The organism is Arsenicicoccus sp. UBA2120 (genome assembly GCF_002330965.1).
GTDB lineage: Bacteria > Actinomycetota > Actinomycetes > Actinomycetales > Dermatophilaceae > Arsenicicoccus > Arsenicicoccus bolidensis.
Map to the genome: position 1 here is coordinate 1 of NZ_DCYC01000041.1, position 57329 is coordinate 57329.

The following is a 57329-nucleotide window of genomic DNA, read 5'->3' on the forward strand; positions in this document are numbered from 1 at the left end:
CACTCCACGGGACTCTTACCCTCGGTTCAGCGCAGGGCGCTCTGCTGCTGCCACTGCGGCCAGGAGTACTGCCAGACCCCGATGCCCTCGGTGGGCTTGAACGGGCGGTCCGAGCCGGTGAACTGCACGACGTCGCCCACCATGGAGCTCTCGAACATCCAGCGCGCGTCGTCCAGACCCATGTTGGTGCAGCCGTGCGAGACGTTGCGCCTGCCCTGGGCCCACTGCGACCAGGGGGCCGCGTGGAGGAACTCCCCCGTCCACGTGATCCGCATGTTCCACTTCGTGTCGAGCTTGTAGTACTCCGGGTTGCCCTTGGGGATGCCGACGGTGGCGGAGTCCATCGTCATCGCGCCGACCTTCTCCATGATGACCTTGGTCCCCGACCGGGTGATGAAGCCGGGCTTGCCGGTGGTGACGGGGATGTTCTTGACCTGCTGCCCGTCCCGCACGACCGTCATATGATGCGTCTTCATGTCGACCGTGCTCACCTGCGAGCGGCCGATCGTGAAGGTCTTGGTGTCGTTCCTCCCGACATACTTGCCCTCACCCGTCTGCAGCCCGGCGAGCCGAGCGTCCATGGTGACCTTGGTCCCCGGCTTCCAGTAGTCCTTGGGCCGCCACATCAGCTGCCGGTCGTCGAGCCATCCCCAGGATCCCTCGACGGCCGGCTCGGTGGTGACCTTCATGCTGCGCTCCACCTCGGCCCGTTGCTGGGGCGTCTTGACCGACGAGGCGAACTGCACAATGGCCGGCATGCCGACGCCGACCGTGTCGTCGGAGGGCAGCAGCGTGTACTTCGCGGTCGTCTCGGGCTTGAGCGTCCGGAAGGACGAGGTCGCGGTCTGCGACCGCCCGTCGGCGAGGGTGACGACCGAGCGTACGGAATAGGCCGAGTCCAGGCCGAGACGGCTGGCAGGCGTCCACACCCCGTCCTTGACCGTCCCGGGAACCTTGGCTCCCTTGTCGTCGGTCACGACGACGTCGGTGACGGTGCCACCCGAGGCGGCGACCTTGACGGGCGCCCCAGGCTCGATGCCGCGCGCCCGGTCGGCCGGCGTCACCGTCACCGTGGCAGGAGCAGAGCGGGGCCGCGCGGTCGTGGAGGACGCCGCAGGGGTCTGTGAGGCGCTCGGGGTCGCAGACCGTGCCGCTGGACCCCCCGATGCGGTCTGGCCCCCGGAGCAGCCCGCCAGGGCCGTCAGTGCCGTCATAGCCGTGGTGACCGCGAGAGCTGTCGTCGCGTCGGCGCGCGTCGTCCGGAACATGCGTGGATCTCCCCCTGAGTGAACGTCCTGGATCCCCGCCCAGGCTAGTCGAACAAATGTGACCGAGAGTGACCGACGGTCACACGGTGGCCAGATCGTGACCGGGAGACCGCTGCTGCGCGACGGCTCGACCAAACGCATCGAGCGCGCGCACAGGCCCCGAGGACATGACGTCCCCGGGGCCCGGCAGGTTGCACGTGGTCAGACCGCGTGCTCCCCGTGGAAGAACTCGAACACCCAGCCGATGAGGCCGATGATCCCGAGGCCCGCGGCCAGCAGGAAGAACCACCAACCGACGGCGATGCCCATGAACATGAGGGCAGCCGCGCCGGCCAGCATGATCGGCCACCAGGACTTGGGGGCGAAGAAGCCGTAGTCACCCTCGGCGTCGGCGATCTCCCCACGCGGGTTGTCCTCGGGACCGACCGCAGGCAGGCGCTTGGCCGTGGCGTGGATGTAGAAGGCCGACATCCACATCTCGGGCACGAGCAGCAGCAGCGCCACGACACCCACCGGCTCCGACCAGCTGGTCACGAAGCCGTAGATGATGCCCACCGGCAGGAAGAAGAAGCCCAGGATGGTGAAGAGCTTGACGGCGGTGCGCATCAGTGGCGGTCCTCTCGGTGCGCGGCGGTGGAGGTCGCACCGTCACGCCGGCCGGAGTCCGTGCCGAGACGCTGCATGGTGGCCGGGTCGGCCTGCGGGTGGGCACCCTCGGAGTCCGGGTGGTGCAGGTCCCACGCGGGACGCTCGGAGCGGATCCGCGGGATGCTGTCGAAGTTGTGCCGCGGCGGCGGGCAGGACGTGGCCCACTCCAGCGAGGCGCCGTAGCCCCACGGGTCGTCGACCAGGACCTTGGGCGCGTGGCGCGCGGTGTGCCAGACGTTGTAGAGGAAGGGCAGCATCGACAGGCTCAGGATCACGGCGAAGACCGTCGAGATCTGGTTGAAGAAGGTGAAGCCGTCCTCGGGCAGGTAGTCCGCGTAGCGGCGCGGCATGCCCTCGACACCCAGCCAGTGCTGGATGAGGAAGGTGCCGTGGAAGCCGATGAAGAGCATCCAGAAGTGAACCTTGCCGAGCGTCTCGTCGAGCATCTTGCCGGTGAACTTGGGCCACCAGAAGTAGAAGCCGGCGAACATCGCGAAGACGACCGTGCCGAACACCGTGTAGTGGAAGTGCGCGACCACGAAGTACGAGTCGGACAGGTGGAAGTCCATGGCCGGGCTCGCGAGGATGACGCCGGTCAGGCCGCCGAAGCAGAAGGTGACGATGAAGCCGATCGCCCAGATCATCGGGGTCTCGAAGGTGAGCGAGCCACCCCACATCGTGCCGATCCAGTTGAAGAACTTCACGCCGGTCGGGACGGCGATGAGCATCGTCATGACCGAGAAGAAGGGCAGCAGGACCTGGCCGGTGACGTACATGTGGTGGGCCCACACCGACATCGACAGGGCGGCGATGGCCACGGTCGCGAAGATCAGGGTCTTGTAGCCGAAGATCGGCTTGCGGGAGAAGACCGGGATGACCTCGCTGATGATGCCGAAGAACGGCAGGGCGATGATGTAGACCTCGGGGTGGCCGAAGAACCAGAAGAGGTGCTGCCACAGCACGGGGCCGCCGTTGTCCGGCGAGAAGATGAACGAGCCGAACTTGCGGTCCGCGCCGAGCGCGAAGAGAGCCGCGGCCAGGACCGGGAAGACCATGATGACGAGCAGCGACGTCACCAGGACGGTCCAGGTGAACACCGACATGCGGAACATCGTCATGCCCGGCGCACGCATGCACAGGATCGTCGTGATGAAGTTGACGGCACCCAGGATCGTGCCGAAGCCACCGAGGGCGAGGCCGAAGACCCAGAGGTCACCGCCCAGGCCGGGGCTGTAACTCGCGTCCGACAGCGGAGCGTAGGCGAACCAGCCGAAGGACGCCGCGCCGTTGGGGGTGAGGAAGCCGAACGCCGCGACGAGGCCACCGAAGAGGTACATCCAGTAGGCCAGCGCGTTGAGCCGCGGGAAGGCGACGTCCGGTGCGCCGATCTGCAGCGGGACCAGCGCGTTCGCGAAACCGGCGAACAGGGGCGTCGCGAACAGCAGCAGCATGATCGTGCCGTGCATGGTGAAGAGCTGGTTGAACTGCTCGGGGTTGTCCACGATCTGCAGCCCGGGGCCGAACAGCTCGAGGCGGATCAGCAGGGCGAGCAGCCCGCCGATCATGAAGAACGCGACGGAGGTCACGAAGTACATGTTGCCGATCACCTTGTGATCGGTCGTCGTCAGCACGTTGGCGATCTGCGTGCCGATCGACTTCTTGCGTCGCTCGTCCCGGATCTGTCGGGGCGTCTGCGGCTCACGGGTCGTGGTTGCGGTGGCCATCAGTTGCTGCTCCCCTGCGTCGTCGGGATCTTGGCCTGCTCGGCCGGCTCGAGCTTCTCGCGGTTGAGACCGTTGGGCAGCTGACCGGTGCGCCCCGAAGCCTTGAGGTCGGCGATGTGCTTGTCGTAGTCCGCCTGGGAGACGACCTTGACGTTGAACAGCATCTCCGAGTGGTAGGCGCCGCAGAGCTCGGCGCACTTGCCCTTGTAGTCACCGATCCGGTCGGGGACGACCTGGAACTTGTTGACCCGTCCGGGGATCATGTCGAGCTTCTGCTGGAAGGCCGGGACCCAGAACGAGTGGATGACGTCGCGGCTGGTCAGGACGAACTCCACTCGCTTGTCGACGGGCAGGACCAGGGTCGGGAGCGCCGCCTCGGCGCCGGGCTTGCCGTCGAGCTTGGCCTGCTTGCCGGCCACGTAGGTGTTGGCCTCGACGTAGTTGAAGTCCCAGCTCCACTGCTTGCCCACGACATTGACGGTCACGTCGGGCTTCTTGGTCGTGTCCAGCAGCGCAGCCTCGTCGCGCGCGGTGTAGAAGAACAGCACGCCCACCATCAGGATCGGCACGACGGTGTAGAAGATCTCCACGGGGACGTTGTAGCGCAGCTGCGCCGGGTAGCCCGTGTCGGTCTTCTTGCGCTTGAACGCGACCATGCAGTAGATGGTCAGGCCCCAGACGATGCAGCCCACGACCAGCGCGGCGATCCACGACCAGACCCAGAGGCTCTCGATGCGCTGCGTGGAGGTCGTCGCTCCGCGGGGGAGGAAACCGCGCTGCGCGGCCTCGCTGCACCCGCTCAACAGCGTGGTCAGTACCACGAGACCCAGGCCGCCCGTCAGGAGACGGGAGCGCTTGGTTGCTCGCGATGAGTCATTGTGCCTGCGCAACAGACGCACCTTCCGACATGGTGAAGCACTCATACAGGGAACAGACAACTCGAACCCTACCCTGTGAATGGCCCAGATCGCCTCCCCGCACACGCCGCGTGGACCCGTTGCTCGGCAACTCGTGATGTGAGTCGCGCCGCACTGCTCCGACCCCGGATCTCGGGGCGGCTCAGCGCCATACGGCCGGCAGCGGGCTCCGCAGGAGCCGGGGCAGGCGAGCCAGGTAGGCCGCCCGCGGGACCTCCGTGATCCCCAGCCCGGCGAGGTGGGGGGTGCTCCACTGAACGTCGACCAGGCGGTCACCGCCGGACGCGCGGACGTCCTCCAGGTCAGCCGTGAGCAGGTCGACCAGCCCGACGAGCGCGACCTTGGAGGCATCGGTCGTCCGGTGGAACATCGACTCCCCCGCGAACAGACCCCCGACCGCGATGCCGTACAACCCGCCGACGAGCTCGCCCCCGTCCCATGCCTCGACGCTGTGCGCCCAGCCGAGCCCGTGCAGCTCGGAGTAGGCGCGGGCCACGGCCGGCGTGATCCACCTCCCCGAGCGGGAGGGATCGGCGCAGCCGGCCACGACCTCGTCGAACGCGGTGTCGACGCGCACCTCGAGGCGCCGGCACGAACGGCGCAGGGAGCGGCTGACCCGCAGGTCACCCAGCTCGAGGACGCCGCGCGGGTCCGGGGACCACCAGCCGAGCGGCCCTCGCCCGCCCTCCCCCAGACCCATGGGAAAGATGCCGGTGCGGTAGGCCGCCAGGAGCGTCCCGGGGCTCAGGTCGGCGCCGACGCCCACGACGTCCTCCCCCGGCTCGGCGCCGTCCAGCGTGAGGTGCCAGGGGCTCGGCGGCGGCTCGACCGGCGGGGTCACCTCAGCGTGACCGCAGCGGCCAGCTCGTCCGCGGCATCCTGGCCGTAGACGTCCGCCAGCCGGGCGTAGAAGCCCTCGTGGTCGAGGTGGTACTCCTGGGTGCCGGTGGTCTCGAGGACGTGCGTGGCGAGCATGGAGCCCAGCTGGGCCGACCGCTCGTGCCCCAGGCCGGCCGCGACGCCGGCCAGGAACCCCGCCCGGAAGGCGTCACCGACGCCCGTGGGGTCGACGACCGTCTCGGTCAGCGCCGCCGCCACCCGCACGGGCTCCTGGCCACGGGCAATGATCTCGGCGCCGTCCTTGCCGCGCGTCGTCACGCGGACCCGTACCCGGTCGGTGATCTCGTCGACGGTCCACCCGGTCTTCTGCGCGGCGAGGTGCAGCTCGTACTCGTTGGTGAACAGGTAGTCGGCACCGTCGATCAGCCCGCGGATGGCCGGGCCGTCCATGAACGCCAGCTGCTGGGACGGGTCCGCGGCGAAGGGGACGCCGAGCTCGCGGCACTGCTGCGTGTGCCGGGTCATGCGCGCGGGGTCGCTGGGGGCGATGACCACCAGGTCGACCTGACCCAGCTCGCGGACGACCTGGGCCAGGTCGATGCGGTTGCCCTCGTTCATCGCGCCGGCGTAGAACGTCGCCATCTGGGCCAAATCGCGGTCGGTCGTGCACACGAAGCGCGCCGTGTGCTGGTCCTGCGAGCGGTGGACGTGGTCGCAGTCGACCCCGTGGTCCACCAGCCAGGTCTGGTAGTCGGCGAAGTCCTTGCCCACCGCGTCGACGAGGACCGGGCGCTGCCCCAGGGCGGCGAGTCCGAACGAGATGTTGGCACCCACGCCCCCGCGCCGGATGTCGAGGCGGTCGGCCAGGAAGGAGACCGAGATCTTGTCCAGCTGCTCCACGAGCAGGGAGTCGGCGAAGCGGCCTTCGAAGGTCATGAGGTGGTCGGTCGCGATGGACCCGGTGACGAGGATCTGCACGCGCCGACCCTACCGGAGCGACGCGAGAGGGGCGGCCCCGCGAGATCGCGGTGCCGCCCCTCGGGCGCTCGACGTGCTTGGTGGTGCTGTGCCGCTCGTGGTGCTGCGGGTGCGGCTCAGCTGAAGGAGTCGCCGCAGGCGCAGCTGCTGCCCGCGTTGGGGTTGTCGATGGTGAACCCCTGCTTCTCGATCGTGTCGGCGAAGTCGATCGACGCGCCGTCCAGGTAGGGGGCGCTCATCCGGTCCACCACGACTCCGACACCGTCGAAGTCACGGACGAGGTCACCGTCGAGGGTGCGCTCGTCGAAGTAGAGCTGGTAGATGAGACCGGAGCAGCCGCCGGGCTGCACGCCCACGCGCAGCCGGAGGTCGTCGCGGCCCTCCTGCTCGAGCAGGCTCTTGACCTTGACGGCGGCGACGTCGGTCAGCTGCACCCCGTGCGTGGCAGCGTCGACCGAGTCAGCGCGCGTCTGGGTGTCGTCCTGAAGACTCATGAGCAGTCTCCTCCATGGTTCGGGATCCCCCGCACAGGTCGGCGGGATACGAACAACAACCTTCGCACACGGCTCCGTGTTCCCGGAAATGGCGCGCGGACGAGATGTGGGGGCGCGACGGCAGAGGACTGCCGGGTGTCAGCCGGGCGTCAGCCGGGCGGCGTGGTGCCGGACGCCGATGTACTCGGCGGCGCGGGCGACCAGGTGCGGGCCACCCGCTCGGCGCGTGCGGTGAGGCTGCCCGCGGGATCCGCCATCGCCCGGGGGACGGCCGTGATCGAGTCGGCGACGGGATAGATGCCCGTCACGCCGATCGCCGCGCACTCCCGGCGCCCGACCAGGCTCTGACCGGGTATGACGACCACCGGCCGCGCGTGGCGCAGCGCCGTCTCGCCCAGCACGGCGGGCACCCGGCCGCGCAGGCTCGCCCAGTCCAGCCGGCCCTCCCCCGTCACCACCAGGTCGCAGGCGGCCACGGCATCGTCGAGGTCGAGCGCGGCGGCGAGGACCTCGCCCACCGGCTGCACCGTCCCGCCGAGGACGAGCACGGCATAGCCGATCCCCCCGCCCGCACCTGCACCCGCCAGCTTGTCCACACGATGGCGTCTGCCGGTGAGCAGGTCGGTCGGGCCGGGGACGACACGTCCGACGGCGTCGACGAGAGCTCCGAGCCTCCGCTCGAGGGCCTGGGCCTGCTCAGGGGTCGCCCCTCGAGACGGTCCCTGCTGGGCCGAGGTGCCCTGGAGCCCGAGCAGGGGCAGCTCGTCCGGCGTGGCCACGACGAGCTCGACCTTGGCCTCGATCAGAGATCCACGGAGGTCGCCGAGCCAGTCCAAACCCTCGACCTCGTGCTGAGGTCCAGCTGGCAGCCCATCGTCGGGGGACGGTCGACGGGCGAGGGCACACCACAGGCCATAGCCACCGTCGTTGCACAGCAGGTCCCGGACACCGATCACCACCGAGGACGCGCCGGCCGCGATGGCTTCGCGCACGAGCTGCCCCACACCGTGGGACGAGGTGCGCCAGGGGTCGCGGCTGTCGGCCGGCAGGAGGGCGGGGCCGCAGGCCTGGGCGGCCTCGACATACGCGACCGTCCCTCTCGGGCCGTCGAGCAGCAGCACGACGCCCGGCACCTCCCCACCCAGCGGGCCCCGCACGGTGGTGGCCAAGGTCCTGGCCCCGGGCAGGCTGCTGAGCACGTCGACGAAGCCCTCGCCGCCGTCCGACAGCGGCAGGGTCTGGACCTGGTCGTGCGGCGCGGCACGACGCCAGCCCTGCGCGATCGCGTCCGCGGCCAGGGCGGCCGTCAGGGTGCCGCGGTAGGCGGTCGGGGCGACGAGGATCCTCACCGGCGCTCGGTCTCCCCGCCCTCCGGGACCGTGACCTGGTCCGACCCCCGGGCCCCCTCCACGATCTCGACGTCGCCGTCGGCGTCCACGTCGTCATGACCGAAGGGATCCGCGTCGACGCCCGGCATCCAGGTCAGCCCGGGGACGTTCCAGCCGTTCGCCTTGAGCATCCGCTTGCCCTTGCGGGCCCAGCGCCCCTCGAGCCGGTCGACGTACAACGTGCCGTTGAGGTGGTCGTACTCGTGCTGCATGCATCGAGCGAACCAGCCGGTCGCGTCCCACTCCAGCCGGTTGCCCTCGACGTCCTGCCCGATGACGTGCGCGCGCAGCGGGCGGACGAGGGGGAAGGACTCGCCGGGGACCGAGAGGCAGCCCTCGGCGTCGTCGTGCGGGTCCGGGTCCTCGGACGGCTTGCCGGAGGTCGTGACCACGGGGTTGATCACCACCCCGCGGTGCGGCACGCCGTCGTCGTTGGCCATCTCGTAGGTGAAGATCCGCAGCCCCACACCGATCTGGGGGGCCGCGAGGCCCACGCCGTTGGCGGCGTCCATCGTGGCGTACATGTCCTCGACGAGCTCCCGGAGGGCGTCGTCGAACTCGGTCACCGCCTCCGCGCGACGGTGCAGCACGGGCTCGCCGTAGATCACGACGGGACGGACGGACATGCGAGGACTCCTTCGGCAGGGCGATCGGCGAGGTCGAGCCTACCGTCGGGCGAGCGGGCGTCCGTGAGCCGTGCGGCCGGCGACCTCGTGGGCCGATAGGCTGACCCTCGTGCTAGGACGCAAGAAGACCGAGGCCGCGACCCTCGAGCAGCTCGAGGAGCAGGCCCACACGGACCGCCCCGGGGCCAAGAACCGCCCCACGCCCAAGCGGCGCGAGGCCGAGGCCGCCCGGCGGCGACCGCTCATCGAGACGGACCGCAAGGCCGCCGCGCAGCGCGACCGCGCCGTGTCCCGCGAGGAGCGCGCCAAGCAGCAGCAGGCCATGATGCGCGGCGAGGAGTGGGCCCTGCTCCCCCGCGACCGGGGCGTGGCGCGCCGCTACATGCGCGACTACATCGATGCGCGGTGGAACATCGCGGAGTTCACGATGCCCGCGCTGATCGTGGCGATGATCCTGTCGCTGCTGGTGGGGCAGCTCAAGAACCCCGGCCTGATCACGGCGGTCATGGTCCTGACCTACGGCGTCATCCTGCTGGGCGTCGTCGAGCAGACCCTCGTGCACTACGCGATGAAGCGGAAGTTCGCGGCCACCCACCCGGGCGAGATCTGGCCCCCGCGCGCCGGTTTCTACTCCGGGATGCGCGCCTTCCAGCTGCGCCCGACGCGCGTGCCTCGTGCGCAGGTCAAGCGGGGCGAGAAGCCCCGGTGACCGAGGCGGGCTTCGACGCCGGTCGCGACCGCTGGCTCGACCGCCAGGGGCTGCTGCGCAACGTCGTGCGCCAGGAGCTCGTCCGCCGCCAGCTCGAGGTGCACCTCGCCCTACCCCCGGCGAGCGTCCTCGACGTGGGCGCCGGCCAGGGGACGCAGGCGATCCACCTCGCCCGCCAGGGCTACGAGGTCGTCGCCGTGGAGCCCGACCCCCAGATGCGCGCCGCCTGCGAGGCTGCCCTCGCCGCCGAGCCGGCGGCCGTCCGCGGCCGGATCTCGGTCCTGGACGGCTCGCTCGAGGCCCTGGACACCATGGCGGCCCTCGAGGGCCGCACCTTCGACGCCGTGCTCTGCCACGGCGTCCTCATGTATGTCGACGACCCCAACCCCGCCCTCCGTGCACTGGGACGCCGGGTCCACGTGGACGGCATCGTCTCCGTGGTGGCGCGCAACGCCGGAGCCATGGCCTGGCGACATGTGCTGCGCGGCGACTTCGCCCAGGCGCGCACGGTGCTGGACGAGGTCGACCGGTCAGGGTGGGACCGGCGCGACCCGCGCTACACCAACGAGCTCGGTGTCGACTGCCGCGCCGACTCGCTGGAGCGGCTCGGCGCGTTCTTCGGCGGGATCCGGTGCTCCTTGGAGTACTGGTACGGCATCCGGACGTTCACCGACGGCGTGGCCGTCGACACCCCGGTCCCCGAGGACCCGGCCGAGCTCGCCGAGATCCTGGCGGTGGAGGAGCGCCTCGGCCGCACCGAGCCGTATCGCCGGATGGGCACGCTGATGCACCTCGTGGGGCGTCGCGGCGAGGGCCGCGGGCCGGTGCTCTAGACCTGTCCTTGACCTGGTCAGGACCTGCTCAGGCCCTCCTGAGGACCGGCGCCGGACCACAGCGAGCATCGCTCGTCGCTACCGCTACCTGCTCTGGAGCTCGGCGAAGGCCAGCGGTTCGCGCGTGACGGCGTAGGTCGCGAAGTAGAGCTTGGTGATCCGTCCGTCGGCGTCGCGGACGAGCTCCAGGCGCTCACCGCGCTCGCGTCCCTCGACCGCTCGGTAGAGATCGCGGTCCACCTGCTCGTAGCGCGTGTCGTCGAGGGCGCCGCGAGACCCCGGCATCGTGGACCACAGGGCGTCCCCCCGGATCTCGAAGTCCAGGGGCGAGCCCTCGCTCCACCACCGCCCCAGCAGCTCGCCACGCTCGTCGTCCCGCCGCGACGGCGTCCACACGCAGGGCGTGGTGGGCTCGTGGTCCAGCAGGGCGCACAGCAGGTCGGTCGCGAGGCCGAGGGGAGCCGGGCCGGACGTCGCGTTGGCGAAGACCACGGCCCCGACCCGGTCGCGGGGCCGGAAGCGCAGGCCGGTCAGGAAGCCGGGCATGGCGCCACCGTGACCTGCGAAGACGCGCTCGCCCCGGCGGAAGAGTCCGAAGCCCAGCCCCTGGCCCGTGGTCCAGTCGTCGGGGTCCGCCATGATCACCGGGCTGCACATCTCGGTGACCGTCTCCGGCGCCAGGACGTCGAAGCGTCCCGGGTCGGAGCAGAACGCGGCGTAACGACCCAGGTCGGCGACGGTGGACCACAGGCCGCCGAGCGGGGCGGTCGAGCGCAGGTCGATCACCGGCTCGAGGGTCGCCGTGCGCGCGTGCGGGTGGATCTGGTAGCCGTGCGCCCGGTCCTGCTCGTCCGGCACGAGACCGGTGCGCGTCATACCGAGCGGGTCGAGCACGACCTCGCGCACGACGTCCTGCCAGGGTCGCTCCTCGACCCGGGCGATCACCTGCCCGAGCAGCGCGTAGGCGAGGTTGGAGTAGTGGAAGGCCCGCTGCGGGGGCAGGACGCGCTCGGCGCGGACCAGGTCACGCAGGAGCCCGTCCTCGTCGGGGGCCTCGAAGGACTCCCACAGGTGGCCGGCGGGCTCGCGCTGCAGGCCGGAGGCGTGGGCAAGCAGCGACCGCAGCGTCAGGTCGCCGAACGGCGTGCCGGGCAGCAGGTCGTCGAGCGTGTCCTCGACCGACAGCCGGCCCCGGTCGCGCAGCGCCATGATGGTGACGGCGCTGAAGGTCTTGGTGACCGACCCGATGAGGTACTGGGTGTCGTCGACGGCGTTGCGCGCGGGGGCGCCCCGATCACCGTCCTCGGCGCCGCGGACGAGCTCCCCGTCCAGCCGGGCCGAGCCCACGTGCGTCGACCACACCAGGCGCCCGTCCCGCACCACCCCGGCGCTCACGCCGGGGCTGCGCCACTCGTACTGCGCCGTGCCGACCAGGTGCTGCAGGGAGCGGGCCAGGTCGGCGGGCAGCGGGTCGGCCACCGTCACTCCCCCATCGCCTGCAGCGACATGGGTCCGTAGACGACGTCCTCGCCGCGCAGCAGCGTCACCGCGTCGACGCCCGCGGCCTTGACGTCCTCCCACTCCTGGGCGAACCACGCCTCGGCCTCGCCCTGGCTGGGAAAGGTCAGCGCCGGCAGCGCCTCGGAGGTCGTCGGGCGGCCCTCGGCGTCGAGGTAGGACCAGGTGTAGGCGTCGTTGCTCATGGCGCCAACCCTAGTCCGGGCGGTGGCACGGTGGGCGCTCAGGACAGTGCGGCGACGTCTCCGACGACGGTGACCGCCGGGGGCACCAGACCCTCCGGCACACCGTCGGCGGCGAGGGCTGCCAGGGTGGTGCGAACGGTGCGCATCGAGGGCAGCCCGCCGTCCATGACGCAGGCGACGGGCGTCCGGTCGTCACGGCCGGCGGCCAGGAGCGCCACGGCGATCCGCGGCAGCGTCTCCACGCCCATGAGGACGACGATCGTCGTGCCGGCGCGCGCGAGGGCGTCCCAGTCGACGGTGCTGCGCGGGTCGTCGGGGGCCGCGTGCCCGCTGACGACGGTGAAGCCCTGCACCGTCCCGCGGTTGGTGACCGGGATGCCGGCGAGCTCGGGGACGGACACGGCCGACGTGACGCCGGGGACCACCTCGACCGGCACGCCGGCCTCGCGGCAGGCCAGGACCTCCTCGTAGCCGCGCCCGAACACGAACGAGTCCCCACCCTTGAACCGCACCACGCGTCGTCCGCGCAGGGCGTGCTCCACCAGGACGCGGTTGATCTCCTCCTGCGGCGTGAAGCGGCCGCGGGGGATCTTTGACACGTCCACGACCTCGACGTGCGCGGGGAGGTCGGCGAGCAGGCTCACCGGCGCGAGGCGGTCCGTGACGACGACGTCGGCTGCCCAGAGGGCGTCATACCCGCGTCTGGTGAGCAGTCCGGGGTCGCCGGGGCCGCCGCCCACGAGGACCACCGAGCCGGCGCGCTCCCCGGCCTCCTGCCCGGTCGCCTGCCCGTCCGTCTCCAGGCCGTATGCCGGGATGCCCGCCACGGCGGCGAGCTGCAGCACGTCCGGCCCCTCGGACCGCTCCGCGGGGGTGCGGGCGTCGACGACCAGGCGCGAGGCGGCCACGACCTCGGCCTCGGTCACGTCCGCACCGCGCGCGACGAGGCCGCGGTCGACCAGGTCCTCGAGCGCAGGGACGAGCTCGTGCGCGACGACCGTGACGTCGGCGCCCCGCTCGCGCAGCTGGACGACCTCGGCCAAGGCCCCGGCCCCCCCACCGGCCACGAGGACCGGGACGCCGGCGAGCCGCCAGCCCGGTGCGGTCATGCGTGGGCCTCGACGTCCGCCACGTCCCGTCCGGCCTCGGCGTCCTTGCCGCTCACCCCGGCGGACTCGAAGGTCGCGACCTCGGTGAGCATGCGGACGGCGAGCTGGACGTGCGGGACCGCGAGGGCGGCGCCGGTGCCCTCCCCGAGCCGCAGGTCGAGGTCGACGAGGGCCTCGAGCCCGAGGGTCGACAGCGCGGCCAGGATGCCGGGCTCGACGCCGGCGTGCCCCGCGACGAGGTAGTCGACGCAGTCGGGAGCGAGGGCCTGGGCCACCAGCGCGGCGGAGCAGACGATGACGCCGTCGAGGATCACGGGGGTGCGCTGCGCCGCGGCGGCGAGCAGGAAGCCGACGATCGCGGCGTGCTCCAGGCCTCCCACGGCCGCGAGGGCCGCGACGGGGTCCTCGCTGGTCGCGCCGTTGGTGCGGATGGCGCGCTCGACGACGGCGACCTTGGCGGCGCGGCCGGCCTCGTCCAGCCCGGCGCCACGACCGGTGACCTCCTCGGGCGCGCGCCCGGTGAAGACCGAGATCAGCGCGGCGGCCGGGGTCGTGTTGCCGATGCCGACCTCGCCCGCCAGGAGCAGGCGGTTGCCCTGGGCGACCAGGTCGCGGGCGACGTCGATGCCGACCTCGATGGCCTCGTGGACCTGCTCCAGGGTCATGGCCGGGCCCTGCGTCATGTCGGCGGTGCCGCGGGCGACCTTGCGCACGAGCAGGCCGGGCATGGCGGGCAGGTCAGTGGCCAGGCCCACGTCGATCACGTCGACCTCGGCACCGACCTGGCGGGCGGCCGCGTTGCACACCGCCCCGCCGGTCGCGATGTTGGCCGCCATCTGCACGGAGACCTCCTGCGGCCAGGGCGAGACGCTGTGGGCCTGCACCCCGTGGTCGCCGGCGAAGACCGCCAGGGCCACGGGGGACGGCGGTGCCGGAGGCCAGGTGCCGCACGCCGCCGCGACGCGTTCGCCGGTGGACTCCAGCAGCCCCATCGCCCCGGGGGGCTTGGTCAGCTGCGCCTGGCGCTCCTGCGCCCTCGCGAGGACCGCGGCGTCGGCAGGCGTGATGGCGGCGATCGTCTCGTCGAGCAGGGACACGGGAGCTCCTCCGGGAAGGGTGCGGGTGGACCAGTTCTCATCATGCACGGCCCACGCGAGCGGCCGGCGGCGGGCCCAGCCCGTCGTCTGAAGCTCGGGGGCGGGCGGGAACGCGCTGACGTGGCCGACGCACAGGTAGGCCACGACCTCCAGGTGCTCGGGCAGGCCCAGCTCGCGGGCCAGCTCGTGCGGGTCGAAGAAGCTCACCCAGCCCACGCCGAGACCCTCGGCGCGGGCGGCGAGCCAGAAGTTCTGGGCCGCGGTGGCCGTGGAGAAGCTCGTCATCCGGGGGTCGGCGTGGCGTCCGATGGTGTGCGGGCCGCCGCGCGTGGGGTCGCAGGTGATGACGACGTTGAGCGGGGTCTGGCAGATGGCCTCGATCTTGAGCCCGTCGAACATCCGTTGCCGCTCGCTCGGCAGGCTCGCGGCGAACCGGTCGCGCTGCCGCTGGGCGAGGCGCTGGATGCGCCGTCGTCGCTCCTCGTCGCGAACCAGCACGAAGTCCCACGGCTGGCTGAACCCGACGCTCGGCGCCATGTGCGCGGCGGCGAGCACCCGCGTCAGGGCTGCGTCGTCGATCGGGTCCATGGTGAACGTCGAGCGGATGTCCCGTCGCTCGCGGATGACGTCGTAGACGGCGCTGCGTCGCGCGTCGTCGAAGGCGTTGGTGCTCATGGGATCTCCTCCAGGACGGCCCGTATGCCGCCCGCCAGCTCGGACACGGGGCCGGCGTCTCGCGCGGCGAACCGCAGCCAGGTGTCGTCGAGCCCCCGGAAGGTGTCGCCTCGTCGCACGGCGATCCCCTTGGCCCGCAGTCCTTCTCGCAGGGCGGCGGCGCGGGGGTGCTGGGCGAGGACGAACGGTCCGTCAGGATCGACGGGCACGTGCAGACCTCGCGCGCGCAGCGTGTCGGCGAGGTGGGCGGCGTTGCGGCGCAGGCGCTCTCGCTGCGCGTCGCGGAAGTCGCGGCCCTGCGGGGTGCAGACGGCGAGCACGGCGGCGAGGGCGAGCGAGCTCACCGACCAGTGCGGCTGGTGGTCGCGCAGCCGACGGACGACGTCCGGCGAGCTCACGACGTAGCCCGCCCTCAGGCCGGCCAGCCCGTAGGTCTTGGTGAGGCTGCCGGTCACGATGATCGGCCTGGTCCGGTCGCCGCTGGTATGGCCGGAGCTGGTCAGGCCGGCGTTGGTCAGGTCGGCGTTGGAATGGCCGGCGCTGGTCAGGGGGGCGTTGGTCCTGTGGGTGCCGGACGCCGCGTCCCGCACCAGCGTCTGCGTCGGGTCCGTGGCGACGTCGAGGAAGGCCTCGTCCACGAGCAGGACGCGATCGGGCGGGGTGGTGGCGGGATCCACCAGGCGGAGCAGCTCGGCGCGTGGGTGCAGCCGTGAGGTGGGGTTGGTCGGGTTGCCGACGACGACGAGGTCGGGCGCCACCGGGCTCGCTGCGGAGCCGCATCCCGCCTCGATCGCGGCCGGGTCGAGCGCCCAGCGGTCGGCCCGGTCGAGCAGGTGGGCGGTGAACGCCGACCCGGCGTGCAGCAGCGCCTGCCCGGGCTCGGTGAACTGCGGCTCGACGACGAGTGGTGCGCGCCATCGCGTGAGGTGGGCGACGAGGGTGAAGGCCTCGGCGGACCCGTTGGTCAGGAGCACGCACTCGGTGGGCACCCCGAGCTCGGCCGCCAGGGCCGCGGTCGCCGGCGCGGCGTCGGGATAGGCGGCCAGGCGCGGGATCTCGCGGGCGATCGCCTCGGCGAGGAACGCCGGCGGCTGGTCCACGGCCACGTTGACGGCCAGGTCCAGGCGGGCGCCGCGCGCGTCGACGTCGCCGTGATGGCCAGCTGCGGGGTGCGGGGGCTGGTCGGGGGTCGTCATGGTGCGTCCACCAGCGCACCGGTGAGCCGGCCCACGAAGGAGCGGGCCAGGTGCGGCTGCCCGGCCCAGTGGACGTGCAGGTAGGACGCGTGCACGCTCCCCTGCACGACCCCCTCGGCCCGGTGGCCGCCGTCGCGGTCGGCCCACGCCCACGCCGGCGCGTGGTCGGTGTCGCCGGACACGACCTGCGTGCGGTGGAACTCGTGGCCCGTGACCCGGGCGCCGGCCGGTCCGAGGACCGAGTCGGTCAGCGCCACCGCCGACAGGTAGCCGAGCGTGAGACGGTGGCCGAACTCCGCGTGCGTCGGCAGGACGCCGGCCATCCGGTGCCCGTCGAGGGTCTGCCCGAGATAGAGCAGTCCGGCGCACTCGGCGCTCACCGGCGCTCCTGCCTCGGCCAGCTCCCGGATGGACCGCAGCAGAGGCACGTTGGCGGCGAGCTCGAGCGCGTGGACCTCGGGGAAGCCGCCCCCGATGACCAGTCCCGACACGCCAGAGGGCAGCTCGGCGTCCACGAGCGGGTCGAAGACCTCCACCGCCAGCCCGGCGGCGGCGAGGAGCTCGGTGGTCTCGGCATACCCGAAGGTGAAGGCCCGTCCACCGGCGACCGCGACGCGTCCTCGCGACCCGGCCGGCGCGGCCAGGGGGCCGAGCGCGTCGGACGGCGACCAGGGCTCCCCCTCGAGATCCGGTGCGGCACCAGCGATCTCGAGGAAGGCGTCGAGGTCCACGTGCGCGCTCACCATGTCGGCGAGGGCGTCGACGGCGGCCGCGGCCTCCGGCGAACGTTCGGCGGCGGGGACCAGTCCGAGGTGCCGCGACGGGACCACGACCTCGGGGACGCGGGGCACGCAGCCGATGACCGGGATCCCCGTCTCCTCGATGCCGTCCCGCGCCTCGGCCTCGTGACGCGGCGAGGCGATGTTGTTGAGGATGACGCCGGCGATGCGCACCGCGGGGTCGAACCGTGAGTAGCCCAGGACCGTCGCGCCCACCGAGCGCGACGTGTGCGCGCCGTCCACGACGAGGACGACGGGCGAGGCGGTGAGCGTCGCGATGTGGGCCGTCGACGCGAATCCCCGTGCGCCCAGCTGGCCGTCGAAGAGCCCCATGACGCCCTCGACCACCGCCACGTCCGCCAGGGTCGGGACCGTCGCGCCGTGCAGCAGCAGCGGCACCACGCGGTCGACGCCCTGCAGGTGCGGGTCGAGGTTGCGCCCGACCCGACCGCACGCGGCCGCGTGATAGCCCGGGTCGATGTAGTCGGGACCCACCTTGTGCGGCGACACCTGGATCCCCTTGCGGGACAGGGCAGCCAGCATGCCCGTGGTGATCATCGTCTTGCCGCTGCCCGACCCGGGGGCGGCGATCACCACGCGGGGCAGCCGCGTCGACGGGGCTACCACTCGATGCCTCGCTGGCCCTTCTGCCCGGCGTCCATGGGGTGCTTGACCTTGGTCATCTCGGTGACCAGGTCGGCGGCCTCGACGAGCCGGGGGTCGGCGTCGCGACCCGTGATGATGACGTGCTGGTGGCCGGGTCGGTCCCGCAGCGTGGCGACGACCTCGTCGACGTCGACCCAGCCCCACTTCATGGGATAGGTGAACTCGTCGAGGACGTAGACGTCGTGCGCCTCGGCGGCGATGCGACGCTGGATCTCGCGCCAGCCCTCGAGCGCGGCCTGGGCGTGGTCCTCGTCGGAGCCCGCCTTGCGGGTCCAGCTCCAGCCCTCGCCCATCTTGTGCCACTCGACCGGGCCGCCCTCGCCGGTCTGCTCGTGGAGGCGGCCGAGGGCCTTGAGGGCGTTCTCCTCACCGACCTTCCACTTGGCGCTCTTGACGAACTGGAAGACCCCGACCCGCCAGCCCTGGTTCCAGCCGCGCAGTGCGAGCCCGAAGGCCGCGGTGGACTTGCCCTTCATCTCGCCGGTGTGCACGACCACGAGCGGTCGGTTGCGGCGCTGTCTCGTGGTGAGGCCGTCCTGCGGGACGGTGGTGGGGACTCCCTGGGGCATCAGGCCACGCTCCTCGGGGCTCGGGTCACGCTGGTGGAGAGGCGGTCTCGGTGTCGGACGGCGCCGGCCAGCTCCTCGGCCGCCACGCCCTGCAGGTCGATCAGCTCGGCGCGCAGGTGCCCGGCGAGCTCGCGAGCCAGCCCCAGGCGGAAGCCCGCCCGCGTCTGCTCGCAGTCCACGACCACGCTGGCGATCCCCGCGTGGGCGATGCCGTCGGCCACCCGGTGGGCTCGTGGGATCGCCTGGCGCCCACCGGAGCTCGCGCGTCCGTCGGTGAGCACGACCAGCAGCGCACGACGGTGGGGGTCCTTGGCGTGCTCGCGGCGCACCACCTCGTAGGCGCTCTGAAGCCCCTCGGCCAGCGGGGTCCGCCCCCCGGTCGGCACCCGTGCGAGCAGTCGCTCGGCCAGCTCGACGCTCGTGGTCGGGGGCAGCACGAGGTCGGCCCGCGCTCCGGCGAAGGTCACGACCGCCACCTTGTCGCGTCGTTGGTAGGCATCGAGCAGCAGCGACACGCACGCCGTCTTGACCTCGCGGATGCGCTGGGCCGCGCCCATCGAGCCGGACGTGTCGACGACGAAGACGACGAGGTTGCCCTCCTTGCCCCGGCGCACGCTGCGGCGCAGGTCGCTCGGGCGCACCCCCAGCGGGTCGCCCACGGCCCGTGCCGTCGTCGCGCGGGACGCGGCCCTGAGCACCGTCGCGGTCAGCGAGATCCCTTGTCCCCGTGGGTCGTCGGGCGCCACGGCGCGCACGTGGCGCCCGGTCGTCGTGTCGGCCGTCGAGCGTCGGCCTGCCACACCGGTGCCCGCGGTGGGCAGGGTGAGCAGCCTTGCGCGGTATGCCGATCCGGCCCGCTCCCCCGTCGTGCCGCGGCCACGCGCCGGGCCGCCGGACGCGCCGTCGTCGTCTGCCTGCTGGTCCGCTCCCGTGGCGTCGCCGCTCGGATCCTGGCGGTTGGGCGGGATGGGGGCGTCGTCGCCGGGCCCGTCATCCGTCGGGACCTGACCGGTCGGCGGAGGGGTCTCGGCGCCGGATCCCCCGTCGAGGTCGCCGTCCCGGGAGCCGTCTCCGTCGGCAGCATCGACCTCGGCACCATCGTCGTCGGCACCATCGTCGTCGGCTCCACCGCCGTCTCCACCGCCGTCCCCACCACCGTCGCCGCCGCCGTCAGGCCCGTCGTCGTCACCGTCCGGCTCGGGGAGGTTGTCGTCGAGGATGTCCTCGAGGTCGTGGTCCCCGCCGTCGTCGAAGGGGTTGCGCCGCTTGCGGTGCGGCAGCGCGAGGCGGGCGGCCACGCGGATGTCCTCCGCGCCGACCTCGTCGTGCCCGCACCAGGCCGCGTGGGCGACCGCCGTGCGCGCCGTGACCAGGTCGCCGCGCATGCCGTCGACGTCGAAGGCCGCGCAGATGGCGGCGATCCGCTCGATGGCCTGGTCCCCGAGACGGACGTGGGGCAGGCGGTCCTGCGCCGCCGCGATCCGGTCGGCGAGGGCGGCCTCGCGGTCGGCATACGTGCCGATGAAGCTCACGGGAGAGTCCTCGTAGGCCATGCGGCGCCGCACGACCTCGACGCGGACGCGGGGGTCGCGCGAGGCGGTGACGTCGACGGCCAGCCCGAAGCGGTCGAGCAGCTGGGGACGCAGCTCGCCCTCCTCGGGGTTCATGGTGCCGACGAGGACGAATCGCGCTGCGTGCGAGACGGACACGCCCTCGCGCTCGATGCGGGCGCGCCCCATCGCGGCCGAGTCCAGGAGGGTGTCGACGAGGTGGTCCGGCAGGAGGTTGACCTCGTCGACGTAGAGCACGCCGCGGTGCGCCTGCGCCAGCAGACCGGGGTCGAAGGCGACCTGGCCGCTCGCGAGGAGGCGGTCGAGGTGCAGCGACCCGACCACCCGGTCCTCGGACGCGCCGACGGGCAGCTCGACCAGGCGGACGGGCCGCGTGATCGCGCCGTCGCCGTGCAGCGCGACGTCCGGGCACCCGGCGTCGGGAGCGGTGGGGTCGCACGAGAACCGGTCGCCCGCAACGACCTTCACGGGGGGCAGCACCGAGGCGAGGGCGCGCACCATGGTGGACTTGGCGGTGCCCTTCTCGCCGCGGACGAGGACGCCGCCGATGGACGGCGAGACGGCGGACAGGCAGAGGGCCAGGCCCATGTCGTCCATCCCGACGACGGCGCTGAACGGGAAGGCCTGGGTGTCGACGGCCGTCATCGCGCGGCCCCGGCCGCGTCCTCGAGGTCACCCTCGGCGTCGAGGTAGGCCGCGCGCAGCTCGGCCAGCACCTGCGGGTCGGGCGACTCCCACAGCCCGCGCTCGACCGCCTCCAGCAGCCGCTCGGTCATGCCGTGCAGCGCCCACGGGTTGGCCTCCGCGAGGAACGCGCGGTTGGTCTCGTCGAGGACGTACTCCTTGGTGAGGCGGTCGTACATCCAGTCGGCAACCACACCGGTCGTGGCGTCGTAGCCGAACAGGTAGTCGACGGTCGCCGCCATCTCGAAGGCGCCCTTGTAGCCGTGCTGCCGCATCGCGGACATCCACTTGGGGTTGACCACGCGGGCGCGGAACACGCGTGAGGTCTCCTCGACCAGGGTGCGCGTCGCGACGTGCTCGGGGCGGGTCGAGTCGCCGATGTAGGCCTCGGGGCTGTCCCCGGTGATGGAACGGACGTGCGCGACCATCCCGCCGTGGAACTGGAAGTAGTCGTCGCTGTCGGCGATGTCGTGCTCGCGGGTGTCGACGTTCTTGGCGGCTACGCGGATCCGGCGATACGCCGAGCGCATCTCGTCGCGCGCCGGGACGCCCTCGAGCTCGCGGCCGTAGGCGTAGCCGCCCCACACCTCGTAGACCTCGGCGAGGTCCGCGTCGGTGCGCCAGTCGCGCGAGTCGATCAGCTGCAGCAGACCGGCGCCGTAGGTCCCCGGGCGCGACCCGAAGATGCGCGTCGTCGCCTTGCGGTGCTCGGTGCCGCTCGCGAGGTCGGCCTGGACGTGCGCGCGCACGTAGTTGTCGCTCTCACCCTCCTCCAGGGACGCGGCCAGCTGCACCGCGTCGTCGAGCAGCCCCACGGCATGCGGGAAGGCGTCGCGGAAGAACCCGGAGATGCGCAGCGTGACGTCGACGCGGGGGCGTCCGAGCTCCTCGAGCGGGACGGCCTCGAGACCCGTGATGCGGCGCGAGGCGTCGTCCCACACGGGGCGGATCCCCATGAGCGCCATGGCTTCTCCGATGTCGTCGCCGGCGGTGCGCATGGCGGACGTCCCCCACAGGGACAGTCCGACGGAGGCGGGGAACTCGCCCTTGTCCTGCTCGTAGCGCCGCACCAGCGAGTCGGCGAGGGACACCCCGGTCTCGTAGGCGAGACGGCTCGGGATGGCCCGCGGGTCGACGGAGTAGAAGTTGCGGCCGGTCGGCAGCACGTTGACCAGGCCGCGCAGCGGGGACCCTGACGGGCCGCTCGGGATGAACCCGCCGTCCAGGGCGTGCAGGACGGCGTCGAGCTCGCCGGCGGTGCCCGCGACCCGCGGCACGACCTCCTCGACGGCAAAGGTCAGGACGGCTCGTATGGCGTCGCGATCGGCCCCCGGGCGCTCCGGCATCTCGGCGAGCACGGCGTCGACGGCGTCCGCGGTCCAGCCGCGAGCCTCCATGCCCTCCACCAGGGCTCGCGCGGCGGCCTCGACGTCGTCGGTCTCGCCGCGCTTCTTGGCGGACTCGTCCAGGCCGAGGGCGGTGCGCAGCCCGGGCAGGTGCTGGTTGCCGCCCCAGATCTGGGTGGCCTGGAGCATGGCGAGGACGAGCGAGACGCGGGCCTCGCCGACGGGCTCCTGCCCGAGCACGTGCAGGCCGCCGCGGATCTGGACGTCCTTGATCTCGCAGAGCCAGCCGTCGACGTGCAGCACGAACTCGTCGAAGGCGTCGGTGTCGTCGAGCTCCGGCCGGCCCGTCAGGCCGAGGTCGTGGTCCAGGCGGGCGGCCTGGATGAGGGTCCAGATCTGCTGGCGCACGGCCGGCGCCTTGGCCGGGTCCATGGCCGAGACCGTGGCGTACTCGTCGAGGAGCTGCTCGAGGCGGGCGATGTCGCCATACGAGTCGGCTCTGGTCATGGGCGGGACCAGGTGGTCGACGAGCGTGGCGTGCCCGCGGCGCTTGGCCTGGGTGCCCTCGCCGGGGTCGTTGACGAGGAAGGGGTAGACGAACGGGAGGTCGCCCAGCACTGCGTCGGGCGCGCAGTCGGCCGACAGGGCAGCGCCCTTGCCGGGCAGCCACTCGAGGTTGCCGTGCTTGCCGACGTGGACGATGGCGTGCGCGCCGAATCCGCCGTCGCTCTGGTCGGCCTCGAGCCAGCGGTAGGCCGCGACGTAGTGGTGGGACGGCGCGAGGTCGGGGTCGTGGTAGATCGCGATCGGGTTCTCCCCGAAGCCGCGCGGAGGCTGGACGAGGACCACGACGTTGCCGGCCTGCAGCCCCGCGTAGACGAGATCCCCCTGGTCCCCGTGGTCGTTGCCCCGCACGCGCCCGGCGTCGTCGCTGCGCCCCCGACGAGCGGAGCGCGGTGCGCGCGAGGTGTCGAGGTACATCTCGCCGGGCGCCTCGCCCCACGCCTCGGTCACGGCGGCGCGGAAGTCCTCGTGCAGCCCGGCGAACCAGCGGTGGTAGTCAGAGGCCTTGACGCGCAAGGGGTTCGACGCGAGCTCGTCCTCGGTCAACCAGGCCTGGTCGTAGCCGCCGCGCGCGATGATCGCCTTGATCAGGTCGTCGCCGTTGCCGGACTCGAGACCCGGCAGGGATCCCTCGCCCGCGAGCGGGCCGATGTCCCAACCACCCTCGTGCAGGCGACGCAGCAGGGCCAGCGTCGACGCCGGGGTGTCGAGGCCGACGGCGTTGCCGATGCGGGCGTGCTTGGTGGGATAGGCGGAGAGGACGACGGCGAGCCGCCGCTCCCCCACCGGGACGTGACGCAGGCGGGCGTGGGCGTGGGCGATGCCCGCGACGCGGCGGCAGCGCTCCGGGTCGGCGACGTAGGTGGGCAGGCCGTCCTCGTCGATCTCCTTGAAGGAGAACGGGACCGTGATGAGTCGCCCGTCGAACTCCGGCACCGCGACCTGGGTCGCCGCGTCCAGAGGCGTCGTGCCGTCGGCGTTGTCCACCCACTCCGCCCGGCTGCTCGTGAGGCACAGCCCCTGGATCACCGGCACGTCGAGGTCGGCGAGCGCGCCTGCGTCCCAGGCACCTTCGTCGCCGCCGGCCTGGGCCGCGGCCGGGGTGGTCCCACCCGCCGCGAGGACGGTCGTGATGACCGCGTCCGCCTGGCGCAGGGTCCGCATGAGCTCGGGCTCCGGAGCGCGCAGGGAGGCGACATACAGCGGGAGCGGGCGCGAGCCCGCAGCCTCGAGGGCCTCGGCCAGGTCACGCACGAAGGTCGTGTTGCCGCTCGTCTGGTGCGCCCGGTAGTAGAGGACGGCCACGCACGGCCGGTCGTCACCCTCGGGAGCCTCCAGCGCGACGGTGTCGTCGAGCGGCCCCCAGGACGGCGCGGGCTCGGGCTGCGCGAACCCGTGCCCCGTCAGCAGGATCGTGTCCGACAGGAACGAGCCCAGCTCGGCCAGGTTGGTGGCGCCGCCGTGCGCGAGGTAGGCGTGGGCCTGCGCCGCCACCCCGGCGGGGACCGTCGAGGCCGACATGAGCTCGGCGTCGGGGGCCTGCTCACCCGTCAGCACCACGACGGGTCGGGAGCCGGCCAGCAGGTGGTCCAGGCCCTCCTCCCAGGCGCGGCGGCCTCCGAGGAGACGCACGACCACCAGGTCGGTGCCGTCCAGCAGCTCGTCGAGCTCGTGCATCGAGACGCGGTTGGGGTTGGCATAGCGCCAGGTCACGGGGCCGTCGGCCGCTCGTGCGCTCCGCAGGTCGGTGTCCGACGTGGACAGCAACGCCAGCATGGGGTCCTCTCCCGGGTGTCCTCGCCCGTGGGTGGCGGAGACGGCGGGAGTTCCTGGCTCACGGACCGCGGGGAGCACCCGGGTCCGCACACAGTGGCGGGACCGCGCCGGAGTCACACCGGCTTCCTCCGCTGATGCCGTCAGCGGTGTGGCCGAGACGGTCGTCCCGGCTGGTCCGGAGCCTAGCAGCCCGTATGACGACGCCCGGGGCCCCGCCACCCCGCTCACGGGGCGTGGCTCCCCGGTCACTATGCTCGACGACCATGGTGACCACAGGCTCTGCCGTCCCACCCGTCCTCGAGCGTCACTCCGTGCCGGACAAGTGCCCCGGGGCGCTGCGGATGTTCGAGGCGTCGGACGGAAAGATCGCGCGCGTCCGCCTCGCCGGATCACCCATGACGGTCGAGCAGGCCCGCCTGGTCGGCGAGCTTGCTGACGAGCTCGGCGACGGGCACGTGCTCTTCACCACCCGCGCCAACGTTCAGATGCGCGGTCTCGACGAGGCGCAGGCAGGCGAGTTCCCCTCTCGCGTCGAGCCGGCCGGGCTCCTGCCCTCTCGCACCCACGAGCGGACCCGCAACATCGTCGTCAGCCCGATGACCGGCATCGACGGTCGGGCCGACGTCATCCCGGTCGCCCGCGCGCTCGACCAGGCCATCTGTGCCGCACCGGAGCTCGTCGGCCTGGCCGGTCGCTTCCTCGTCGGTCTGGACGACGGCACCGGGGACGTCGCCTCGCTGCCGCTCGACCTCACGGCCCAGGTCCACCACGACCAGCTCGTCCTCGCCCTGGGCTCGGGCCGCGACGAGAACACCTATGCCGTGGGCCCGCTCGCCGACCCGGCCACCGTGGCAGCCACGCTCGCCGACGTCTGCCGCACCTGGCTGGCGGTGCGCGCTGACCACGGCGAGGAGGTCTGGAACGTCGACGACCTCGGCGCCGACGCTCGCGACGACCTGCACGACCGGGTCGGCGGCACGCTGGGACACGCGGACCACGCGGTGCGGCGTGCCTCGCAGCAGCCGCGGCTCGCAGGTGCCGTCCCTGACGGCGACGGCGGGGTCGCGGTGCTCGCCAAGGCTCCGATGGCCGCGATCTCCACCGCTGGGTGGCGGGCCGCCTGCGACGTGGCCGAGCACGGCGACGGGCAGCTGCGCGTGACGCCGTGGCACGCGATCGTCATACGAGGTGTGCCTGGTCACGAGGCTCCGTCCCTGCTCGCGGCGCTGGCCGGGACCGGGTGGGCCACCGACCCGACCAACCCCTGGCTGGACGTGCACGCGTGCACCGGCCTGCCGCTGTGCGCCCGGTCGCACGCCGACGTGCAGGCCCGCGCTCGCGACCTCGTCGACTCCCTCGGCACCCAGCCGCTGGACGGCCTGCCCGTGATGTGGTCCGGCTGCGCCCGTCAGTGCGGCCACCCCTCCACGCCGCACCACGCGGTCGTCGCGTCCGAGGCCGACGCCTACGAGCTCTTCCTCCACGACGGCTCCCACGCGCCCCAGGACGGACCCAGTCGTGAGAAGGTCTCCTCCGGCCAGGCCATCGCCCTACTGACGACCGCGGGGAGCATCGCGTGACGCACGACTACATCAAGGACGGCGCCGAGATCTATCGCCAGTCCTTCGCCACGATCCGGCGCGAGGCGCGGCTCGACCAGCTGCCCGAGGACGTCGCCTACGTCGCGGTGCGCATGATCCACGCGAGCGGGCAGGTCGACCTGGTGGACGACATCGCCTACTCCCCCAGCGTGATCCAGCGCGCTCGCACCGCGCTGCAGGCCGGCGCGCCGATCCTGTGCGACGCCCAGATGGTGGCGTCCGGGGTGACGCGCACGAGGCTGCCTGCCGACAACGAGGTGCTCTGCCTCCTGAACGACCCGCGGGTCCCGGGGCTCGCCGCCGATCTCGGCACGACGCGCTCGGCCGCCGCGCTCGAGCTGTGGGGCGACCGCCTCGACGGTGCCGTCGTCGCGATCGGCAACGCTCCTACGGCGCTCTTCCACCTGCTGGACCTGGTGGAGCACAGCGCGATTCGCCCCGCCGCGGTCGTCGGCATCCCGGTCGGCTTCATCGGGGCGGCGGAGTCCAAGGAGGCCCTGGCCACCAACACCCTGGGCCTGGACTACCTCGTCGTGCACGGTCGTCGCGGCGGCTCGGCCATCACCTGCGGGGCGCTCAACGCCATCGCGTCCGAGGTCGAGTGATGCCGGCCGACCTCCCATCCGCCCGTGACACCAGCACCGCCAGCCCCGCCAGCCCCGCCGGTCGGCTGATCGGCGTCGGCCTGGGGCCCGGCGACCCGGAGCTGTTGACGCTCAAGGCGGTTCGCGCGATCGAGAGCGCCGACGTCGTCGTCTACCACTCCGCCCGGCACGGCCGGTCGACGGCTCGGCAGATCGCCGACCCCTACCTGCGCGAGGGCGTCGTCGAGGAGCAGCTCGTCTACCCCGTCACGACGGAGGACTGCGACGACTACGACGCCCAGCTGGCCGCCTTCTACGAGCAGTGCCGCGTCCGCCTCGCGTCCCACCTGGACGCCGGGCGGACCGTCGCCGTGCTGTCCCTCGGCGACCCCCTCACCTACAGCTCCTACCAGCACCTGCACCAGCGGCTGGCTGCGGCATACGACACCACCGTCATCCCCGGCGTCACCTCGATCACCGCAGCGGCCGCGGCCGCGGGCGTGCCGCTCGTCGAGGACACCGAGCTGCTGACCGTCATCCCCGGCACGCTCGCGGACGACTCTCTCGCAGCGGCGATCTCGTCGACCGACGCGGCTGTCGTGATGAAGCTCGGCCGCACCTTCGGCCGCGTCCGTGACGCCCTGGAGCGGGCGGGTCGGCTCGACGACGCGATCTACGTCGAGCGCGCGACGATGACCGGCGAGCGGGCCCTGCCCGCGCGGGACGTGAACCCCGCCGAGGTGCCCTACTTCTCGGTGGTCGTGCTGCCGAGCCGTATGCCGGAAACACCCGCCCCCGTGGCCCCCATCGGCGCCCCGGTGCCGCTCGGATCGGTCACCGTCGTCGGCACGGGGCCGGCCGGCGCCGAGTGGCTCACCCCCGAGGCACGCGGAGTCCTGGCCGCCGCAACGGATCTCGTTGGCTACACGACCTACGTCAAGCGAGTTCCCGTGCGGCCGTGGCAGATCCGTCACGAGTCGGACAACAAGGTCGAGTCGGAGCGCGCCGCCTTCGCCCTGGACCTGGCTCGGCGCGGACGGCACGTCGCCGTCGTGTCCTCCGGAGACCCCGGCGTCTTCGCGATGGCGACCGCGGTGCTCGAGGTGGCCTGCGACGAGCCGTATCTCGACGTCCCGGTGCGTGTCTGCGCGGGGATGACGGCGGCCCACGCCGCAGCCGCGCGGGCGGGTGCACCGCTGGGCCACGACTACGCCACCATCTCGCTGTCGGACCGCCTCAAGCCGTGGTCGGTCATCTCGTCGCGCATACGTGCCGCGCTGTCGGCGGACCTCGTCGTCGCGATCTACAACCCCGCGTCCCGGTCGCGGCGCGAGCAGGTCGTGCAGCTCAAGTCCCTCGCCCTCTCGCTGCGCTCCCCCGACACCCCCGTGGTCGTCGCGCGCGACGTCGGAGGACCCACCGAGCGGGTGCGCGTCCTGAGGCTCGAGGACCTGCCCACCGACGAGATCGACATGCGGACCCTGCTGCTCGTGGGCTCGTCGCAGACGCGGATGGTCACGCGTCGGCCCGGCGGCGAGGCGCAGGTCGTGGCCTGGACGCCACGCCGCTACCCGGACTGATCACGCAGTCAGCCCTACCTCCGGGGCGTGGTGCCCAAGAACGCCATGCGCGCCCTGGCCCGGCCGAGGCGGCCGAGGCGGCCAAGGCGGCCGGGGCGGGTCACGGAACCGGTCGGGCGGCCCGTCATACCGGATCGGTGAACTCGACGGGTGTGCCGGTGGCCTCGGCATAGGCGATCTCCCTGCGCGTGGACTCCCCCACGTAGCCGCCGGGGTTGACGACCAGCACCCGGTCAGCCAGGTCGATCTTGCGCAGGTGCAGGGCGTCCAGGGCGGCCTTCTGCTCGTCCGTGACCACCTCGTCGGCCTCTCCGGGCGCGACGACGATGACGCCGGCGAAGGTCAGGTCGCGGTTGGCCGCGCGCATCTCGGTCACGAAGCGGGTGGAGCCGCAGATGCAGACGATCTCAGGTCGGTCAGGCACGGCGTGGTCCTTGGGTCGGGCGGAGCAGACGGCTCGGACGAGCGACTCTACGCGGCGAGGTAGACAGCACGGTCGCGCGCTGGCGGTCGACACGAGCCGCCCGTCGTCGTGGGTGGTGAGGTCTACACCCCCGGGGGGGAGGGGGGGTCTGTCAGTGGTGGCCTCTAGGGTGAGAAGCACCTGAAGACGTCGCCTCACCCGTGCTGCTGCACGCGTCCCTCACGTCTCACGTGGATCCCGTCCGCCGGGCGGGATCCGTCGATCGACGAGGAGGCGACCATGAGTCCTGAGCTCACGGCCGACGCGGTGCCCATCGGGGGCGCTGCCACGGCCGAGCTGGCACCGGAGGTGCACGACGCGTTCCGCGGCTCGTCCTGGGGCGAGCACCCCGTGCCGGGCACGCTGCCGGACATCCTGCACCTGATCCGCCGGATCGAGGGCGGCGACGACCCTGCCGACGCGGTCGATCAGCTCACCCTGCTGGAGCGGATCCGTCACGCGGCCGGAGCGGCCCAGCTGAGGGTCATGCTCGGGCTCGAGGCGACCCGCCGCGCGGAGCAGGGCACGCCCGAGGACCGGACGCCCGCCGGTCTCGCGGCCGAGGTCGGGCTCGCCACGCGTGCCTCGGCCGGATCCGCGTCACGACGCCTCGGCATCGCCCGCAGCCTCCGCCACCACCTGCCGCGGTGCGGGCTGCTGCACGCGGCCGGCCTGATCGACGAGGGCACGGCCGCTCAGGTGGTGACCGCCTTGGCGCCGCTGAGCCGCGCCGACCGCCTGCGTGCTGACCGGGAGCTGGCGGCCGAGCTGCCTGGACTCACCTGGGCCCAGGCGGGCAAGCGCGCTCGCGCGATCGCCTACGCCCTGGACCCGCAGGCCGCCATGCGGGCAGCGGCCAAGGCCGCCGCCGATCGCTACGTCTCCACCCGCCCCGCCCCGGACTGCATGGTGCAGCTCACCGCCCTACTCCCGGTCAAGGAGGGGGTCGCCGTGCACGCCGCGTTGATCCGGGCGGCTGACGCGCCGCGCGGCGCCGAGGACCAGCGCACGCGGGCCCAAGTCATGGCCGACACCCTCGTCGAGCTGGTGACCGGGCGGTCCACCGACACGATCGACGTCGAGGTGGGCCTGATCATGACCGATCGCACCCTCCTCGACGGCGATGACGACGCCGCCACCGTCCCGGGCTACGGGCCCATCCCCGGTCCACTGGCCCGAGCCCTGGTCCTCGGCGGCCAGACGAGTGAGGGCGAGCAGGCACAGGGCTGTCACGCCGCCAGCGTGTGGCTGCGCCGGCTCTACGCGGATCCCGAGACGGGCGAGCTGGCCTCCATCGACGCGAAGCGTCGGACCTTCACGGGGGTCGTGCGGCGGCTGGTCGTGTGGCGGGACGGGACCTGTCGGGTCCCCTACTGCGACGCGCCCATCCGCCACATCGACCATGCCGAGCCGTACGCCGAGGGCGGTCCAACCAGCGCCGACAACGCAGTCGGCATGTGCGAGGCGCACAACTACGCGATGGAGGCCCCCGGGTTCGCCCGGCACCTCGACCCGGACGGGGCGCTCACCGTGATCACGCCGACGGGCGGACGGCACACCTCCCCACCACGCCGTGCAACCGGTTGAGCGCATCGGCCAAGATCGAGATCGTCGGTCATGATCCCCGACCCAGGTTGTTGGCGCCCGCGTCGTCCGCACGACTACGGTGCGGGCATGCCTGACACCGCCGTCGTTCCCGAGCGCGCCGATCACCGCAGCGACCCTCCGATGCTGGCGGGCGATCGTGTCGGCCTGGACTCCTGGCTCGAGCTCTATCGTGAGACGGTGCTGCTCAAGGTCGCCGGTCTCGACACCGAGCAGCTGGCCCGGCGCTCGGTCCCACCGTCGACCCTCAGCCTGATCGGCGTCATCCGGCACCTGACCGAGGTCGAGGCCTACTGGCTGCGCAAGGTGCTGCTGGACGAGCCAGGGTTCGAGGACCGCTACACCCGGCCCGGGCAGCCTGATGCCGTGTTCGACGGAGCCTCGACCGCGACGGCTGCGGCGGACGTCGCGGCATACGAGCAGGAGCTGGCGATCACCCGCGCCAACGCCGAGGCTTGGTCCGACCTGGACGCCCCGGTCCGCGGTCTCCGGCATGGCAAGCAGGTCAACCTCCGGTGGATCCTGACCCACCTGATCGAGGAGTACGCCCGCCACCTGGGGCACATGGACCTGCTGCGGGAGGCCGTCGACGGTCGGACGGGCTACTGAGCGGGCGCCCGAACGTGGAGGCCGTTGACACGAAGCACGCGCGGAGCGGCCGTTGACACGAAGCGCCCGCGGAGACCTCTGACCGGAAGACGGGACCCCGCGGGAGGGCAGGGCACAATGGCGCCATGAGCGAGCACGAGGAGCACCACCACCATCCAGCGCCGATGGCGCAGACCGCGGAGGACTGGGACGAGCGCTACTCGGGAGAGCAGGTCTGGAGCGGCAACCCCAACGAGGCGCTCGTCGTCGAGAGCAAGGACCTTGCGCCTGGCCGGGTGCTGGACGTGGGGTGCGGGGAGGGCGCGGACGCGGTGTGGCTCGCGCACCAGGGCTGGGAGGTCACGGCGCTGGACATCTCGTCCCGGGCCGTCGAGCGCACCCTCGCAGCCGGACGACAGGCCGGCATGACGATCACCGGGGTCGCCGCGCCCCTGCTCGAGGCCGATCTGGAGCAGGGGTCCTTCGACCTGGTCAGCGCCATGTATCCCGCCCTGATGAAGGTGCCCACCCACGACGCGGAGCAGCGCCTCGCGGAGCTGGTCGCCCCGGGCGGGACCCTCCTCGTGGTGCACCACGGTGACATCGACCGTGAGCTCTCGCTCTCCCACGGCTTCGACCCGGACGAGTACGTCGCCCCGGCGGACGTCGCCGCCGCGCTGGGCGAGGAGTGGGAGGTCGTCGTGCACGAGCAGCGGGATCGCGACGTCGCCCTCGGCGCAGGGTCCCACCACAAGAGCGACATCGTGCTGCGCGCGACACGGCGGGCTCAGGTCGGCTGATGCGGGCGGCGTGGTACGACCGTCCTGGTCCGGCTGCGGAGGTGCTCGTCGTGGGCGAGCTGCGCGACCCCGAGCCCGGGCCGGGCGAGGTGCGCGTGCGGGTCCGCCTGTCCGGGGTCAACCCGGGCGACACCAAGAAGCGACTCGCCTGGACGGGAGCGGCCATGCCGTGTCCCCGTGTCATCCCGCACAGCGACGGATCCGGGGTGGTCGATGCGGTCGGGCCCGGGGTGGACCCGGCCCGGGTCGGACGACGGGTCTGGGTCCACGGCGCCCAGAGCTATCGAGCGAACGGCACGGCCGCGACCTATGTCGTCCTGCCGCAGCACCTGGCCGTGGATCTGCCGGACGAGGTGAGCGACGAGCTCGGCGCCTGCCTGGGCATTCCCGGCATCACGGCCCACCGCAGCGTCTACGGCGACGGACCGGTGGCGGGGCAGGTGGTGCTCGTCCACGGCGTGCTCGGCGCGGTCTCGCGCATCGCCGCGCAGCTGGCGCGTCGAGGGGGCGCCACGGTGATCGGCAGCGTGCGGCGTTCCGCGGACCTGAACGCCGCGCTCGATGTCGTGGACCACGCCGTCGCCCTGGACGACGACCCCGCGTCGGCGATCCGTGCGATCGCACCCGAGGGCGTCGATTGCGTCGTCGAGGTGGCGTTCTCCGCCAACGTCGCGCTGGACGCCGAGGTGCTGCGGCAGGGCGGCGTGGTCGCGGCCTACGGCACCGTCGAGGCGGAACCGCGAATCCCCTTCTGGCCCATGCTGTTCGACAACCTCACGATCCGCCTGCTGGGCAGCGACGACTTCCCGCCCGAGGCCAGGGCCGACGCCGTCCGAGAGCTCACGGCTGCCGCCGCGGCGGGCGCCCTCACCATCCCCGTCGCCCGCCCACTCCCCCTGGAGCGGATCGCCGCGGCTCACGACCTGGTCGATGCCGGGAGCCGCGAGCGGATCCTGGTCGACCTCGGCTGAGCGCCGGAGCCCGCCCCCGCACCTGGGTCAGCCGCGCTCGGACGGCTTGGTGAACGGGAACGCCAGGGTGGCTCGGATGTTCGCGCCCGTCAGCATCATGACGAGCCGGTCCACTCCGATGCCGAGACCGCCGGTCGGCGGCATGGCGTACTCCAGCGCGGTGAGGAAGCCTTCGTCGATCTCCATCGCCTCCGGGTCGCCGGCGGCGGCCTTGTAGGACTGCTCGGTGAGCCGCTGGCGCTGGTCGACCGGATCGACCAGCTCGCTGTAGGCCGTGCCGATCTCGGCTCCGAACGCCACGAGGTCCCACCGCTCGGAGAGGCGGGGGTCGGTGCGGTGCGTCCGGGTGAGCGGCGACGTCTCGAGCGGGAAGTCCGTGTAGAAGGTCGGGAAGGTCGTCTGGCCCTCGACGAGCTCGTCGTACAGCTCCAGCACGACCTCGCCCGAGGTCATGGCCGGCGTGTAGTGCACGCCGTGCCGGTCGGCGACGGCCCGGGCCTCCTCCACCGTGGAGGCCGAGGTCAGGTTGACCCCGGCCGCCCGCGACACGGCCTCGTGCACGCTGATGACGGGCCACTCGCCGTCGGGGCGGATCCGCTCCACGGTGCCGTCGGCGCCGGGACGCACCGCGACCGGCTCGCCGTGGGTGGCGGTGGCGACCTCGATGATCAGCTCGCGCGTGAGCTCGCGCATCGTGTTGTAGTCACCGTGGGCGGCATACGCCTCGACCGACGTGAACTCGGGGTTGTGGGTGGCGTCGGCGCCCTCGTTGCGGAAGTTGCGGTTGAGCTCGAAGATCCGGTCCATGCCGCCGACGCACAGGTGCTTGAGGAACAGCTCGGGGGCGATGCGCAGGTAGAGCTCGGCGTTGTAGGCATTGATGTGCGTGCGGAAGGGGCGCGCGCTGGCGCCGCCGTGGACGGCCTGCAGCATCGGTGTCTCCACCTCCATGTAGCCGCGCTGAGCGAAGCCGTGGCGGATGGCCGCCACGGCGCGCGAGCGGGCCTGGAGCATGGCGGAGGACTCGGCGTTGACGATGAGGTCGAGATAGCGCTGCCGGGCACGGGCCTCGGGGTTGGTGAACCCGGTGCGGGCGTCCGGGATGGGGCGCAGGCACTTGGAGGCCATGACCCACGACGACACGAGGATCGAGGCCTCGCCGTTGCGGCTGCGGCCGGGGCGCCCGGTGAGCGAGACGTGGTCCCCGATGTCGACCGTGCGCCGCCACAGCGGCACGTCCGGCCCGTTGTCGGCGTCCCGCTCGAGGACGCCCTGGATCCGGGCCCCGTGCTCCTCAAGGATGCAGAACAGCACACCACCGAGGTCTCGTATGGCGCGCACCCGGCCCGTCACGGAGACCACGCCGGGAGAGCCCGCGGCATCCACGAGGGTGAGGGCGTCGGCGACGCTGCACGTCCGGGGCACCCCGACGGGATAGGGCTCCATCCCGGCCTCGCGCAGCGTGTTCAGCTTGTCGAGCCGGACCTGCTGCTGCTCGCCGATGCGCCGCGTGGGACGGGGCGGGGTGAGCAGGTCGCGGTCCTGGTCGAGGATCAGGTCCGCGAGCGGTCGGGGCTCTCCCCCGTCGACGACGGTGAGGTCCTCGCCGGTCCGGTCGGGGGTGACGACGCGGCCGGGCAGGAAGCCCTCGGCGGCACCGGCTGCCAGGCCGATCTGCGGCAGGACCCCCACGGTCTCGAAGCACACGAAGCGCGGCTCCCAGCGCGGGAGATACTTCGCGTTCGCCTCGTAGAGGGACTCGAGCTGCCAGAAGCGGCTGGCAACCATGAGGATGCGGTCGGCGATCCGCACGCCGATGCCTGCCCCGACCTTGTCGGCGCCGGAGAACACCGACCGGAACATCGCGAAGTTCAGCGAGACGTGCCGGACCCCGAGGTCCGGTGCGGCCTCGACGAGAGCGGCGACCATGGCCTCGTTGACGCCGTTGGGTGCGGCCGGCGACCGGCGCATGAGGTCGAGGGAGAGCCCGCGGGTCCCCCACGGCACGAAGGACTGCACGGCGCAGATCGCCCCGTCCTTGGCACGCACGATGACGGCCACGCAGCGGCCGTCGGCCCGGTCGCCGAGGCGGTTGAGCGCCATCGAGAAGCCACGGTCGGGCTCTTCCCCGCGCCACTGCTCCGCGAGGCGGACGATCTCGTCGAGGGTGCTGGCGGGCAGGTCCGCGTGCCGCTCGACCGTGATGTCGCAGTCGGCGGCGCGCACGCGGGCCACGGCCCGCTTGACCGGCCGCATGGCCCGCCCCTCGAGGGTGAACCGGTCGACGTCGACGACGGCCTCGTCGCCCAGGTTGCGGGCGCGCAGACCGGCAGCGACGTATGCCGTGGCCCCGTGCTCGGACGCCGACAGGACGCCGGGGTGCCAGGCGTGCAGCCGCGCGTGCTCGAGCCAGGCGTTGATCGCCTTGGGCCAGTCCTCGCTCGGCCCGATGGGGTCGCCGGAGGCCAGGCACACGGGCCGACCACGCGATAGGCGATGGCGGCGGACCCGTCGGGTGCGAAGACGAGGGACTTGTCACGCCGCGTCGCGAAGTACGCCAGGGAGTCCTGCTCGCCGTTGCTGGCCAGCAGCGCGCGCAGGCGCAGCTCCTCCGCAGCGGTCATCAGCTCCGCGCGCCGCGCGGAGTGGATGAAGCGCCAGATCGCGAGCAGCAGGACACCCGCTGCGAGGACGCCGGCCAGGGTGCCCAGCCACGGGGACGCCTCGTGAGCGCCGGCCTGGGGCCCGAACGGCAGCGACAGGCCCAGCGTGCGCTGGAGGGACCACCACAGCCGCTCACCGGGCCCCGCGAGCGTCCCGGACGCCAGCCAGGACAAGCCGAACGTCAGCGCCAGCACCGCGAGCAGGCCACCGACCAGGGTGAGCAGCGCCTCGCGGAGCGACCCCGCAGGACGCTGCGCGGGGAAGGCGGCACGGCGACGAAGGAAGAGAATGAAGATCACGGTGGTGGCGATCGTGCTGATGACATACCCGCTCAACCCAACGGTGGGCGGGATGTCGCCCCACAGCTCGGCGTCGTTCATCAGCTCGTCGAAGTCGGAGAACACGAACGCCAGCCCGGACAGGAAGGTCAGCGCCGCCAGCCCCTGGAACAGCACGACGATCCACCAGGCCACCCGCAGCCGCCGGTGCAGCGCCTCGCCGACGATGAGCAGCAGCGCCGCGACGAACAGGTTGGGCGACGTGGGGACGGCGATCAGCGAGAACGCCTCGTCCACCCACATCGGCCAGCTGAATCCCTGCAGGAGGATCGAGAGCGCCGACCAGACGGCTCCCCAGGTCACCACGTCCCCGGCGATCTTGGGCAGCCGGCTCGTCGTCCCCAAGCCCCCCCGATTACTCTGCGTCATGTGGGACACCTTAGGAGGCGTAGCGATCATTCGGGTGCATCTCCGTCGCGCGTGGGGGTGATCATCGGCACCGGCGGGCGGCTCGCGTCGATCTGACGCCAGGCTGCCCGGACGGCTCCACGTCGTACGACGCCCCAGCTCCGCCCGTGGTTGGGGACGACCCCGGCTCGCCATACGCGATGGTGGGTCGGAACACTGCAGGTCATGCGCCACCATGTGGCCCATGGGGGATGACCAGCGCAGGTATGCCGCGTCGACCGGTGCCACGTCGAGCGAACGGCTCGAGGTGCTGCGCCGCGAGCTGCGACGACGCGGTCTGCCGCTCGTCCTGGAGAGCGGGGCCCGCCGACGCGGCCTGCTCGCCCGCTGCGCGCCCGCCCTGCTCTGCCTACTCGTCGTCACCGTGTCGATCGGCTATCTCGACACCCTGTTCGTCGGCGTGGGCGACGAGGACCTGTCCGCGGAGGATCCCCGCGCGATCGCGGGCAGCGTCGCCCTGATGTTCGCCGTCGCCAGCCCTCTGGTCTGGTGGATCTCGTCCCTGGTGCTGCGCCGGCTGCCGCGCGTGGTCGGCACGGCGGTGTCCCTGGCCGCCATCGTCGCCCTCGCCACCCAGCACCTGCTGCCGGCGCTGCGCCACGGCCCGGCCGTCCCGGAGCGGCTGGGCATGACCCTGCTCGTGCTGGCGGCGGCGTACTGGGGCATGGGCACCATGCTCCGCTGGGCCGCGCGCCGCGCCTGGCGGGAGCTCGACTCCCTCGGCCCCATGATCAGCCGGGTCATCCCGCTGCTGATGCTGACGATGCTGTTCTTCTTCTACAACGCCGAGATCTGGCAGGTGGCGGCGCAGCTGACCATGCAGCGCACCTGGGCCGCCGTCGCCGTGATCGCCCTGCTGAGCATCTCGCTGGCCGCCGGCAACGCCAACGACGAGCTCGGCCGGATGCTGGAGGACCACGCCAAGGACCCCGAGGCCGAGGCGCACCCCGTCCGCCGCGCCGAGCGGTTCAACGTCCTGCTCGTCAGCGTGCTGGTCACCATGATCCAGGTGACCCTCCTGGCCATCCTGGTCTTCGTGGGCTTCCTCGCCTTCGGTGCGCTGTCGATCACGGAGGGCACCGCCACGCAGTGGATCGGCAAGGCGCCCGCCCAGTTCGAGGGCTTCCTGGCCATCCTCCCCAACACGATCAACCGCCCCATGGTCCAGGTGTGCCTGGTGCTCGCGGGACTCGGCGCCCTCAGCTTCGTCGCCAGCGCGGGGGCCGACCCGGCCTACCGCACGAACTTCGTCGAGCCCGTGCTGCGCGAGATGCGCGAGGGGCTGGACGTCCGCGACGCGTACGTCGCGGCCCGGCACCAGTGCGAGTGCGCCGACCAGCTGGCAGCGGAGCAGCGGGCCGAGCGGCAGCCGTGACCCGCCCGGCCCCCGTCTACGAGCACCCACCGACCAAGGTCAACGACGGCAGCCTCCGGGGCCGGCGCCTCGTCGACCTGATCGAGAACCTCTTCTTCGCGGTCACGACCGGCCTCACCTTCGCCTTCGGCGTCGTGCTGCTGCGCGAGAGCACGACGAGCCTGGTCCGCGTGTCCTACCTGGTGCTGTTCTGGGCGGCCATGGCGTACCTGGCGCTCCCCCGACTGCACCGGATCCTGACGACGATGTACGTCCCCGACTACTTCATCGGGCGGGCCCGCACCACCGATGGGCTCCTCGGAGATCCGGTCAACCTCGCGTTCACCGGCAGCGCCGAGCAGATCCACGCATCCATGCAGCGCGCTGGCTGGGTGCTCGCCGACCCGGTCGACCTCACCTCCAGCGCCCGGATCATCTCGTCCTCGCTGAGCCGACGCAGCTATCCAGAGGCGCCGGTCAGACCGCTGCTGCTCTTCGGCGAGATCCAGGCCTTCGCCTACCAGCAGGAGGTCGAGGGCAACCCGGCCCAGCGGCACCACGTGCGCTTCTGGCCCTGTCCCGAGGGGTGGCTGCTCCCCGGAGGGCACCAGGTCGACTGGCTCGCCGCCGGCACCTACGACCGCTCGGTCGGCCTGTCGCTGTTCACCCTGCAGGTGACCCACAAGATCGATCGCGACATCGACGTGGAGCGCGACTACATCGTCGACACCGTCGCCTACGCCGTTCCTGAGTCGTCCGTCACCGTGATCGAGGACTTCTCCACCGGCTACCACCACCGCAACGGTGGCGGGGACGTGGTCGCCACCGACGGTGACCTGCCTGACGTGGACGTGTCCGGCGTCGCGAACCTGCCCGAGGAGCTCGTCCCCGAGCCCCTGGACGCGCTCCACGACGTGGGTCGCCGCCCGTTCTCGATCATCGCGGCCGTGGTGCTCGGCGCCATCGCGCTCGGCGTCACCGTGGGGATCACCGTGGTCCGGCTCGCGGCCGGAGACGTGTCGGGGGTGCTGGGCGAGAGCGTCGAGAGCGACTTGCGCACCACGACCACGGTGGCGCTGCTGGCGTACTACGCCCTCATCGTCGCGATGTTCGCCCTGCTGGCGTGGAAGACCTATCTCGGGCGGCGGTGGGCGCGCCTGTGCCTGGTGGTGCTCCTCACCGTCACCCTCATGACCGAGTTCGCCCAGGCCTTCTCGAATCCCAACCAGACGCTCGGCAGCATGCTCAGCCTGTCGGCGGACCTGCTCACGATCTACGCCCTGACGAGCCTGTCCGCCCGCCAGTGGACCAGCCCGCGACGTCACGCCCGCGTCCGATGACGGGCGGTCGGCATACTGGGTCTCCATGGAGCTGAGGACCGACCGGCTGATGCTGCCTCGCCAACCCCGCCAGACCGACGCGTGCGGTCAGCGGTGGCCGATGGCCGCCAGCGCGGGCCCGCGGTCGAGGTAGGCGACCTGCGGCGCGACGCCCGGCACCACCACGAAGGCCGGCCTGCCCGGCTCCAGCGAGGTCAGCCACGCCTGGTGACCCGCGGGCGCGTAGACCTGGTCGGAGGTGATGTCCCACTCCTTGCCCTGTGGATCCACCAGCCGCACCCCGGACAACGGCCGCTGCGGTGCGACTCGGCACTCGATCAGCGCCGACGCCTCGTCGACCACCCGGCGCCGGCGCCGCAGCGCAGGGAGCTGGGAGAGCACGATCCCTGTGTTTCCGAGCGCGAGGACGACCATCGACCAGCCGAGGCCGTCGGACCGGTCCGCGCCCAGGCGGCCCCATGCCTGCACGCCGAACGACACGGCGAGCAGGCACCAGAGGCTCACCTGCCACGTCAGCAAGCGGCCCCTGCCCTGTCGGCGCAGCGCAGCGAGGGCCTCGTCGTGCGTCATGGGGTCGTCTGCCTCCGGTGGACGTGGTGCGGCACGGTGGTGCTCGACCTGAGCGTATGCCGACCGCGCCGACCGGTACGTGCGTTCTCCACAGGCGCGCCCGCCGTCGCTGCTTGCGCGCCTGACGAGCCCCGACGCCCGCCGCGCCTCTGCCGTGGCAGACGACGCGCGTCAGCGTGCCTCGGCCGGCACCCCGGACCAGGGCAGGTCCCACACGTCGCCGGAGGCGCCGACGAGGCTGTGGTGGGTGGTGTGCGCCTCCGGAGCCACCGTCATGGTGTGCAGACCATCGGGTGCGTCCGCCAGCCGACGTCGGCGCAGCCAGTCCCTCACCTCCCGCCAGACGGCCACGGCCAGCAGCAGGACGCAGACGAGCTTGAGCCACCAGCCGACCCCCATCTGCTCGTTGCGCCAGCCGTCGACGGTCGCAGCCCGACCACGACCGACCCGCCCGTGAACAGGGCGAGGGACCAGCGGGAGCGCGCTCCCAGGGCCGAGCGGCGCAGCGCCGCCAGTGCCTCGGCGGACGAGATGGTCATCACCCCAGCGACCCTAGCGACTCCAGCATCGCCACCGCGGCCTCGGGGTCCTCCACGGTCGGCACGTCGGGCACCGCGGGGCGGTCGACGAGGACCACGGGCAGGCCGAGCGCGCGGGCCGCCTCGAGCTTGGCGGCGGTCGCCGTTCCTCCGCTGTCCTTGGAGACGATCACGTCGATGGCGTGCTCGCGCAGCAGCTCCAGCTCCCCCTCGACGGTGAAGGGCCCGCGGGCCAGCACGACGTGGGAGTACGCCGGCAGGACCTCCGGCGCGTCCACGGACCGCACGAGGCAGAAGGTGTCGTGCAGGAACGTGAACTCCCCCACCTCCTGGCGCCCGATCGTCAGGAACAGGCGCCGACCCAGGTACGCAGCGACGTGCGCCGCGTCCTCGAGGGTCGGCACCCGGTGCCAGTCGTCGCCGTCCTGCTCCTGCCAGCCCGGTCGCCGCAGCGCCACCAGGGGCACGCCGACCTGCGAGCAGGCCTGGGCCGCGTGCTCGCTCATCCGGGCGGCATAGGGATGGGTGGCGTCGACGACCACGTCGACGCGCTCCGCGCGGAGGTATGCCGCCAGCCCCGCGACTCCCCCGAAGCCCCCCACGCGCACGTCGACGTCAGGGACCCGCGGCGCACTGGTCACCCCCGCGAGGGAGTAGGTGACGGCATACGAGCGGGAGCGCTCGGCGAGGAGCCCGGCGAGGTGACGGGCCTCGCCGGTCCCGCCCAGGAGGAGCGTCCGCGTGGTCACGCGACCCATCGAACCACAGTGCGACAATGCCGTCATGGAGCAGGTGGGGGGCGGTCGCGAGGCCCAGCTGGAGCACACGGGGCTGCGTCCCGGCTGGACCACGGGGGCGTGCGCGACGGCGGCGACCAAGGCGGCCTACGCGGCGCTGCTGACCGGCGACTTCCCCGACCCGGTGACGATCTCGCTGCCCAGGGGGCGCACCCCCGCGTTCGCGCTGACGGCCGAGGACCGCGGCGACGGCTGGGCGCAGGCGGCCGTCACCAAGGACGCCGGCGACGACCCCGACGTGACGCACGGCGCGATCATCCGCTCGCGGGTGAGCCACGGGGACCCGGGATCAGGCGTCACCTTCCGCGGCGGACCCGGCGTCGGCCGGGTGACCCTGCCCGGGCTGCCGCTCCCGGTGGGCGAGCCCGCGATCAACCCGGTGCCGCGCACGCTGATGAGGACAGCCCTGCGCGAGGTCGCCGGCGGTGAGGCCGATCCGGACGTGGTGGTCGAGATCAGCGTCGACCAGGGCGTCGAGATGGCCCGCCACACCTGGAACCCCCGCATCGGGATCCTCGACGGGCTGTCGATCCTCGGGACGACGGGCGTGGTCGTGCCCTACTCGTGCGCGGCGTGGATCGACTCGATCCGCCGCGGCATCGATGTGTCCGAGGCGATGGGGCTGGAGCACGTCGCGGGCTGCACCGGGTCGACCTCGGAGCGGGTCGTGACCGAGCTATACGACCTGCCCACGCCGGCGCTGCTGGACATGGGCGACTTCGTGGGGGCTGTGCTGAAGTACCTCCGGCAGCATCCCCGCCCGCGCCTCACCATCTGCGGCGGGTTCGCCAAGCTCTCCAAGCTCGCGAACGGTCATCTCGACCTGCACTCGGGGCGCTCGCAGGTCGACAAGGCCCACCTGGCGTCGCTGGCCGAGGGCGCCGGTGCCCCGGCCGAGCTCGTGGCGCGGCTGCACGAGGTCAACACCGGCCTCGAGGCGCTCACCCTGTGCCAGGAGGCCGGGGTCGCCCTGGGCGACCAGGTCGCGTATGCCGCCCGCCAGGCGGCCCTCGAGGTCCTGGAGGGCGCGCCGGTCCTGGTGGACGTCGTCTGCATCGACCGCGCGGGCACGGTCGTGGGGCGCGTGGACCCGGCCTGACCCTCAGCGAGGCGTGATGGGCGGTGGCAGTGCGCAGTCGTGCCGCTCGCGCTCGGTGGAGTACAGGTGCGAGTCGCGGAACTGCGAGGCGGCCAGCACCTGACCCACGAGGATGATGGCGGTGCGGCGCAGCCCGTGGTCACGCACGGCATCCCCCAGCTCGCCCAGGGTGCCGCGCCAGACGACCTGCTCGGGGCGGCTCGCCATCGCGACCACCGCTGCGGGACAGTCGAGCCCGTAGTGCGGCGCGAGCTCCTCGACCACCTCGTCGGCCAGGTGGGTCGCCAGGTGCAGGGCGATGAGGGCGCGGGACCGGCCGAGGGTGGCGATCGTCTCGTGCTCGGGCATGGCGGAGGCGTTGCGCGACAACCGGGTCAGGATGATCGTCTGCCCCACCGTGGGGACGGTGAGCTCCCGGCCGAGCGCCGCGGCGGCGGCGGCGAAGGCCGGCACCCCCGGCACCATGACGTAGTCGATCCCCGCGGCCTCCAGGCGCCGCACCTGCTCGGCGACGGCGGAGAAGACCGACAGGTCCCCCGACTGCAGGCGCGCGACGTCCTGCCCGGCCTCGTGGGCGCGGACGAGCTCACCCATGATCTGGTCGAGGTCGAGGTGCGCCGTGTCGACGAGGCGGGCGCCCGGGCGGCACTCGGCGAGCAGCTCGTCGGGGACGAGGGCTCCGGCATAGAGCACGACGGGGCAGGACTGCAGCAGCCGCAGGCCACGGACGGTGATGAGGTCGGGGGCGCCGGGACCGGCGCCGATGAAGTGGACGGTCATGCGGGCAGCTCCTCGGGTCGTATGACGGACCACTGCGTCACCGGGCGGGCGGGGTTCCAGGACGTGAAGCCACCGACCGCGTCGGCGTGCGACACCTCGAGGCGGGTCAGGGATCCGCCATACCGGCGAAACATGCTGAGCAACACGGACTCCGAGTCGAGGGTGACCGTGTTGGCGACGAGCCGGCCGCCGGGCCGCAGGGCGTCGAGGACGGCGGGGACGAGGCCCTCCGCGGTGAGCCCGCCCCCGACGAAGACGGCGTCCGGGCGCGGCAGCCCCGCCAGCGCGCCGGGCGCCAGTCCCTCGACGACCTGCAGGCCGGGGACGCCGAGGTGGTCGGCGTTGCGGCGGATGCGCTTGATCCGGTCGCCGCGGGGCTCGACCGTGATGGCGCGGCAGGTCGGGTGGGCCCGCATCCACTCGATGCCGATGCTGCCGGACCCCCCGCCGACGTCCCACAGCAGCTCGCCTGGCGCCGGGCGCAGGGCCGCGAGGGTCGCTGCGCGCACGTGCTGCTTGGTGAGCTGCCCGTCCGTCTCGTAGAGCTCGTCGGCGAGCCCGGGGACCAGCCCGGCGAGCGAGTGGTATGACGAGAGGCACTGCACCGCAACGATGTTGAGCGCGCTGCCGGGGTCGGCGTGCCACGACCCGGCCACCCCCTCGACGACGCGCTCGTCGGGGCCGCCGAGGTCGGACAGCACCCACACGAGGCTGTCCCCGAGCCCGTGCTCGGTGAGCAGCGTCGCGACGGCCTGCGGGGTGAGGGCGTCGCGCGACAGCACCAGCACGCGGCGGCCGGGGTGGGCCACGAGGGCGAGACGCTCGAGGGGGCGGCCGACCGCCGACACGACGTCGACGTCCTCCAGGCCCCAGCCGAGCCGGGCGCAGGCCAGCGACAGCGACGACGGGGCCCCGATCACGGTGAGGCGCTCGCGACCGAGGACCTCCGCGAGGGTGCGACCGATGCCGTGGTGCATGGGATCGCCGCTCGCGAGCACCACGACGCGCACCTCGCCGCCCGTCCCCCCGAGGGCGCCCCCAGGCGCCCCGAGGCCGTCCAGCAGGGGACGCAGGCCCTCGCGCAGCGGCACGGGCAACGGGACGACCCGCGCCTCGTGGTGACCGGCGACGAGGTCGGTCTGGCGGGTGCTGCCGACGACGACGTCGGCGGACGACACGGCCGCGCGAGCGGGCTCGCCGAGCCCGGCCCAGCCGTCGGCGCCGATGCCGACCACGGTGACGGGGTTCACGATCCGATCAGCTCCTCGAGCGCGCGGGTGTCCAGGTGGTCCTCGACGGCGTCGGCGAGGCGGTCGAGCATCGCGACCCGTTGCGCCGCGAAGGACGAGGCGTCAGGGGCCGGAGCCCAGCCGGGGCGGGTGCGGGTCGCCACCTGCCGCAGGAAGGCCCGCCGGAACCCGTCGTTCTCGAAGGCCCCGTGCCAGGTCGTGCCCCACACGGCGCCACGCTGCCACCCGTCGAGGAAGGGCACCACGTCCGCCTCGCCCCCCAGGTCCGTGCGCTCGCTCACGCCGTGGTGGATGAGATAGGCCGTGACGTTCTGCCCGCCCCAGCGTCCGGTCGGCGTGCCGAGGTGCTTCTCGCGGGCGAAGGTGACCCGCGTCGGCAGCAGCCCGAGGCCGGGCACCGTTGCGGCAGCGGGGCTCTCGACGGCATACGGGTCGTGGATCTGCTCGGCGAGCATCTGGTAGCCACCGCAGATCCCGAGCACCGGACGCCCGGCCCGGGCGCGCTCGACGACGGCCCGGTCGAGCCCGCGGGAGCGGAGCCAGGCCAGGTCGCTCTGCGTGGCGCGCGACCCGGGCAGGACCGCGAGGTCGGCGGCCGCCACGACGGCCGGGTCGGCGGTCACCTCGACCTGCACGCCGGGCTCGATCGCGAGGGCGTCCACGTCCGTGGCGTTGCTGACGCGGGGGAAGCGGATCACCGCCACCCGCAAGGGTTCTGGCGAGTCGGCGGGCGAGCCGGCGCCGGTGCGGGACCCGGCGCGCGACCACCCCGAGATGGCCAGGGCGTCCTCGGAGTCCAGCCAGACGTCCTGCAGGTAGGGCACGACGCCCAGCACGGGCCGGCCCCCGGTCCGCTCCTCGAGCATGCGCAGGCCGGGCTCGAGCAGCCCGAGGTCGCCGCGGAACTTGTTGACGATCCAGCCCTTGATGCACGCCTGGTCCTCGGGGTCGAGGATCCCGAGCGTGCCGTAGAACGCGGCGAGCACGCCCCCGCGGTCGATGTCGCCGACCACGACGACGGGCAGGTCGACGGCCCGGGCCAGGCCGAGGTTGACGTAGTCGCCGGACCGCAGGTTGATCTCGGCGGGCGACCCGGCGCCCTCGGCGATGACGACGTCGTAGCGGGACGACACGTCGCGGAAGGCCTCGAACGCCGCCTCGGCCAGCGCCCGGCGCCCCGTCGCCCACTCCCCCGCCTGCAGCTCACCCCACGGCTGCCCGAGCAGGACGACGTGGCTGCGGCGGTCTGAGCCGGGCTTGAGCAGCACGGGATTCATCGCGGCCTCGGGCGTGACGCCGCACGCGAGGGCCTGCACCCACTGGGCGCGCCCGATCTCGGAGCCGTCGGGGCAGACCATCGAGTTGTTGGACATGTTCTGCGCCTTGAAGGGCGCGACGCGCACGCCCTGGCGCGCGAGCCAGCGGCAGATCCCCGCTGTGACGAGGGACTTGCCCGCGTCGGACGTCGTCCCGGCGACGAGCAGCCCCCTGGTCATGCCTGCCCGCCTGTCGTCGTCGTCGTTGTCGTCGTCGTTGTCATGGTGGTCCCGTCCCCGCCCTCGGCGAGGCGGTGCGCCGGGCCGACGGGCCCTCGGACCGGTCGTATGCCGTCCGCCACCGCTCCGACGACCGCCGCCACGGCCAGGGCCGCCGCGCCGATGGTCCGCGAGAGACGCACCGCCCGAGCCAGGTCCGCGGTGACGACCGCGCGTCCGCGACCCAGCGTGCCGCGATCCTCCACCTCGTCGTCGTAGCGGTTGACGCCCCCAAGGCGCACGCCCAGCGCCCCGGCGAAGGTCGCCTCGACGGGACCGGCGTTGGGGCTCGGGTGGTGGGGGGCGTCCTCGCGCCACGCGCGCAGGGCCTCGGCCCGGTCGCCGCCATGGCGCGGAGCCAGCGCCACGGTCAGCGCGGCGCACGCGCGGGCCGGCGCCAGGTTGACGAGGTCGTCGAGCCTGGCTGCGGCCCAGCCGAACTCGCGATACCGCCGGTTGCGGTAGCCGATCATCGCGTCGAGGGTGTTGATCGCGCGGTAGCCGAGCAGGCCCGGCACGCCCAGCAGCCCGCCCCACAGCAGCGGGGCGACGACGGCGTCGGAGGTGTTCTCGGCGAGGGACTCGGTGGCGGCCCGGGCCAGCTCGTCCGCGTCCAGTCCGTCCGGGGCGCGGGAGCACAGGTGACTCAGGCGGTCTCGCGCCCCGGGCAGGTCGTCGGCGTCGAGGAGCCGCGCCATCGCGTCGCCTTCGCGCGCGAGGCTGGTGCCGCCGAGGACGACCCAGGTGGCGACGGCGGTGGCCGTCATACGGAGCAGGGGCCGGTCGCGCAGCCCGCGCTCGACCAGCCCGCCCGCACCCGTGACCGCCCCGACGAGCAGGGCGACGTGCAGGACCCCGGCAGGCCGTCCGTCCCGATAGGTGAGGCGCTCGAGCCGGCTCGCCAGCGTCCCGAACGCCGCGACCGGATGGGCCCGGCGCGGGTCGGCGAGGGCGAGGTCGGCGGCATACCCCAGGACCAGGCCCCCCGCCCGCGGTCCGACACGCTCCAGCCACTGCACCCGCACACCCTATCCATCCGCTGAGCCTGCCCCCGCCACGACCCGAGGGGCGGGTCGGAGCGCGTCAGGGCAGGCGTCCGAGGACCACCGTCGCGGTCGCGGACCGGGCCCGGGCGACCACCACTCCGCCGGCCGCCAGCACCGCCGCCTCGGCGACGCTGGGGGCGCCCACGTGGCGACGCACGACCTCGCTGGGCGCCGCGACGGGCTGAGACGCGAGCGTCTCGTCGTCGTAGGTCTGCAGGGGCACGCCGAGGCGCCTCGCCAGCTCGACGACGGCAGGCTCGGTCCGCTTGCGGGTGGACGTCACCACGGCGACCACCGCGTCGCGGGGGACGACCCCGTCGCCGTCGGCGGGACCGTCGACCAGCTCGTCCTCGAGCCCCTCGACCAGCCCGTCGGCCAGGGCGACGAGCTCGTCGACGGGGGCGCCGGACCGGGTGCCCACCCCCAGCATCAGCTCGGTCATGGTCACGATCCTGCCACCGTGCACAGGTCGTCGTCCCACGCGGGCAGGGGGTCGGCCAGCTCGCGCCAGACCGACGGGCCGCCGTCGCGCTCGGCGTCGGTGAGCAGGCAGGCGTCGAGCGCCGCGACGAGCTCGTCCGGACGCAGGTCCTGACCGATGAGGACGATCTCCTGACCCGGCTCGAGGCCGGCCTCCTCGTCCCACACCCCCGCCGGCTCGAACCGCGCGACCCCGCCGGCCTGCGACCACAGCCCCATGACCCGCGGGCGCGTGGCGAGCCAGCAGAAACCCTTGGAGCGCAGGACGCGTCCGTGCGCCCCGGTGTCGAGCCCGTCGACGAGGTCCCACAGGCGCCCCGGGTGGAACGGGCGGTCTGAGCGGTAGACGACGGACGAGATGCCGTACTCCTCGGTCTCGGGGACGTGGTCCCCGTTGAGCTCCTTGACCCACCCCGGCGCCTGCTCGGCCCGGGCGAGGTCGAACCGGCGGGCGCCCAGCATCTCTCCCACGGGCACGACCGACCGCGTCGTCCGCACGACGTGCGCCTCGGGGTTGAGGCGACGGACGGTGGCCTCGAGCAGGTCGGCCCGTGCGCCGGTGACCAGGTCGAGCTTGTTGAGCACGACCACGTCGGCGAACTCGACCTGGTCGACGAGGAGGTCGGCGACGGTCCGCGTGTCGTGCTCGTAGGCGTCGATGCCGCGCTCGACCAGGGAGTCCGCCAGCGCCAGCTCCTCCAGGAAGCTCGAGGCGTCCACGACGGACACCATGGTGTCCAGCTCTGCCACGTCCATCAGGGCGGCGCCGTCGTCCCGTCGGAAGGCGAACGTCGCCGCGACCGGCATCGGCTCGGAGATGCCGCTCGACTCGATCACGAGGTGGTCGAACCGGCCGGTCCGGGCGAGCCGATCGACCTCCACGAGCAGGTCGTCGCGCAAGGTGCAGCAGATGCACCCGTTGGTCGTCTCGACCAACCTCTCCTCGGTGCAGGAGAACCCCGCGCCGTCCGCCACGAGCGCGGCGTCGACGTTGACCTCGCTCATGTCGTTGACGATCACCGCGACCCGCAGGCCCTCGGTGTTGCCGAGGACGTGGTTGAGCATCGTGGTCTTGCCTGCTCCGAGGAATCCGGACAGCACGGTCACGGGAAGCGTCGGGGCGGTGGTGGGGCTGATCGTCATACGGTCATGATAATCACTCTCATCGGCTCGCGTCGTCGGCCGACGGACGGGACCGTATGCCGAGAGCCCGCCCCCACGGCGGGGACGGGCTCTCGCACTGGTGCTGAGGTGCTTGCTGCCGTCTGTGAGGCGTGGACCTGGTCAGCCGGCGGGCGGGGCCGTGGGCACTGCCGAGGCCGAGCCCGAGCCGGACGACGACTTCCCCATCGAGCCACCCATGCCCCCGAGCTGCTCCAGCTCGGCCTTGGTGACCATGCGGGCGCCCTCGGGCTTGGTCACGTCACGGTCGAGCTCGGAGATCTGGGACACCAGGGTCAGGTGCAGGTTCTTGGCCTTGAGGTCCTGCAGCTCCTTCTTGCTCTTGGCGTCCTTGGCCTTGGTCTCGTCGAACCAGTTCAGGACCTGCATCACGTCGCCCTTGACGGCGGTGAAGCGACCGTCGGCGATCGTGGCGTCGAAGGCCAGGACCGAGCCGGCCTTGAGCTCGGTGAGGCTCTTGGTAGCGTCCTTGACCATCTGGTCGGTGAACTGCTTGGGCGCGATCCGCTTGCCGTCCTGGAACATCTGGGTCAGGAACGGCTGGATCTTGACCTGCACCTTGACCGTGTCGCCCTCGCTCGTGAACGTGCCGTTGGTGTCGAGGTTGCTCTTGACGGCGGCGGTCAGCTGCTTGGTCTGGTCGGGCGTGAGCTGGGTCGGGTTGGTGCTGGCGGCGGCGCCGCCGGACTTCGCCAGCTGCTCCACGGTGCCCTTGTCGAAGCCCACCCACTTGCCGTTGACGGCGTCCTTGATCCAGCTCGGCGCCTGCCCGAGCGCGCCCTGCACGTCGGCCATGGAGAACGCGCCGGTCTGGTCGGCGATCTTGGCCAGGTCGAGCTTGACGAAGGTGTCCTGCGCGGCGGTCCTGAGGTTGAACAGGTCCGAGTCCGTCTTCCAGGACATCGCGGTGTTGATTTTGGTCGGGTCGGTCTCGTCCTTGAGCGCTGCCCCCGTCGACTGCATGTCGACGACGATGGACGACCCGGAGATCAGCTGGGCGATCTTGGGCGAGACGCTCGGCGTGCTGGTGGAGCCCCCGCTGCCGCTGCCCATGCTCGACGCGAGCTTGATGATCGTGTCCGGGCTCGCCTCAAGCTTGGTCGTGACGCGCTGGCGCTTGCTGTCACCGGTCTTGTCGTAGGCGGAGAAGAACGCTCCCTTGGCGTCCGACCCGACCGCCGCGGCCGCCTTGGCGTCGCTGCCGGTCGTGCCTGCCCCGCAGGCGGCGAGCGTCCCGATCGCGAGCGGCGCGGCGACGAGGCCGGCGATGATCCTGCTACGCGTGTCCATCCTGGTGTCCCCCTTGGATCCTGATGTCGGCGGCCCTGGCGGGCCGGCCACTGACTCGAACCTACTCGCCGATCCGGGCCGGCGGAACCCGATCCGGCCAGGGTCCACCCTGTCGCGACCCTGGTCGTTGCCGGTCCACCCCTACCAACCCCCGGGGCCGGGCCAGGGTTCCCGTTGGTAGGCTGCGGGCACCGAACACCGCAGGGCGGGGAAGCCGGTGAGACTCCGGCGCTGACCCGCAACCGTGACCTCCTGGCGCCATCCGTGGCTTGGAGCAGCCGGACCGCCCGTCCTGCGCGTCGGCTCCGTCTATCCGCCGTGGCATGCGGGTGGAGCTCGTCCCGGGCAGTTCCGAGGCGGCCCACGCCCGCCAAGGAAGGTCGCCCGTGTCCCCCACGTCCCGCTCCATCTCTCGTGCCGGCCGTGCCCGCAGGGCACGTGGGAACGTCGCCACGCCGATCACCGCGGTGCTCGCCCTGTTCCTGGCGACGCTGCTGTCGGCGTTCGTGTCGACGATCGCCCTCGCGGCGCCCGCCCACGCGGCGGACGCCTACCGATTCTGGGGCTACTACCAGCTGACGAACGGCACGTGGGGCTTCGCGACCAAGGGGCCCGACGGCACGACGCCGGCCGACGGGTCGGTCGAGGGCTACCGCTTCGCCCTGGGCGACACGAGCACCCCGCGGCTGCCGCGGGCGGTCGTGACCTTCGACCAGGCCTGCGGCTCGACCCCGGCCGTGTCCGGGAGCAAGCGCGTGGGCGTGGTCGTGGACTTCGGTCGGGCGGCGGACGCACGGGAGCAGGGCGCGACCGTGCCGGCCCCCTACGCCACCTGCGTGACGGTGCCCACGTCGGCGACCGGGGCCCAGGTCCTGGCGGCGGCCGCGAAGCCCCGCGTCGAGAAGGCCATGGTCTGCGGCATCGACGGCTACCCGGCGAGCGGCTGCAGCGACACCGTCAAGGACGTGCCCGCCGCCGCCAAGGCCGCCGACCAGCCGGTGACCATCGACGTCCGCCCGGCCTCGTCTGCAGGCTCGACCTCTGCCTCGGGCGCGGCCGCCTCCTCGTCCGCCGCCGCACCCGCGTCATCGAGCTCGTCCTCCAGCACGACCGCGTATGTCGTCGGCGTGCTCGCCGTCCTCGTGCTCCTGGCGGCCGCGGCGTGGGCCATGGCGCGCCGGCGCCGCACGGACGGGCGCTGACGGACCCCGTGACGTCCGGGCGAGCACGCGTGCCGCGACGGGTCCATCCCGTCGCGTGGTGGCTGTGGGCCGCCGGGCTCGCCACGGCCGCCTCCCGCACGGACAACCCGTTGCTCCTGCTCGCCGTCGTCGCGGTCGCCGTGCTCGTGGTGGCGCTGCGCGAGGACCCGCACGCCGACGCGCCCCTGACGATGTTCCTCGTGCTCGGGCTCGTCGCCATCGGGCTGCGGGTCGGCCTGTCGATCGTCCTCGGCGGCGGGGTCACCGGGCAGGTCGTGCTCGTCACCCTGCCCGAGGTCCCGCTCCCGGAGGCGGCGGGCAGCCTCCGGCTGGGCGGCCCCGTCACGCTCGAGGGCGTGCTGGCGGCCCTCTGGCAGGGGCTGCAGCTCGCCGCGATGCTGGCCGCGATCGGCGCCGCCAACGCCCTGGCCTCCCCGCGGCGCCTGCTGCGCTACGTCCCGGCCACCCTCTACGACGTCGGCACCGCCGTCGTGGTCGCGTTGTCCTTCGCCCCGCGGATGGTCGTGGACGCCCGTGCCGTCCGCACCGCCCGTCGCCTGCGCGGCCATGACGGACGCGGGCCCCGCGAGCTGGCCCGCACGATGGTGCCCGTGCTCGAGGCGGCCTTCGACCGCTCCCTGGACCTGGCGGCCTCGATGGAGGCCCGCGGCTACGGCCGCCACACCCGGGCGGGCGGCACCCCTCGCTGGTCCGGCGTCGTCACCGTCGTCGGGCTGATCGGCCTGGTCGCCGGCCTCTACGGCCTCCTCGACGGGTCGGCGGCGTCCGCCTTCGGCTGGCCGCTGCTCGTCCTCGGCGTCCTGGTCAGCGCGGGGGCCCTGCTCCTCGGCTCCCGCCACGACACCCGGACCCGTTACCGCCGCGACCCCTGGGGATGGCCCGAGTGGGGCGTGACGCTGGCGGGCGGCATACCGGCCCTGACCCTGATCACCCTGGCGACGCGGCAGGTGCCGGGCCTCACGATGCCCACCGTCCCGCTCACCGCCCCTCCCCTCGTCGTCCCGGCGCTCGTCGCCATCACCTGCGCCGCTCTGGCCGCCGTCGCCGCGCCTCCCCTGCCGCGGACCGAGGCTCCCGCAGCCCGGCCCGGGCAGCCCGAACGCCCGCGGCAAGAGGTGGCGGCGTGATCAGCGTCGAGGGCTGGACCGTGACCTACGACGGCGCGAGCCGCCCTGCCCTGCGCGACGCCGACCTGCACGTCGACGAGGGCGAGCTGGTGCTGGTCGTCGGCGAGACCGGGTCGGGCAAGTCCACCCTGCTGCGCAGCCTCGACGGGCTGGTCCCGCACTTCAGCGGCGGCACCGTCTCCGGGCGGGTGCAGGTCGCTGGTCGGGACACCCGCACCCACCGGCCCCGCGACCTGGCCGACGTCGTCGGGATGGTCGTGCAGGACCCCGCCGCGTCGTTCGTCACCGACACGGTGGAGGACGAGCTGGCCTACGGCATGGAGGCGATCGGCCTGTCCCCCACCGCCATGCGCCGCCGCGTGGAGGAGACGCTGGACCTGCTCGGCCTCGCCGACCTGCGCCACCGGGGTCTGCGGACCCTGTCCGGCGGCCAGCAGCAGCGGGTCGCCATCGGTGCTGTGCTGGCGGCGGGCCCCCGCGTCCTCGTCCTCGACGAACCCACGTCCGCCCTCGACCCCGTCGCCGCCGAGGACGTCCTGTCGTCGGTCACCCGGCTGGTCCACGACCTCGGCATGACCGTGGTGGTCGCCGAGCACCGCCTCGAGCGCGTCGTCCACCACGCCGACGGCATCGTGCTCGTCGAGGGGTCCGCGTGCTCGGACGTGCTGGCTCCCGCGGCGGCGATGGGCCGATCTGTCGTGCACCCACCCGTCGTCGGGCTCGGACGGGCCCTGGGCTGGTCGCCGCTGCCGCTGTCGGTGCGCGACGCCCGCCGGGCCGTGCGACCGCTGCGCGACCGTCTCGAGGCCGCGGCCCGACAGACCACGCCGGCCCGGCTGATCGAGCCGGCCCGACAGACCATGCCGGCCCGGCTGGTCGAGGCCGGGCGACCGGCCATCGCAGCAGCCTGGGCTGCGGGCGGCCGCCGGCCCGCCGGCGAGCCCCTCGTCACCCGGACCGCTGGCGAGCCCCTCGTCGCCGTCGACGGCCTCGCGGTCGTGCGGGACGGCCGACCGGTCCTCGCCGGCGTCGACCTCGACGCGCACGCCGGTCAGGTGCTGGCCCTCATGGGCCGCAACGGCGTCGGCAAGTCCACCCTGCTCCGGGTGCTCACCGGCACCCTCCGTCCGTCCCGGGGGCGCGTCCGGGTCGACGGCCTGGACCCCGCGGGCGCTCGGGCCCGCGAGCTGGTGCGGCACGTCGGGCTGGTCCCCCAGGACGCCGGCACGCTGCTGCACGCCGACACCGTGGCGCGGGAGTGCCGCGAGGCCGACACCGACTTCGGCGCCGTGCCGGGGACCTGCCGGGCCCTGCTGTCCCGCCTGCTGGGGCCGAGCGAGCCCGCCGACCTCGACGACCGCCACCCCCGTGACCTGTCCGAGGGCCAACGACTGCTGCTGGCGCTCGCCGTGGTCCTCACCGGCGCGCCCCCCGTGGTCCTGCTCGACGAGCCGACCCGGGGGCTCGACTACACCGCCAAGGCCCGGCTCGTCGCGGTCCTGGACCAGCTGGCCGCCGAGGGCAACGCCGTCGTCCTCGCGACGCACGACGTCGAGCTCGCTGCTGACGTCGCGGACCGCGTCGTGCTGCTGGCCGAGGGCGAGGTCGTGGCCGACGGCCCCGCCGACGAGGTGCTCTCGGCCTCCACCGCGTTCGCCCCGCAGGTGGCCAAGGTCCTGCACCCGCTGTCGGTGCTCACGGTCCCGGCGGCCACGGACCTGGCGACCCGCGCGGGCGTCATACGGGGGCGCTCGTGAACCTCCGGCTGCGCCCCACCTCGGCCCTCACGCTGCTGCTCGTCAGCGTGGTGTGCGCCGCGGCCTTCCTGTGGCCGTTCGTCACGAGCTCCCCCGAGGTGCTCGCGCACGCCCATGACGCGCCCTGGGTCTTTGCGGCCCTCCTAGGCCTGCTCGCGCTCGTCTGCCTGGCCGAGGTCACCGCCGACGGCCTCGACGCCAAGACGGTCGCCGTGATGGGCGTGCTGTGCGCCGCCGGGGGTGGGTTGCGGGTCCTGTCCGCGGGGACGGCCGGGCTGGAGCCGATGTTCTTCCTGCTGGTCATGGCCGGCGCGGTGCTCGGCCCGGCCCCCGGCTTCGTGGTCGGCGCGCTCGCCCTGCTCACCGGGGGCCTGCTCACGGGCAACATCGGTCCGTGGGTGCCGTTCCAGATGATCACGGCCGGCTGGGTCGCGCTCGGTGCCGGGCTGCTCCCCACCGCCCGCCTCGGACGGTGGGGTCGGCGGAGCCTGCTCGCGGTCTACGGCCTGGTGGCGGGGCTGGGTTACGGCGTGGTCATGAACCTCTGGTTCTGGCCCTTCCTCGCCACCACCATGGCCCCCGAGGGCGCCGGCTTCGTGCCCGGCGGGGACCTCGCGACCAACGTGGCGCACTACGCCACGTTCTACGTCCTCACCTCGCTCGGCTGGGACCTGCCCCGGGGCATCCTGACCGCCGTGCTCGTGTGGTGGGCCGGGCCTGCCATCGACCGCGTGCTGCGGCGGGCGGTGCGCCGGGCGCGCTTCGACGCGTCGCCCACCTTCGTCGACAAGGACGTCCCCATCCCGCAGGAGGCAGCATGATCACCCTCGTCACCGGCGGGGTCCGGTCCGGCAAGAGCCGGTATGCCGAGAGCCTCGTCCCCGCCTCGCGGCCCGTCGCCTACGTGGCGCCCGGCCTCGTGCCCGTCGACGGCGACGCTGAGTGGGCCCGCCGGGTCGCCGCGCACCGCGAGCACCGCCCTGCCTGCTGGACCACGGTCGAGTCGGCGGACCTCGCCGCAGTGGTGGCCGGGGCGAGCACCCCGCTGCTGATCGACTGCCTCGGCACCTGGGTGACCCGGCTCGTCGACGACGCGCAGGCGTGGGACGACCCGGTGGCGGCCGCCGAGGCCGTCGGTCTGGCGCGTGAGTCGCTCGTCGGTGCTCTTGCCAGAGCCCGCGCCGACGCCCGCGTCGAAGCCCGCGCCGACGCCCGCGCCGGGGTCGACGTCGTCCTCGTCACCAACGAGGTCGGGTGGGGCGTCGTGCCCGAGCACGCCTCGGGCCGGATGTTCCGCGACGAGCTGGGGCGGGTCAATGCCGCTGTGTCCGCGATCGCGGACCGGGTGGTGCTCGTGGTGGCCGGGCGCGTGCTCGACCTGTCGGCGGCGCCGGTGGTCCCGTGAGCGGGGCGACCGGCGGCACGGGGGCTCCCGCGAGCGGGACGTGGACGGACGGGGTGCGCCTGGCCTGGGGGATGCTCTCCGCGGTGCCCGTGCCCCCACCACGCCGCGTGGACCGCCCCGTGGCCGGCGTCGCCATGCTCGTCGCGCCGCTCGCCACGCTCCCCCTGCTCGCGTCGTGGGTCGGGTGGGCGCTCGTGGCGCGCTGGGCGGACGCCCCGAGCCTTGTCACCGGGGGCGTCGCCGTGGCGCTGCTCGTGCTCCTCACCAGGGCCATGCACCAGGACGGGCTGGCGGACTACGCGGACGGGCTGTCGTCGAGCTATGACCGCGAGCGCGCCCTGGCGGTCATGAAGACCGGCGACGTCGGCCCGTCCGGTGCCACCGCCATCGCGCTCTGCCTGCTCCTGCAGGCCGCGAGCCTCGGAGCGCTCGCCGCGACCTGGCACGGCATCGCGCTCGGCGCCGTCGCCCTGGTCGTCAGTCGGCACGTCCTTGCGTGGGGGTGCCTGCGCGGGGTGCCGAGCGCGCGCCCGGGCGGCCTCGGCGACATGGTGGCCGGCAGCGTCGCACGGTGGCAGGCCGGGGCGGCGCTGGCGGTCCTGTCGGCGCTGGCCGTCCTGGCGTCCTGGACCTCGGGTCCCGCCTCGGCCTGGTGGCACGGACCTGCTTGCGTCGCAGCGGGACTCGTGGGCTGCTGGCTCGTGGTGGAGCGGGCCGTGCGCCGCCTCGGCGGCATCACGGGCGACGTCCTCGGCGCCGCGATCGAGGTGTCGCTCACCCTCGCGCTGGTGCTGGCCGCCATCCTGGTCTGAGACCGGTGGAGGATCGCGCCAGGTCAGGCCCGTGGAGGTAAGGCCGCCATATGTCAGGCCGTCGCGTGTCAGGCCGGCGATGGTCAGCCCGGCGGTGGTCAGCCCGGTGCGGCCGATCCCTCGCGCGCCTCGATCTCGGGCTCCTGCTCGGCGTGCGCCAGGACGGCGACGGCAGCCCCCGCCAGCACCGTGGCAGCACCCAGCCACTGCCAGCCGGTCATCGCCGCTCCCAGCAGGACCGCCGAGCCCACGACCGAGATGATCGGCTCGACCGTCGACACGATGGACGCCTGGGTCGCGCCCACCGCCGCCACCCCCGCGAAGAAGGTCGCGATCGCGAGCGCCCCGCCGACGAGGCCCACCCCGGCCACCGCCCAGGGGGACCGCATGGCCAACGCCGGGGCGAAGGTGCCCGTGGCAGCGGTCGCGACGACGATGAACCCGGTCGCGAGGGTGCACACCCAGGCGCTCGCCAGCAGCGGGGGGACGGTCGCGCCGAGGTGGTCGGTGAGCAGCACGTAGGCCGTGTAGCACAGCGCCGTCGCCACCCCTGCCAGCACGCCGGAGAGGCTGCCCGCGCCGGTCACCCGGCCGAGGGCGAGCCCGATCCCCGCGAAGGACAGCACGAGCGACAGGACCACGCCGCGCGACGGCACGACGCGTGCCGCCAGGGCCGTGACCAGCGCCACCAGGCAGGGGTAGAGGTAGAGGAGCAGTGCCGCCAGCCCCGCCGAGATCTGCTGCACCGCATAGAAGTAGGTCGCGGCCTGCAGGACGTACGCGAACCCCGCCACGCCCAGGCCCGCCAGCGCGCGACGTGGGAGCGGCCGCACCAGCCCCCGGCCCACGCACAGCCCCCACAGCACGAGCGCGGCCACCGCGAAGCGGTAGAAGAGCACCGCGGGGACGTCGACGCCCGCGCGATAGGCCGCCGTCGCGAGCAACGGGTTGATCCCGAAGCCGACGGCGGAGGTCAGGACGAGCAGGTATCCGCGCAGCACGCCGCTCACGCTAGCGACCCACGGTGCGTGTCCGGCGATCCGTCCGGCCGACGCTCCTGGCGGCGACGTGCGACGAGGGCCTCTCGCCATACGGCAAGAGGCCCTCGCAGGTGACGTATGGCGATCAGCTCGCGGCGCCGCCCTGGACGAACGGCGGCTTGGTGACGGTGGCCGCCACCTCGCGGCCGCGCACGTCGACGACGACCTCGTCGCCCTCCTTGGCGCCCCGGTCGAGCAGGCACAGCGCGATGCCCTGCTTGAGGGTCGGCGACATCGTGCCGGAGGTGACCACACCGATCACTGCGTCGTCCTCGCCGCCCGCACTTCTGATCACGCAGTCCTTGCGCGGGATCCCCTTGCCGGTGACCAGCAGCCCCCAGGACAACCGGCAGTCCTTGGCGGCCTTCTGCTCCGCGAGGACCTCCTTGCCCCAGAACGACTCCTTGCCCCAGCCGACCGCCCAGCCGGCCCGCGCCATGTTGGGGGTGATGTCCATGGACAGCTCGTGGCCGTGCAGGGCGTACCCCATCTCGGTGCGCAGGGTGTCGCGGGCACCCAGCCCGCACGGCAGACCGTCGAAGGGCTCCATGGCCTCGACGAGGGCGTCCCAGACGGCAGGGGTGTTGTCCCACGTCGGGAGCAGCTCGTAGCCCTTCTCGCCGGTGTAGCCGGTGCGGCACACGATCACCGGACGACCGTTCCACTGCGCCTCGGCGAAGGACATGTACTCCAGGTCGGTCGGCAGGCCGAGCGCCTTGACCACGTCCTCGGACCGGGGTCCCTGGACGGCGATGACGCCGTACTCCTCGTGCAGGTTGGTCAGCTCGAGACCCTCGGGGAGCTTCTCCCGCATGCGGCGCACGACCTCGGTCGTGTTGGCGGCGTTGGGGATGAGAAAGACCTCGTCGTCGCTCTTGACGTACTGGATGAGGTCGTCGACGACCCCGCCGCTCTCCTCGTCGCAGCACATCGTGTACTGC

The 57329-nt window shown here is 73.1% G+C and carries 50 protein-coding genes, 1 pseudogene and 1 riboswitch (1 of these 52 running past the window's edge); of the genes and pseudogenes, 18 read left to right on the forward strand and 33 right to left on the reverse strand.

Annotated features, from left to right (window positions below):
* Nucleotides 1–26: 26 nt before the first annotated feature.
* From B2P18_RS05645 to def, 9 genes are all read right to left on the reverse strand, one after another.
* Nucleotides 27–1070, reverse strand: a complete 1044-nt coding sequence (locus B2P18_RS05645) for a L,D-transpeptidase (protein WP_019287024.1) — start codon at nucleotides 1068–1070, stop codon at nucleotides 27–29.
* A gap of 399 nt (nucleotides 1071–1469) precedes the next feature.
* On the reverse strand, nucleotides 1470–1874 hold the full coding sequence (locus B2P18_RS05650) for a cytochrome c oxidase subunit 4 (RefSeq protein WP_239263256.1): 405 nt from the start codon (nucleotides 1872–1874) through the stop codon (nucleotides 1470–1472).
* Nucleotides 1874–3640 carry a cytochrome c oxidase subunit I gene (gene ctaD / locus B2P18_RS05655; protein ID WP_239263258.1) on the reverse strand — a complete coding sequence of 589 codons (1767 nt, stop codon included), beginning with the start codon at nucleotides 3638–3640 and terminating at the stop codon, nucleotides 1874–1876. Before ctaD ends, B2P18_RS05650 begins: the two co-directional genes overlap by 1 nt.
* Complete coding sequence (gene coxB / locus B2P18_RS05660) at nucleotides 3640–4563, reverse strand: cytochrome c oxidase subunit II (RefSeq protein WP_376783725.1); 924 nt, start codon at nucleotides 4561–4563, stop codon at nucleotides 3640–3642. Before coxB ends, ctaD begins: the two co-directional genes overlap by 1 nt.
* Before the next feature lie 136 nt (nucleotides 4564–4699).
* Entirely contained in the window at nucleotides 4700–5398 is a 699-nt protein-coding gene (gene aat / locus B2P18_RS05665) for a leucyl/phenylalanyl-tRNA--protein transferase (protein ID WP_286956608.1), read from the reverse strand.
* The gene (locus B2P18_RS05670) at nucleotides 5395–6375 is read right to left on the reverse strand and encodes a carbohydrate kinase family protein (RefSeq protein WP_286956612.1); all 981 of its coding nucleotides are present in this window, start codon (nucleotides 6373–6375) and stop codon (nucleotides 5395–5397) included. The genes aat and B2P18_RS05670 overlap by 4 nt, the downstream gene beginning before the upstream one ends.
* Nucleotides 6376–6491: 116 nt before the next feature.
* Nucleotides 6492–6869, reverse strand: coding sequence for a HesB/IscA family protein (locus tag B2P18_RS05675; protein WP_019287018.1), 378 nt, complete (start codon nucleotides 6867–6869; stop codon nucleotides 6492–6494).
* Between the two features lie 149 nt (nucleotides 6870–7018).
* A complete protein-coding gene (locus tag B2P18_RS05680) occupies nucleotides 7019–8218 on the reverse strand; it encodes a glycerate kinase (protein WP_286956620.1) in 1200 nt (399 codons plus the stop codon).
* Nucleotides 8215–8883 (reverse strand): peptide deformylase, encoded by a 669-nt coding sequence (gene def / locus B2P18_RS05685; protein WP_286956633.1) that lies wholly within the window; start codon nucleotides 8881–8883, stop codon nucleotides 8215–8217. Before def ends, B2P18_RS05680 begins: the two co-directional genes overlap by 4 nt.
* A gap of 109 nt (nucleotides 8884–8992) precedes the next feature.
* On the opposite strand from def, the gene B2P18_RS05690 reads away from it, so the two are divergent.
* Together B2P18_RS05690 and B2P18_RS05695 are read left to right on the forward strand one after the other, a co-directional pair.
* Nucleotides 8993–9592: a DUF3043 domain-containing protein gene (locus B2P18_RS05690; RefSeq protein WP_286956635.1), complete on the forward strand. Its 600-nt coding sequence runs from the start codon at nucleotides 8993–8995 to the stop codon at nucleotides 9590–9592.
* On the forward strand, nucleotides 9589–10425 hold the full coding sequence (locus B2P18_RS05695) for a methyltransferase domain-containing protein (RefSeq protein WP_286956637.1): 837 nt from the start codon (nucleotides 9589–9591) through the stop codon (nucleotides 10423–10425). Before B2P18_RS05690 ends, B2P18_RS05695 begins: the two co-directional genes overlap by 4 nt.
* 84 nt (nucleotides 10426–10509) lie before the next feature.
* Here B2P18_RS05695 and B2P18_RS05700 read toward each other — a convergent pair whose 3' ends face one another.
* Genes B2P18_RS05700 through cobN form a run of 9 tightly spaced genes read right to left on the reverse strand, consistent with a single transcriptional unit; the run spans nucleotide 10510 to nucleotide 24160 of the window.
* A complete protein-coding gene (locus tag B2P18_RS05700) occupies nucleotides 10510–11904 on the reverse strand; it encodes a serine hydrolase domain-containing protein (protein WP_239263270.1) in 1395 nt (464 codons plus the stop codon).
* Nucleotides 11905–11906: 2 nt separating this feature from the next.
* On the reverse strand, nucleotides 11907–12128 hold the full coding sequence (locus tag B2P18_RS05705) for a hypothetical protein (protein ID WP_019287012.1): 222 nt from the start codon (nucleotides 12126–12128) through the stop codon (nucleotides 11907–11909).
* 38 nt (nucleotides 12129–12166) lie between these two features.
* Nucleotides 12167–13237 (reverse strand): uroporphyrinogen-III C-methyltransferase, encoded by a 1071-nt coding sequence (cobA, locus tag B2P18_RS05710; protein WP_239263273.1) that lies wholly within the window; start codon nucleotides 13235–13237, stop codon nucleotides 12167–12169.
* The gene (gene cobT, locus B2P18_RS05715) at nucleotides 13234–15009 is read right to left on the reverse strand and encodes a nicotinate-nucleotide--dimethylbenzimidazole phosphoribosyltransferase (RefSeq protein ID WP_239263276.1); all 1776 of its coding nucleotides are present in this window, start codon (nucleotides 15007–15009) and stop codon (nucleotides 13234–13236) included. Before cobT ends, cobA begins: the two co-directional genes overlap by 4 nt.
* Nucleotides 15006–16205 (reverse strand): aminotransferase class I/II-fold pyridoxal phosphate-dependent enzyme, encoded by a 1200-nt coding sequence (locus B2P18_RS05720; protein WP_051273940.1) that lies wholly within the window; start codon nucleotides 16203–16205, stop codon nucleotides 15006–15008. Before B2P18_RS05720 ends, cobT begins: the two co-directional genes overlap by 4 nt.
* Complete coding sequence (locus B2P18_RS05725) at nucleotides 16202–17581, reverse strand: cobyrinate a,c-diamide synthase (protein WP_286956647.1); 1380 nt, start codon at nucleotides 17579–17581, stop codon at nucleotides 16202–16204. Before B2P18_RS05725 ends, B2P18_RS05720 begins: the two co-directional genes overlap by 4 nt.
* 23 nt (nucleotides 17582–17604) lie before the next feature.
* Nucleotides 17605–18219 (reverse strand): cob(I)yrinic acid a,c-diamide adenosyltransferase, encoded by a 615-nt coding sequence (gene cobO / locus B2P18_RS05730; RefSeq protein ID WP_029209959.1) that lies wholly within the window; start codon nucleotides 18217–18219, stop codon nucleotides 17605–17607.
* Nucleotides 18219–20435 (reverse strand): VWA domain-containing protein, encoded by a 2217-nt coding sequence (locus B2P18_RS05735; RefSeq protein WP_286956654.1) that lies wholly within the window; start codon nucleotides 20433–20435, stop codon nucleotides 18219–18221. Before B2P18_RS05735 ends, cobO begins: the two co-directional genes overlap by 1 nt.
* Nucleotides 20432–24160 (reverse strand): cobaltochelatase subunit CobN, encoded by a 3729-nt coding sequence (gene cobN / locus B2P18_RS05740; protein WP_286956655.1) that lies wholly within the window; start codon nucleotides 24158–24160, stop codon nucleotides 20432–20434. The genes B2P18_RS05735 and cobN overlap by 4 nt, the downstream gene beginning before the upstream one ends.
* Nucleotides 24161–24207: 47 nt before the next feature.
* Nucleotides 24208–24289, reverse strand: a riboswitch (cobalamin riboswitch).
* Between the two features lie 134 nt (nucleotides 24290–24423).
* On the opposite strand from cobN, the gene B2P18_RS05745 reads away from it, so the two are divergent.
* From B2P18_RS05745 to cobJ, 3 genes are read left to right on the forward strand one after another with little or no spacing between them, the layout of a single operon-like run.
* Nucleotides 24424–25740: a nitrite/sulfite reductase gene (locus B2P18_RS05745; protein WP_029209956.1), complete on the forward strand. Its 1317-nt coding sequence runs from the start codon at nucleotides 24424–24426 to the stop codon at nucleotides 25738–25740.
* Nucleotides 25737–26366, forward strand: coding sequence for a precorrin-8X methylmutase (locus tag B2P18_RS05750; RefSeq protein WP_029209955.1), 630 nt, complete (start codon nucleotides 25737–25739; stop codon nucleotides 26364–26366). The genes B2P18_RS05745 and B2P18_RS05750 overlap by 4 nt, the downstream gene beginning before the upstream one ends.
* Nucleotides 26366–27925 (forward strand): precorrin-3B C(17)-methyltransferase, encoded by a 1560-nt coding sequence (gene cobJ, locus B2P18_RS05755; protein ID WP_286956662.1) that lies wholly within the window; start codon nucleotides 26366–26368, stop codon nucleotides 27923–27925. The genes B2P18_RS05750 and cobJ overlap by 1 nt, the downstream gene beginning before the upstream one ends.
* A 124-nt stretch (nucleotides 27926–28049) precedes the next feature.
* On the opposite strand, the gene B2P18_RS05760 is transcribed toward cobJ, so the two are convergent.
* Entirely contained in the window at nucleotides 28050–28349 is a 300-nt protein-coding gene (locus B2P18_RS05760; protein ID WP_019286999.1) for a hypothetical protein, read from the reverse strand.
* 279 nt (nucleotides 28350–28628) lie between these two features.
* On the opposite strand from B2P18_RS05760, the gene B2P18_RS05765 reads away from it, so the two are divergent.
* The 4 genes from B2P18_RS05765 (at nucleotide 28629) to B2P18_RS05780 (ending at nucleotide 32352) form a co-directional block, all read left to right on the forward strand.
* Nucleotides 28629–29975 (forward strand): DUF222 domain-containing protein, encoded by a 1347-nt coding sequence (locus B2P18_RS05765; protein WP_019286998.1) that lies wholly within the window; start codon nucleotides 28629–28631, stop codon nucleotides 29973–29975.
* Nucleotides 29976–30062: 87 nt separating this feature from the next.
* A complete protein-coding gene (locus B2P18_RS05770; RefSeq protein ID WP_286956664.1) occupies nucleotides 30063–30602 on the forward strand; it encodes a DinB family protein in 540 nt (179 codons plus the stop codon).
* Between the two features lie 125 nt (nucleotides 30603–30727).
* Nucleotides 30728–31381, forward strand: a complete 654-nt coding sequence (locus tag B2P18_RS05775) for a class I SAM-dependent methyltransferase (protein ID WP_084412277.1) — start codon at nucleotides 30728–30730, stop codon at nucleotides 31379–31381.
* Between the two features lie 50 nt (nucleotides 31382–31431).
* Complete coding sequence (locus tag B2P18_RS05780) at nucleotides 31432–32352, forward strand: NADPH:quinone reductase (RefSeq protein ID WP_239263290.1); 921 nt, start codon at nucleotides 31432–31434, stop codon at nucleotides 32350–32352.
* Between the two features lie 27 nt (nucleotides 32353–32379).
* Here the strand turns inward: B2P18_RS05780 and lysX are convergent, their stop codons facing one another.
* The gene (gene lysX, locus B2P18_RS05785; protein WP_286956672.1) at nucleotides 32380–34827 is read right to left on the reverse strand and encodes a bifunctional lysylphosphatidylglycerol synthetase/lysine--tRNA ligase LysX; all 2448 of its coding nucleotides are present in this window, start codon (nucleotides 34825–34827) and stop codon (nucleotides 32380–32382) included.
* Nucleotides 34828–35072: 245 nt separating this feature from the next.
* Nucleotides 35073–35948, reverse strand: a pseudogene (locus tag B2P18_RS05790) (hypothetical protein); the annotation flags it as partial.
* Between B2P18_RS05790 and B2P18_RS05795 the strand changes: the two are divergent.
* Nucleotides 35947–37137 carry a hypothetical protein gene (locus B2P18_RS05795; RefSeq protein ID WP_286956680.1) on the forward strand — a complete coding sequence of 397 codons (1191 nt, stop codon included), beginning with the start codon at nucleotides 35947–35949 and terminating at the stop codon, nucleotides 37135–37137. The pseudogene B2P18_RS05790 and the gene B2P18_RS05795 sit on opposite strands and share 2 nt — an antisense overlap.
* Nucleotides 37134–38456 (forward strand): LssY C-terminal domain-containing protein, encoded by a 1323-nt coding sequence (locus B2P18_RS05800; protein WP_286956683.1) that lies wholly within the window; start codon nucleotides 37134–37136, stop codon nucleotides 38454–38456. Before B2P18_RS05795 ends, B2P18_RS05800 begins: the two co-directional genes overlap by 4 nt.
* Before the next feature lie 87 nt (nucleotides 38457–38543).
* On the opposite strand, the gene B2P18_RS05805 is transcribed toward B2P18_RS05800, so the two are convergent.
* From B2P18_RS05805 to B2P18_RS05815, 3 genes are all read right to left on the reverse strand, one after another.
* Nucleotides 38544–39026, reverse strand: coding sequence for a hypothetical protein (locus B2P18_RS05805; protein ID WP_286956685.1), 483 nt, complete (start codon nucleotides 39024–39026; stop codon nucleotides 38544–38546).
* Nucleotides 39027–39197: 171 nt separating this feature from the next.
* Entirely contained in the window at nucleotides 39198–39425 is a 228-nt protein-coding gene (locus B2P18_RS05810) for a hypothetical protein (protein WP_286956687.1), read from the reverse strand.
* A 139-nt stretch (nucleotides 39426–39564) separates the two neighbouring features.
* Complete coding sequence (locus tag B2P18_RS05815) at nucleotides 39565–40323, reverse strand: cobalt-precorrin-6A reductase (RefSeq protein ID WP_239263308.1); 759 nt, start codon at nucleotides 40321–40323, stop codon at nucleotides 39565–39567.
* A 25-nt stretch (nucleotides 40324–40348) separates the two neighbouring features.
* Between B2P18_RS05815 and B2P18_RS05820 the strand changes: the two genes are divergently transcribed.
* A complete protein-coding gene (locus B2P18_RS05820) occupies nucleotides 40349–41461 on the forward strand; it encodes a cobalt-precorrin-5B (C(1))-methyltransferase (RefSeq protein WP_286956697.1) in 1113 nt (370 codons plus the stop codon).
* Nucleotides 41462–41464: 3 nt separating this feature from the next.
* Here the strand turns inward: B2P18_RS05820 and cobM are convergent, their stop codons facing one another.
* From cobM to B2P18_RS05855, 7 genes are all read right to left on the reverse strand, one after another.
* A complete protein-coding gene (cobM, locus tag B2P18_RS05825; protein WP_019286986.1) occupies nucleotides 41465–42241 on the reverse strand; it encodes a precorrin-4 C(11)-methyltransferase in 777 nt (258 codons plus the stop codon).
* Nucleotides 42238–43491 carry a bifunctional cobalt-precorrin-7 (C(5))-methyltransferase/cobalt-precorrin-6B (C(15))-methyltransferase gene (locus B2P18_RS05830; RefSeq protein WP_029209943.1) on the reverse strand — a complete coding sequence of 418 codons (1254 nt, stop codon included), beginning with the start codon at nucleotides 43489–43491 and terminating at the stop codon, nucleotides 42238–42240. Before B2P18_RS05830 ends, cobM begins: the two co-directional genes overlap by 4 nt.
* Complete coding sequence (locus B2P18_RS05835) at nucleotides 43488–44987, reverse strand: cobyric acid synthase (protein WP_286956704.1); 1500 nt, start codon at nucleotides 44985–44987, stop codon at nucleotides 43488–43490. The genes B2P18_RS05830 and B2P18_RS05835 overlap by 4 nt, the downstream gene beginning before the upstream one ends.
* Nucleotides 44984–46045 (reverse strand): cobalamin biosynthesis protein, encoded by a 1062-nt coding sequence (locus tag B2P18_RS05840; protein ID WP_286956706.1) that lies wholly within the window; start codon nucleotides 46043–46045, stop codon nucleotides 44984–44986. The genes B2P18_RS05835 and B2P18_RS05840 overlap by 4 nt, the downstream gene beginning before the upstream one ends.
* A 64-nt stretch (nucleotides 46046–46109) precedes the next feature.
* On the reverse strand, nucleotides 46110–46514 hold the full coding sequence (locus tag B2P18_RS05845; protein WP_286956707.1) for a cobalamin biosynthesis protein: 405 nt from the start codon (nucleotides 46512–46514) through the stop codon (nucleotides 46110–46112).
* Nucleotides 46515–46516: 2 nt separating this feature from the next.
* The gene (locus B2P18_RS05850) at nucleotides 46517–47695 is read right to left on the reverse strand and encodes a GTP-binding protein (protein WP_286956717.1); all 1179 of its coding nucleotides are present in this window, start codon (nucleotides 47693–47695) and stop codon (nucleotides 46517–46519) included.
* Nucleotides 47696–47836: 141 nt separating this feature from the next.
* Entirely contained in the window at nucleotides 47837–49024 is a 1188-nt protein-coding gene (locus tag B2P18_RS05855; protein WP_029209939.1) for a hypothetical protein, read from the reverse strand.
* 386 nt (nucleotides 49025–49410) lie between these two features.
* On the opposite strand from B2P18_RS05855, the gene B2P18_RS05860 reads away from it, so the two are divergent.
* The 6 genes from B2P18_RS05860 to B2P18_RS05885 are packed head-to-tail and all read left to right on the forward strand — an operon-like array spanning nucleotide 49411 to nucleotide 55348.
* Entirely contained in the window at nucleotides 49411–50226 is an 816-nt protein-coding gene (locus B2P18_RS05860; RefSeq protein WP_286956726.1) for an SCO2322 family protein, read from the forward strand.
* A 29-nt stretch (nucleotides 50227–50255) separates the two neighbouring features.
* Nucleotides 50256–51374, forward strand: coding sequence for an energy-coupling factor transporter transmembrane component T (locus B2P18_RS05865; protein WP_239263325.1), 1119 nt, complete (start codon nucleotides 50256–50258; stop codon nucleotides 51372–51374).
* Entirely contained in the window at nucleotides 51371–53131 is a 1761-nt protein-coding gene (locus B2P18_RS05870; RefSeq protein WP_286956735.1) for an ABC transporter ATP-binding protein, read from the forward strand. Before B2P18_RS05865 ends, B2P18_RS05870 begins: the two co-directional genes overlap by 4 nt.
* Complete coding sequence (locus tag B2P18_RS05875) at nucleotides 53128–53952, forward strand: ECF transporter S component (RefSeq protein WP_029209937.1); 825 nt, start codon at nucleotides 53128–53130, stop codon at nucleotides 53950–53952. The genes B2P18_RS05870 and B2P18_RS05875 overlap by 4 nt, the downstream gene beginning before the upstream one ends.
* Nucleotides 53949–54536 carry a bifunctional adenosylcobinamide kinase/adenosylcobinamide-phosphate guanylyltransferase gene (locus B2P18_RS05880; protein ID WP_029209936.1) on the forward strand — a complete coding sequence of 196 codons (588 nt, stop codon included), beginning with the start codon at nucleotides 53949–53951 and terminating at the stop codon, nucleotides 54534–54536. The genes B2P18_RS05875 and B2P18_RS05880 overlap by 4 nt, the downstream gene beginning before the upstream one ends.
* On the forward strand, nucleotides 54533–55348 hold the full coding sequence (locus B2P18_RS05885; protein ID WP_239263333.1) for an adenosylcobinamide-GDP ribazoletransferase: 816 nt from the start codon (nucleotides 54533–54535) through the stop codon (nucleotides 55346–55348). Before B2P18_RS05880 ends, B2P18_RS05885 begins: the two co-directional genes overlap by 4 nt.
* A gap of 98 nt (nucleotides 55349–55446) precedes the next feature.
* Here B2P18_RS05885 and B2P18_RS05890 read toward each other — a convergent pair whose 3' ends face one another.
* Both B2P18_RS05890 and gcvT read right to left on the reverse strand, forming a co-directional pair.
* Nucleotides 55447–56349: a DMT family transporter gene (locus B2P18_RS05890; RefSeq protein WP_286956753.1), complete on the reverse strand. Its 903-nt coding sequence runs from the start codon at nucleotides 56347–56349 to the stop codon at nucleotides 55447–55449.
* A 124-nt stretch (nucleotides 56350–56473) separates the two neighbouring features.
* Nucleotides 56474–57329, reverse strand: the 3' portion of a protein-coding gene (gene gcvT, locus B2P18_RS05895; RefSeq protein ID WP_019284720.1) for a glycine cleavage system aminomethyltransferase GcvT. 263 nt of this gene lie beyond the right edge of the window; only the last 856 of its 1119 coding nucleotides appear in the window; the start codon falls outside the window, past its right edge — the gene reads right to left on this strand; the stop codon is at nucleotides 56474–56476.

What these genes read in the sequence shown, in the direction of transcription:
- B2P18_RS05650 (WP_239263256.1), bottom strand. Translation starts at nt 1,874, where the DNA reads ATGCGCACCGCCGTCAAGCTCTTCACCATCCTGGGCTTCTTCTTCCTG.
- ctaD (WP_239263258.1), bottom strand. Translation starts at nt 3,640, where the DNA reads ATGGCCACCGCAACCACGACCCGTGAGCCGCAGACGCCCCGACAGATC.
- coxB (WP_376783725.1), bottom strand. Translation starts at nt 4,563, where the DNA reads ATGAGTGCTTCACCATGTCGGAAGGTGCGTCTGTTGCGCAGGCACAAT.
- B2P18_RS05675 (WP_019287018.1), bottom strand. Translation starts at nt 6,869, where the DNA reads ATGAGTCTTCAGGACGACACCCAGACGCGCGCTGACTCGGTCGACGCT.
- def (WP_286956633.1), bottom strand. Translation starts at nt 8,883, where the DNA reads ATGTCCGTCCGTCCCGTCGTGATCTACGGCGAGCCCGTGCTGCACCGT.
- B2P18_RS05705 (WP_019287012.1), bottom strand. Translation starts at nt 12,128, where the DNA reads ATGAGCAACGACGCCTACACCTGGTCCTACCTCGACGCCGAGGGCCGC.
- cobA (WP_239263273.1), bottom strand. Translation starts at nt 13,237, where the DNA reads ATGACCGCACCGGGCTGGCGGCTCGCCGGCGTCCCGGTCCTCGTGGCC.
- cobT (WP_239263276.1), bottom strand. Translation starts at nt 15,009, where the DNA reads ATGAGCACCAACGCCTTCGACGACGCGCGACGCAGCGCCGTCTACGAC.
- B2P18_RS05720 (WP_051273940.1), bottom strand. Translation starts at nt 16,205, where the DNA reads ATGACGACCCCCGACCAGCCCCCGCACCCCGCAGCTGGCCATCACGGC.
- cobO (WP_029209959.1), bottom strand. Translation starts at nt 18,219, where the DNA reads ATGCCCCAGGGAGTCCCCACCACCGTCCCGCAGGACGGCCTCACCACG.
- B2P18_RS05735 (WP_286956654.1), bottom strand. Translation starts at nt 20,435, where the DNA reads ATGACGGCCGTCGACACCCAGGCCTTCCCGTTCAGCGCCGTCGTCGGG.
- cobN (WP_286956655.1), bottom strand. Translation starts at nt 24,160, where the DNA reads ATGCTGGCGTTGCTGTCCACGTCGGACACCGACCTGCGGAGCGCACGA.
- B2P18_RS05745 (WP_029209956.1), top strand. Translation starts at nt 24,424, where the DNA reads ATGGTGACCACAGGCTCTGCCGTCCCACCCGTCCTCGAGCGTCACTCC.
- cobJ (WP_286956662.1), top strand. Translation starts at nt 26,366, where the DNA reads ATGCCGGCCGACCTCCCATCCGCCCGTGACACCAGCACCGCCAGCCCC.
- B2P18_RS05765 (WP_019286998.1), top strand. Translation starts at nt 28,629, where the DNA reads ATGAGTCCTGAGCTCACGGCCGACGCGGTGCCCATCGGGGGCGCTGCC.
- B2P18_RS05770 (WP_286956664.1), top strand. Translation starts at nt 30,063, where the DNA reads ATGCCTGACACCGCCGTCGTTCCCGAGCGCGCCGATCACCGCAGCGAC.
- B2P18_RS05775 (WP_084412277.1), top strand. Translation starts at nt 30,728, where the DNA reads ATGAGCGAGCACGAGGAGCACCACCACCATCCAGCGCCGATGGCGCAG.
- B2P18_RS05795 (WP_286956680.1), top strand. Translation starts at nt 35,947, where the DNA reads ATGGGGGATGACCAGCGCAGGTATGCCGCGTCGACCGGTGCCACGTCG.
- B2P18_RS05805 (WP_286956685.1), bottom strand. Translation starts at nt 39,026, where the DNA reads ATGACGCACGACGAGGCCCTCGCTGCGCTGCGCCGACAGGGCAGGGGC.
- B2P18_RS05810 (WP_286956687.1), bottom strand. Translation starts at nt 39,425, where the DNA reads ATGGGGGTCGGCTGGTGGCTCAAGCTCGTCTGCGTCCTGCTGCTGGCC.
- B2P18_RS05815 (WP_239263308.1), bottom strand. Translation starts at nt 40,323, where the DNA reads ATGGGTCGCGTGACCACGCGGACGCTCCTCCTGGGCGGGACCGGCGAG.
- B2P18_RS05820 (WP_286956697.1), top strand. Translation starts at nt 40,349, where the DNA reads ATGGAGCAGGTGGGGGGCGGTCGCGAGGCCCAGCTGGAGCACACGGGG.
- cobM (WP_019286986.1), bottom strand. Translation starts at nt 42,241, where the DNA reads ATGACCGTCCACTTCATCGGCGCCGGTCCCGGCGCCCCCGACCTCATC.
- B2P18_RS05835 (WP_286956704.1), bottom strand. Translation starts at nt 44,987, where the DNA reads ATGACCAGGGGGCTGCTCGTCGCCGGGACGACGTCCGACGCGGGCAAG.
- B2P18_RS05845 (WP_286956707.1), bottom strand. Translation starts at nt 46,514, where the DNA reads ATGACCGAGCTGATGCTGGGGGTGGGCACCCGGTCCGGCGCCCCCGTC.
- B2P18_RS05850 (WP_286956717.1), bottom strand. Translation starts at nt 47,695, where the DNA reads ATGACGATCAGCCCCACCACCGCCCCGACGCTTCCCGTGACCGTGCTG.
- B2P18_RS05855 (WP_029209939.1), bottom strand. Translation starts at nt 49,024, where the DNA reads ATGGACACGCGTAGCAGGATCATCGCCGGCCTCGTCGCCGCGCCGCTC.
- B2P18_RS05880 (WP_029209936.1), top strand. Translation starts at nt 53,949, where the DNA reads ATGATCACCCTCGTCACCGGCGGGGTCCGGTCCGGCAAGAGCCGGTAT.